This window comes from Streptomyces mobaraensis NBRC 13819 = DSM 40847, from assembly GCF_017916255.1.
Lineage (GTDB): Bacteria > Actinomycetota > Actinomycetes > Streptomycetales > Streptomycetaceae > Streptomyces > Streptomyces mobaraensis.
Window position 1 is genome coordinate 684475 of record NZ_CP072827.1, and the last position, 57671, is coordinate 742145.

The 57671-nt window shown below is 75.0% G+C and carries 38 protein-coding genes (2 of these 38 only partly in view); 23 read left to right on the forward strand and 15 right to left on the reverse strand.

Going from position 1 to position 57671, the window contains the following annotated elements; genetic code table 11:
• The 3 genes in view from J7W19_RS02565 to J7W19_RS02575 are tightly spaced (at most 52 nt apart) and all read right to left on the reverse strand, a layout consistent with a single transcriptional unit that may run on beyond the window.
• Positions 1 to 8949, reverse strand: the 5' portion of a protein-coding gene (locus J7W19_RS02565; protein ID WP_210455263.1) for a type I polyketide synthase. The gene continues 3213 nt to the left of window position 1, outside the view; 8949 of the gene's 12162 nt are visible here — the first part of the coding sequence; it begins with the start codon at positions 8947 to 8949; its stop codon lies off the left edge, out of view.
• A 52-nt stretch (positions 8950 to 9001) separates the two neighbouring features.
• Entirely contained in the window at positions 9002 to 15487 is a 6486-nt protein-coding gene (locus J7W19_RS02570; protein WP_459214090.1) for a type I polyketide synthase, read from the reverse strand.
• 45 nt (positions 15488 to 15532) lie between these two features.
• Positions 15533 to 22963: a type I polyketide synthase gene (locus tag J7W19_RS02575; RefSeq protein ID WP_210455267.1), complete on the reverse strand. Its 7431-nt coding sequence runs from the start codon at positions 22961 to 22963 to the stop codon at positions 15533 to 15535.
• A 317-nt stretch (positions 22964 to 23280) separates the two neighbouring features.
• Between J7W19_RS02575 and J7W19_RS02580 the strand changes: the two genes are divergently transcribed.
• Complete coding sequence (locus J7W19_RS02580) at positions 23281 to 24081, forward strand: thioesterase II family protein (protein ID WP_004954576.1); 801 nt, start codon at positions 23281 to 23283, stop codon at positions 24079 to 24081.
• A gap of 224 nt (positions 24082 to 24305) precedes the next feature.
• On the opposite strand, the gene J7W19_RS02585 is transcribed toward J7W19_RS02580, so the two are convergent.
• Positions 24306 to 24917 carry a TetR/AcrR family transcriptional regulator gene (locus J7W19_RS02585; protein WP_004944185.1) on the reverse strand — a complete coding sequence of 204 codons (612 nt, stop codon included), beginning with the start codon at positions 24915 to 24917 and terminating at the stop codon, positions 24306 to 24308.
• Positions 24895 to 26430 carry a DHA2 family efflux MFS transporter permease subunit gene (locus J7W19_RS02590; RefSeq protein ID WP_040889570.1) on the reverse strand — a complete coding sequence of 512 codons (1536 nt, stop codon included), beginning with the start codon at positions 26428 to 26430 and terminating at the stop codon, positions 24895 to 24897. The genes J7W19_RS02585 and J7W19_RS02590 overlap by 23 nt, the downstream gene beginning before the upstream one ends.
• 331 nt (positions 26431 to 26761) lie before the next feature.
• On the opposite strand from J7W19_RS02590, the gene J7W19_RS33370 reads away from it, so the two are divergent.
• The 5 genes from J7W19_RS33370 to J7W19_RS02615 all read left to right on the forward strand — a co-directional run bounded on the left by J7W19_RS33370 (position 26762) and on the right by J7W19_RS02615 (position 32574).
• Positions 26762 to 27613, forward strand: coding sequence for an alpha/beta fold hydrolase (locus J7W19_RS33370; RefSeq protein WP_106429609.1), 852 nt, complete (start codon positions 26762 to 26764; stop codon positions 27611 to 27613).
• 121 nt (positions 27614 to 27734) lie between these two features.
• Positions 27735 to 30134, forward strand: coding sequence for a type I polyketide synthase (locus J7W19_RS02600; protein WP_004944178.1), 2400 nt, complete (start codon positions 27735 to 27737; stop codon positions 30132 to 30134).
• Between the two features lie 17 nt (positions 30135 to 30151).
• Positions 30152 to 30463, forward strand: coding sequence for an acyl carrier protein (locus J7W19_RS02605; protein ID WP_004944176.1), 312 nt, complete (start codon positions 30152 to 30154; stop codon positions 30461 to 30463).
• A 105-nt stretch (positions 30464 to 30568) separates the two neighbouring features.
• Positions 30569 to 31771, forward strand: a complete 1203-nt coding sequence (locus J7W19_RS02610) for a MalY/PatB family protein (protein ID WP_004944174.1) — start codon at positions 30569 to 30571, stop codon at positions 31769 to 31771.
• A gap of 164 nt (positions 31772 to 31935) precedes the next feature.
• Positions 31936 to 32574 carry a 50S ribosomal protein L25/general stress protein Ctc gene (locus tag J7W19_RS02615; protein ID WP_004944171.1) on the forward strand — a complete coding sequence of 213 codons (639 nt, stop codon included), beginning with the start codon at positions 31936 to 31938 and terminating at the stop codon, positions 32572 to 32574.
• 44 nt (positions 32575 to 32618) lie between these two features.
• Here the strand turns inward: J7W19_RS02615 and J7W19_RS02620 are convergent, their stop codons facing one another.
• Positions 32619 to 32906 carry a helix-turn-helix domain-containing protein gene (locus J7W19_RS02620; RefSeq protein ID WP_004944168.1) on the reverse strand — a complete coding sequence of 96 codons (288 nt, stop codon included), beginning with the start codon at positions 32904 to 32906 and terminating at the stop codon, positions 32619 to 32621.
• A 78-nt stretch (positions 32907 to 32984) separates the two neighbouring features.
• Between J7W19_RS02620 and map the strand changes: the two genes are divergently transcribed.
• The gene (map, locus tag J7W19_RS02625) at positions 32985 to 33752 is read left to right on the forward strand and encodes a type I methionyl aminopeptidase (protein ID WP_004944167.1); all 768 of its coding nucleotides are present in this window, start codon (positions 32985 to 32987) and stop codon (positions 33750 to 33752) included.
• Here map and J7W19_RS02630 read toward each other — a convergent pair.
• Entirely contained in the window at positions 33739 to 34506 is a 768-nt protein-coding gene (locus J7W19_RS02630) for a Mut7-C RNAse domain-containing protein (protein WP_004944164.1), read from the reverse strand. The two genes, map and J7W19_RS02630, sit on opposite strands and share 14 nt — an antisense overlap.
• A 113-nt stretch (positions 34507 to 34619) precedes the next feature.
• On the opposite strand from J7W19_RS02630, the gene J7W19_RS02635 reads away from it, so the two are divergent.
• Both J7W19_RS02635 and J7W19_RS02640 read left to right on the forward strand, forming a co-directional pair.
• Complete coding sequence (locus J7W19_RS02635; RefSeq protein ID WP_004944161.1) at positions 34620 to 35297, forward strand: hypothetical protein; 678 nt, start codon at positions 34620 to 34622, stop codon at positions 35295 to 35297.
• 127 nt (positions 35298 to 35424) lie between these two features.
• Entirely contained in the window at positions 35425 to 36249 is an 825-nt protein-coding gene (locus J7W19_RS02640; protein ID WP_004944157.1) for a hypothetical protein, read from the forward strand.
• 37 nt (positions 36250 to 36286) lie between these two features.
• On the opposite strand, the gene J7W19_RS02645 is transcribed toward J7W19_RS02640, so the two are convergent.
• On the reverse strand, positions 36287 to 37030 hold the full coding sequence (locus J7W19_RS02645; protein WP_004944154.1) for a tyrosine-protein phosphatase: 744 nt from the start codon (positions 37028 to 37030) through the stop codon (positions 36287 to 36289).
• Between the two features lie 83 nt (positions 37031 to 37113).
• Entirely contained in the window at positions 37114 to 37677 is a 564-nt protein-coding gene (locus tag J7W19_RS02650) for a CGNR zinc finger domain-containing protein (RefSeq protein WP_004944152.1), read from the reverse strand.
• 88 nt (positions 37678 to 37765) lie between these two features.
• Between J7W19_RS02650 and J7W19_RS02655 the strand changes: the two genes are divergently transcribed.
• From J7W19_RS02655 to J7W19_RS02680, 6 genes are all read left to right on the forward strand, one after another.
• Entirely contained in the window at positions 37766 to 38203 is a 438-nt protein-coding gene (locus J7W19_RS02655; protein WP_004944148.1) for a carboxymuconolactone decarboxylase family protein, read from the forward strand.
• Complete coding sequence (locus J7W19_RS02660) at positions 38200 to 39129, forward strand: phosphotriesterase family protein (RefSeq protein ID WP_004944145.1); 930 nt, start codon at positions 38200 to 38202, stop codon at positions 39127 to 39129. The genes J7W19_RS02655 and J7W19_RS02660 overlap by 4 nt, the downstream gene beginning before the upstream one ends.
• Positions 39130 to 39369: 240 nt before the next feature.
• Positions 39370 to 40638, forward strand: a complete 1269-nt coding sequence (locus J7W19_RS02665) for a sensor histidine kinase (RefSeq protein ID WP_004944144.1) — start codon at positions 39370 to 39372, stop codon at positions 40636 to 40638.
• Positions 40626 to 41282 carry a LuxR C-terminal-related transcriptional regulator gene (locus tag J7W19_RS02670; protein ID WP_004944143.1) on the forward strand — a complete coding sequence of 219 codons (657 nt, stop codon included), beginning with the start codon at positions 40626 to 40628 and terminating at the stop codon, positions 41280 to 41282. Before J7W19_RS02665 ends, J7W19_RS02670 begins: the two co-directional genes overlap by 13 nt.
• A 416-nt stretch (positions 41283 to 41698) precedes the next feature.
• Positions 41699 to 42346, forward strand: a complete 648-nt coding sequence (locus J7W19_RS02675; protein ID WP_004944139.1) for a hypothetical protein — start codon at positions 41699 to 41701, stop codon at positions 42344 to 42346.
• 211 nt (positions 42347 to 42557) lie between these two features.
• Positions 42558 to 43085, forward strand: coding sequence for a DUF4142 domain-containing protein (locus J7W19_RS02680; RefSeq protein WP_078588004.1), 528 nt, complete (start codon positions 42558 to 42560; stop codon positions 43083 to 43085).
• Positions 43086 to 43316: 231 nt separating this feature from the next.
• Here the strand turns inward: J7W19_RS02680 and J7W19_RS02685 are convergent, their stop codons facing one another.
• On the reverse strand, positions 43317 to 44900 hold the full coding sequence (locus J7W19_RS02685; RefSeq protein ID WP_004944133.1) for an LCP family protein: 1584 nt from the start codon (positions 44898 to 44900) through the stop codon (positions 43317 to 43319).
• Between the two features lie 244 nt (positions 44901 to 45144).
• On the opposite strand from J7W19_RS02685, the gene J7W19_RS02690 reads away from it, so the two are divergent.
• Positions 45145 to 46581, forward strand: a complete 1437-nt coding sequence (locus J7W19_RS02690; protein WP_004944130.1) for an MFS transporter — start codon at positions 45145 to 45147, stop codon at positions 46579 to 46581.
• 82 nt (positions 46582 to 46663) lie between these two features.
• Here J7W19_RS02690 and J7W19_RS02695 read toward each other — a convergent pair whose 3' ends face one another.
• Together J7W19_RS02695 and J7W19_RS02700 are read right to left on the reverse strand one after the other, a co-directional pair.
• Entirely contained in the window at positions 46664 to 47044 is a 381-nt protein-coding gene (locus J7W19_RS02695) for an RNA-binding S4 domain-containing protein (protein WP_004944128.1), read from the reverse strand.
• A 75-nt stretch (positions 47045 to 47119) separates the two neighbouring features.
• The gene (locus tag J7W19_RS02700; protein ID WP_004944126.1) at positions 47120 to 47395 is read right to left on the reverse strand and encodes a hypothetical protein; all 276 of its coding nucleotides are present in this window, start codon (positions 47393 to 47395) and stop codon (positions 47120 to 47122) included.
• Positions 47396 to 47553: 158 nt separating this feature from the next.
• Between J7W19_RS02700 and J7W19_RS02705 the strand changes: the two genes are divergently transcribed.
• The 7 genes from J7W19_RS02705 to J7W19_RS02735 all read left to right on the forward strand — a co-directional run bounded on the left by J7W19_RS02705 (position 47554) and on the right by J7W19_RS02735 (position 54273).
• Positions 47554 to 48039, forward strand: a complete 486-nt coding sequence (locus J7W19_RS02705) for a DUF1453 family protein (RefSeq protein WP_004944124.1) — start codon at positions 47554 to 47556, stop codon at positions 48037 to 48039.
• A 476-nt stretch (positions 48040 to 48515) separates the two neighbouring features.
• Positions 48516 to 49118, forward strand: coding sequence for an IclR family transcriptional regulator (locus J7W19_RS02710; RefSeq protein WP_004944121.1), 603 nt, complete (start codon positions 48516 to 48518; stop codon positions 49116 to 49118).
• Between the two features lie 176 nt (positions 49119 to 49294).
• Positions 49295 to 50389 carry a PP2C family protein-serine/threonine phosphatase gene (locus tag J7W19_RS02715; RefSeq protein WP_004944118.1) on the forward strand — a complete coding sequence of 365 codons (1095 nt, stop codon included), beginning with the start codon at positions 49295 to 49297 and terminating at the stop codon, positions 50387 to 50389.
• A 103-nt stretch (positions 50390 to 50492) separates the two neighbouring features.
• Positions 50493 to 51950 carry an MFS transporter gene (locus J7W19_RS02720; protein ID WP_004944115.1) on the forward strand — a complete coding sequence of 486 codons (1458 nt, stop codon included), beginning with the start codon at positions 50493 to 50495 and terminating at the stop codon, positions 51948 to 51950.
• 304 nt (positions 51951 to 52254) lie between these two features.
• Positions 52255 to 52728 (forward strand): MarR family winged helix-turn-helix transcriptional regulator, encoded by a 474-nt coding sequence (locus tag J7W19_RS02725; protein WP_004944113.1) that lies wholly within the window; start codon positions 52255 to 52257, stop codon positions 52726 to 52728.
• A gap of 149 nt (positions 52729 to 52877) precedes the next feature.
• Complete coding sequence (locus J7W19_RS02730; protein WP_004944110.1) at positions 52878 to 53303, forward strand: hypothetical protein; 426 nt, start codon at positions 52878 to 52880, stop codon at positions 53301 to 53303.
• Positions 53304 to 53568: 265 nt separating this feature from the next.
• Complete coding sequence (locus J7W19_RS02735) at positions 53569 to 54273, forward strand: DUF4232 domain-containing protein (protein WP_004944109.1); 705 nt, start codon at positions 53569 to 53571, stop codon at positions 54271 to 54273.
• Positions 54274 to 54472: 199 nt separating this feature from the next.
• On the opposite strand, the gene J7W19_RS02740 is transcribed toward J7W19_RS02735, so the two are convergent.
• From J7W19_RS02740 to J7W19_RS02750, 3 genes are all read right to left on the reverse strand, one after another.
• Entirely contained in the window at positions 54473 to 55963 is a 1491-nt protein-coding gene (locus J7W19_RS02740; RefSeq protein WP_004944105.1) for an FAD-dependent oxidoreductase, read from the reverse strand.
• Entirely contained in the window at positions 55956 to 56555 is a 600-nt protein-coding gene (locus J7W19_RS02745) for a PadR family transcriptional regulator (protein ID WP_004944102.1), read from the reverse strand. The genes J7W19_RS02740 and J7W19_RS02745 overlap by 8 nt, the downstream gene beginning before the upstream one ends.
• 266 nt (positions 56556 to 56821) lie before the next feature.
• Positions 56822 to 57671 carry the 3' portion of a M64 family metallopeptidase gene (locus tag J7W19_RS02750; protein ID WP_004944099.1) on the reverse strand. 20 nt of this gene lie beyond the right edge of the window, so 850 of the gene's 870 nt are visible here — the last part of the coding sequence; the start codon falls outside the window, past its right edge; the stop codon is at positions 56822 to 56824.

The following is a 57671-nucleotide window of genomic DNA, read 5'->3' on the forward strand; positions in this document are numbered from 1 at the left end:
GAACGCCGGTCCGTAGCCGTATCCGGCCTCCGCGGCCCGCGCGTAGAAGTCCGCGACGTCCACCTGCTCCGCGCCGGCCGGAGGCCACTGCCCCTCCAACGCGTCGGACGGGAGAGCCGGTTCGGGGCTCAGTACACCGACCGCATGGCACACCCAGGCGCCCGCGTCCGGCCGGTCCGGGCGGGAGTGGACGCGTACGTCACGCCGGCCCCGCTCGTCGACGCCACCCACGGCCACCTGCACGGACAGGCCGCCCGAAGCGGGCAGGACGAGCGGCGCCCGCAGCGTCAGCTCCTCCACCACGGCACATCCCACCTCGTCGGCGGCCCGCAGCGCCCACTCCACGAGCGCCGCGCCCGGCACCAGCATCGCCCCGCCCACCACGTGCTCCGTGAGCCAGGAGGGCGCCTCGCCGGTGAGCCGCCCGGTCAGCAAGTACCCGTCGGAGTCGGCGAGTTCCACACTGGCGGCGAGGACCGGGTGACCGGAGGAGGCCATGCCGAGGTCGACCGGATCACCGGTGAGCCGAGAGGGGGCTTCCAGCCAGTAGTGGTCGCGCTGGAAGGCGTATGGGGGCAGGTCGACCGTACGGGGGGTGGGGTCGGTCGGGAAGAAGCGCCGCCAGTCGACCTCCACTCCGGCCGTGAAGGCGCGCGCGACGGAATGCGCGAGCTGGACGGCGTCGCCGTGGTCGCGGCGCAGGGTGGGTACCACCGTGGCGGTGACGTCCGCCCGCTCGATGGTCTCCTCCATGCCCAGGTTCAGCACCGGGTGCGGACTGGCCTCGACGAAGACGCGGTAGCCATCGGCGAGCAACGCTTCGACGGTGTCGGCGAAGCGGACCTGCTGCCGCAGGTTCGTGATCCAGTAGTCCGAGGTCAGGGTCCGGGTGTCGATCCGGCCTGCGGTGACCGTGGAGTAGAACGCGATGTCCGTGGTGGCCTGGGGCTCGATACCGCTCAGGCGGTCGGCCAGCAGGTCGGCGATCTCGTCCACCTGCGGACCGTGCGAGGCGTAATCCACATCGATCAGCCGGGCACGATGCCCTCGCGCCTCTGCCTCGGCGACCACCGTCGCCACCTGCTCCGGCGGACCGGAAATCACCGTCGACGACGGGCCGTTCACGGCAGCGACACCGACGCCTGCGTACCCGTCGATGAACTCCTCGGCAACTTCCCGGCCCACACCGAGGGAAGCCATCGCACCCCGCCCAGCCAACCGCCGCAGCGCATCACTGCGCACGGCGACGACCCGCGCCGCATCCTCCAACGACAACGCACCGGCCACCACCGCCGCAGCCATCTCACCTTGCGAATGACCGATCACCGCAGCGGGCTTGACCCCGTACTCGGCCCACACAGCGGCGAGAGAAACCATCACCGCCCACAGGACGGGCTGCACGACCTCCACCCGCGACAACTCAACACCATCACCGCGCAACACCTCGACCAACGACCAGTCGACATACGGCGACAACGCCCGCTCACACTCGGCAATCCGCGCCGCGAACACCGGCGACTCGTACAGCAGTTGGGCACCCATACCCACCCACTGCGACCCCTGCCCCGGAAACACCAGCACAGGACCAGCACCAGGCGAGCCGACCACCCCGGCCACCACGTCCGGCGACGCCTCGCCCGCGGCCAGCGCCTCAAGACCCGCGAGCGCCTGGCCGACGTCCTGACCCACCACCACGGCCCGGTGCTCGAAGGCCGCACGCGACGTCGCCAGCGACCAACCCACGTCCAGGGGTGAGGAGTTCTCCGATACGAACGTGCTCAGCCGCCGGGCCTGCTCCCGCAAGGCGTTCGCGGTACGGCCGGAGACGATCCACGGCACCGCCGCGCCCGGAACGGGCTCCGGCGCCGCTTCGTCGGAGACCTCCTCCGGCGCCTCCTCCAGGATCACGTGCGCGTTCGTCCCCGAGATGCCGAACGAGGACACGCCGGCCCGGCGCGGCCGATCGCCGCGGGACCACGGGACCGGTTCGGTCAGGAGCCGGACGGCGCCGGAGGACCATTCGACGTGCGGGGTCGGTTCGTCCACGTGCAGGGTGGCGGGCAGCAGCTCGTGTCGCAGCGCCATCACCATCTTGATCACACCGGCGACACCGGCGGCGGCTTGCGTGTGGCCGATGTTGGACTTCACCGAGCCGAGCCACAACGGGCGGTCCTCGTCGCGTCCCTGTCCGTACGTCGCCAGGAGGGCCTGAGCCTCGATGGGGTCGCCGAGCGTGGTGCCCGTGCCGTGGGCCTCGACCGCGTCGATCAGTTCGGGGCTCTGGTCCGCCGCGGCCAGGGCAGCGCGGATGACGCGCTCCTGGGAGGGGCCGTTGGGCGCGGTCATCCCGTTGCTGGCGCCGTCCTGGTTGACGGCCGAACCCCGCAGCAGGGCAAGGACTTTGTGTCCGTTGCGGCGCGCGTCCGACAGGCGTTCCAGGAGGACGAGGCCCGCGCCCTCGCCCCAGCCGGTTCCGTCCGCCGTCGCGGCGAAGGGCTTGCAGCGGCCGTCGGGGGCGAGGCCGCGCTGGCGGGAGAACTCGACGAAGGTGTTGGGGGTGGCCATCACGGTCGCCCCGCCGGCCAGGGCCAGGGTGCATTCGCCGCGCCGCAGGGCGTCGGCCGCGAGGTGCATCGCCACGAGGGAGGAGGAGCAGGCGGTGTCGACGGTGATGGCGGGGCCTTCGAGGCCGAAGGTGTAGGCGACCCGGCCGGACGCGACGCTCGGGGTGCTGCCGGTCATGATGCGGCCCTCGTAGCCGTCCGGTTTGCGGTCGAGGAAGCGGGAGCCGTAGTCGTCGTACATGATCCCGGTGATGACGCCGCACGGGGTGCCGCGCACGGTGGCCGGGTCGATGCCGGCGTCTTCGAAGGCGTGCCAGGCGCATTCGAGGAGCAGCCGCTGCTGGGGGTCGGTGGCGGCGGCCTCGCGCGGGCTGATGCCGAAGAACCCCGCGTCGAACCGGGCCGCGTCGTAGAGGAATCCGCCTTCCCGGGCGTAGCTGTGGCCGACCCGGTCCGGGTCGGGGTCGTGGAGGCCGGTCACGTCCCAGCCCCGGTCCTCGGGGAAGGGGCCGATGGCGTCCGTGCCGGTGGCGACGAGCTGCCAGAGCTGCTGGGGGGAGGTGACGCCGCCGGGGTAGCGGCAGGCCATGCCGATGATGGCGATGGGCTCGTCGTCTGCGGTGGTGCCGCGTACCGCCGGCAGGGGGGTGGCGGGGGCGCTGTCGGGCAGGTGGGTGCGCAGATGGCGGACGAGGGCGTCGGGGGTGGGGTAGTCGAAGATCAGGGTGGCGGGGAGCCGGATGCCGGTGGCCGTGGAGAGGCGGTTGCGCAGTTCCAGGGCGGTCAGCGAGTCGAAGCCCAACTCGTTGAAGGCGCGGCCCAGTTCGAGGGTCTGGGGTGAGGGGTGGGCCAGGACGGTCGCGATCTGCTCGCGGATCAGGTCGCCGAGGGCGCGGTCGCGGTCGGCGGTGGAGAGCGCGGCCAGGCGGGCGCTCCACGAGGTGGGTTCGGTTCCTTCGCCGGTGGCGGCCACGGCGGCTCGGGGCCGGGGGGCGCGGACGAGGCCGCGCAGGGCGGTGGGCAGGGTGTGGGCGGCGGCCAGGCCGCGCAGGACCGACCGGTCGAAGCGGGTGGCGAGGACGGTGGCGTGCGGGCCGTTCAGGGCCGCGTCGAAGAGGGCGAGGGCCTGCTCGTCGGTGAGTGCTGCCACGCCGGTGCGGCGGATGCGGGCGCGGTCGGTGTCGCCGAGCCGGGCGGCCATGCCGCCGCTCGCGGACTCCCACAGCCCCCAGGCCACGGAGGTGGCGGCGAGGCCGTGGGCGCGGCGGTGTGCGGCCAGGGCGTTGAGGAAGGTGTTGGCGGCCGCGTAGTTGGCCTGGCCGCCGTTGCCCAGGACGGAGGCGCCGGAAGAGAAGAGGACGAACGCGGCGAGGTCCAGGTCGCGGGTCAGTTCGTGGAGGTGCCAGGCCGCGTCGACTTTGGGGGCCAGCACGGCGTCGAGCTGCTCGGGGGTCATCGCGGTGACGAGGGTGTCGTCGATGACGCCCGCGGTGTGGACGACGGCGGTCAGCGGGTGTTCCGCCGGGATGCCGTCCAGGAGCCGGGGCAGCGCGTCGGGGTCGGTGATGTCGCAGGCCGCGACGCGGACGTCGACGCCTTGGGCCGTCAGGTCGCTCCGCAGGTCCGCGACTCCCTCGGCGGCCTCGCCGCGCCGGCTGACGAGCAGCAGGTGGCGGGCGCCGTGTGCGGTCGCCAGGTGGCGGGCGGTGGCCCGGCCGAGGCCGCCGGTGCCGCCGGTGATGAGGACGGTGCCCTCCGGATCGAGGCGTCGCGGTACGGCGGGGTCCTGCCGGGTGCCGTCGGCGTCCGGGGCGCTCTCCGGGGCGGCATCGCCCTGCGGGTACGTTCCGGGGTTCGTCGCGGCGAGGCGCGGCACGAGGGCGGTGCCCGCGCGCAGGGCCAGCTCCGTCTCGTCCTGGGATGTCGCGGCCGCCACGGCGGCGGGCAGGGCGCGGTGGGTGGCGGCGTCCTCGTCGATGTCCAACAGCAGGACCCTGCCCGGCTGTTCGGCCTGGGCCGCGCGGACCAGGCCCCACAGGGGGGCGGTGGCCAGGTCGGCGGGGGCGTCGTCCGGGTGGGCGGCGACCGCGCCCGTGGTGAGGATGACGAGCCGGGCCGGGGTGAGGGCGTCCACGGCGAGCCAGTGGCGCAGCAGGTTCAGGGTGGCGTGCGCGTGGGCGCGCGTCCGGGCGGGGATGTCACCGGCGGCGGTGGGCGGGACGGGGGCGAGGACGAGGTCGGGGACGGGGGTGCCCTCCGCGACGGCCGCCGCCAGCGCGGCCAGGCTCTCGTAATGCGTGCCGGGGAAGAGGTCCGTCTCCCTGATGCCCAGGTCCGTCCCATCGGTGCCGAGAGCCGCCCCCTCGGCGCCGAGTACGGCCCAGGTGCCGGTGGCCGGCTCGGCGGCCGGCAGCGCGAGCGGCTGCCATGTCACGTGGTGCAGGGGTGTTCCGGCGGGGCGGGCGGAGCGCCAGCGATCGGCGGGGATCAGCCGCAGCCGGAGCGAGTCGACGGTGGCGACGAGCGCGCCGTCGGGGTCGGTGAGCGTCAGCTTCAGCCGGTCGTCGCCCTGGCCGGTGAGGCGGACCCGCAGCCGGGTCGCGCCGGTGGCGTGGTGGCGGACCCGGCCGAAGGAGAACGGGAGGCGGACCGGTGAGGTGTCGTCGCCCGCGCCGTAGAGTTCGTCGACGGCGTGCAGGGCGGCGTCGAGGAGCGCGGGGTGGAGGGTGAACCGGGCGGCGTCGGCCAGCTGTTCGTCGTCCAGGCGGACGTCGGCGTACAGGTCGTCGCCGTGCCGCCAGGCGGCGCGGACGGCGCGGAAGGCGGGCCCGTAGCCGTAGCCCTGCTCGTCGAGGCGGGCGTACAGCGCGTCGACGTCGAGGGGGGTGGCGTCGGTGGGCGGCCAGGGTGCGGTGTCGGCGGCGGGCGAGGCGCCGGTCGCGGCCGTGGTCAGGGTGCCCGTCCCGGCCGTGGTCGGCGTACCGGTCTCGGCCTCGGTCAAGGCACCTGTCTCATCCGTGGTCGGCGTGCCCGTCTCGACCGTCGTCAGTGCACCGGCCTCGGGCGTGGCCGACGCGCCGGTCCCGACCTCCGTCAGGGCATCGTTCCCAGCCGTGGCCGACGCGCCGGTCCCGACCTCCGTCCGCGCACCGGCCTCCGCCGCGGCCAGCGTGCCGGTCGCGTGGCGGCGCCAGCCGTGGGTACCGTCCGGGTTCGTGTCGAGGTCCCCGGAGTCGTCGGCGGGGCGGGCGTGGACGGTCAGGGTGCGGCGGCCGGAGGTGTCCGGGGCGCCGACGGCGAGCTGGACGCTGACGGTGCCGGTGTCGTCGAGCAGCAGCGGGGCTTCCAGCGTCAGGTCTTCGACCGTGTCGCAGTCGACGTGGCGCCCGGCGAGCAGGGCGAGTTCGACGAAGGCGGTGCCGGGCAGCGGAACGCTCCCGGCGATGGCGTGGTCGGCGAGCCAGGGGTGGGTGCGCAGGGAGAGGCGCCCGGCGAGGAGCAGGCCGCCGTCGGCCTGCCGGATGACGGCGGGCAGCAGGGGGTGGCCGGTCTCGGCGAGGTCGGCGGCGCGGGCCGGGGCGGCGGCGTCCGGAGTGGGGCGCCAGTAGCGGCGGCGCTGGAATCGGTAGGTGGGCAGCGGCAGTTGGGCGGTGTGCTCCGGGAAGAGAGGGGTGAAGTCGACCGGCTGCCCGTCGACGTGCAGCGTGGCGAGGGCCGTCAGCAGCGAGCGGTCCTCGTCGTGGCCGGAGCGGAGGGCGGCGGCGACGACGGGCTGGGGCTCCCCGTCGGGCGCCGCGGAGGCCGGGACGCAGTCCTGGACCATCGTGGCGAGGACCGGGTCGGGGCCCAACTCCAGGTACCGCACGACGCCTTCGGAGTGGAGGGTGCGCAGTCCGTCGTGGAAGCGCACCGGCTGCCGGACGTGCCGCACCCAGTAGTCGGCGTCGGTGAGGAGGTCGGGGCCGGCGAGCTCGCCGGTGAGGTTGGAGACGACGGGGATCTTCGGCGCGTGGAAGGTGAGCCCTTCCGCCACGCGCCGGAACTCGTCCAGCATCGGCTCGATCAGGGGCGAGTGGAAGGCGTGGCTGACGTTGAGGCGTTTGGTCTTGTGCCCGCGCCCGCGCAGGGTCTCTTCGAGTTCGGTGACGGCCCGGTCGGCGCCGGACACGACGACGGCGGTGGGGCCGTTGACGGCGGCGAGCGAGAGGTGGTCCTCGCGGCCCGCGAGCAGCGGGAGTACGTCGGTCTCGGCCGCCTGGACGGCGAGCATGGCGCCGCCCGCGGGGAGGGCCTGCATCAGCCGGCCCCGGGCGGCGACCAGCGCGCAGGCGTCCGCGAGGGAGAGCACTCCGGCCGCGTACGCCGCGGTGATCTCGCCGACCGAGTGGCCGGTCAGGTGGCTCGGGGTGACGCCGAGGGAGGTGACCAGCCGGTACAGCGCCGTTTCGAGGGCGAACAGGGCGGCCTGGGTGACGCCGGTCCGGTGCAGGGCGGCGGCCTGTTCGGTGCCCTGCTCGGCGAACAGGGCGTCGCGCAGCGGCTGTTCGAGCAGCGGGTCCAGGTGGGAGCAGACCTCGTCCAGGGCCTCGGCGAACACGCTGGAGGTGCGGTGGAGGCCGGCGCCCATTCCGGGGCGCTGGCTGCCCTGCCCGGTGAAGAGGAAGGCGGTGCCTCCGGTGCGGGCCGGGCCGGTGCCGGAGACGAGGGCCGGGTGGGAACGGCCGGCGGCGAGCGCGGCCAGGGCCCCGGCGCGTTCGTCCCGGTCCGCGCCGAGCACCACGGCACGGTGTTCGAAGAGGGAGCGGCGCAGCAGGGTGCCGCCGACGTCGGCCGGGGAGGCGTCCTCGTGGCCGGCGAGGTGCCCGGCGAGGGCGTCGGCCTGGGCGCGCAGGGCGGGTGCGGTGCGGGCGGAGAGGAGCCAGGGCGGCGACGGGTGGGCGTCCCGGGCGGTCGCGGCGGCGGGAGCACCCGTGGCCGCCCCGCCTGCGGTCTCCCCGGTGTCGTCCGCCGGCGGCTCCTCCAGGATCAGGTGAGCGTTCGTGCCCGAGATGCCGAACGACGAGATGCCCGCCCGGCGGACCCGCTCCCCGCGCGGCCAGGCGACCGGCTCGGTGAGGAGGCGTACGGCGCCGGACTCCCAGTCGGCGTGCGGGGTCGGCCGGTCGACGTTCAGGGTGGGCGGCAGCGTCTGGTGGCGCAGTGCCAGGATCATCTTGATGAGTCCGGCCGCTCCGGCCGCGCCCTGGGTGTGGCCGATATTGGACTTGACCGAGCCGAGCCACAACGGCCGTTCCTCGTGGCGTTCCTGACCGTACGTAGCGAGCAGGGCCTGCGCCTCGATCGGGTCGCCGAGCTTCGTCCCGGTGCCGTGTGCCTCGACCGCGTCGACCTCGGCGGGCGAGAGCCGGGCCCCGGCGAGGGCGGCGCGGATGACGCGCTGCTGGGAGGGGCCGTTGGGGGCGGTCAGGCCGTTGCTGGCGCCGTCCTGGTTGACGGCCGAGCCGCGGATGACCGCCAGCACCTCGTGCCCGTTGCGGCGGGCGTCGGAGAGGCGTTCGAGTACCAGCAGGCCGGCGCCCTCGGAGAAGGCGGTGCCGTCGGCGGCGGCCGCGAAGGGCTTGCACCGCCCGTCGGCGGCGAGGCCGCGCTGCCGGGAGAACTCGGTGAAGACGTACGGGGTGGTCATCACCGTGACGCCGCCCGCGAGGGCCAGGTCGCACTCGCGGCGGCGCAGCGCGTGGGCGGCCAGGTGCACGGCGACCAGGGACGACGAGCAGGCCGTGTCGACCGTGACCGCCGGGCCCTCCAGGCCGAAGGTGTAGGCGAGGCGGCCGGAGAGCACGCTGGGCGCGTTGCCGGTGACGAGGTGGCCCTCGGCCTCGGGGTCGATGTGGGGGGTGCCGAAGCCGGGCAGGGCCGCGCCCGCGTAGACGCCGGTGCGGCTGCCCTCCAGCGACCGCGGGTCGATGCCGGCGCGTTCGAGGGCTTCCCAGGCGCACTCCAGGAGGAGCCGCTGCTGGGGGTCGAGGACCTGTGCCTCGCGGGGGCTGATGCCGAAGAACTCCGGGTCGAACCGGTCGGCGTCGTGGAGGAAGCCGCCCTCGCTCGCGTAGGTGGTGCCCGGGTGGTCGGGGTCGGGGTGGAAGAGCCGGTCCAGGTCCCAGCCCCGGTTGCCGGGGAAGGCGCCCAGGCCGTGGCCGCCCGCGGCGACCAGGTCCCACAGCTCCTCGGGGGTGCGGACGCCGCCGGGGTAGCGGCAGGCCATCTGGACGACGGCGACCGGTTCCCGGTCGCGCTCCTCCGCCTCGCGCAGCCGCTGCCGGGTGGCGTGCAGGTCCGCGGAGACGCGCTTGAGGTAGTCGACCAGTTTCTCTTGGCTCACCATGTGCGCTCTGTCTCCCCGCCGGTGGTCGCGAGGTGTGCGGCGTGCACTCGCCTCACACCCCCAGTTCGTTGTCGATGAAGTCCAGTACTTGCTCGGCGGTGGCGTCGTCCAGCCGGTCCGCGGCGGCGTCGGGTGCCGCCGCCGTGAACCGTGCGAGGAGCGCCTCCAGCCGTTCCGCGACCGCCGCCCGGTCGAGGTCCTGTGCGACGGCCGCGGACAGGGTGTGCTCGACGCGCGCCACCTCCCGCAGGACCTGGGCGGTGATGTCGTCCGTCGTGGCCGGCGCGCCTTCCGGGGCGAGCCGTTCGACGAGGTGGGCGGCGAGCGCCTGGGGCTGCGGGTAGTCGAAGACCAGGGCGGCGGGCAGCTTCAGGCCGGTGGCGGCGGCGAGCCGGTTGCGCAGTTCGACGGCGGTCAGGGAGTCGAAGCCGAGTTCCTTGAACCGCGTGTCGGTCTGCACCGCGCCCGGGTCGGTGTGCCCGAGTACGCCGGCGGCGTGGCCGCGTACCAGGTCGGTCAGCAGCGCCAGCCGCTCCTCGCCGGTCAGGGCGGCGAGCCTGCCGGGCCAGTCGGCCGCGCCGGCGCCGGCGCCGGTGGCGGCCGTGGGCCGGGAGGCCGCGGGGGCCCCGGCGGCGGCGAGGGCGCGCAGTACGACGGGCACGGCCGTCGGCGAGGCCGCGGGCACCCGCGCGTCGAGGTCCAGGGCGAGCAGGTCGGGGCGGCCGTGGGCGCGGGCGGCGGACAGCAGGGCGCAGCCCTTCGCCGCGCTGGTGGGCCGGATGCCGTAGCGGTCGATACGGGCCCGGTCCGCCGCGGACAGCGTCCCGGTGAGGCCGCTCACCGCCTCCCACAGTCCCCACGCCACGGACAGGCCCGGCAGGCCCCGGGCCCGCCGGTGCCGGGCGAGGGCGTCGCAATAGGCGTTGGCGGCGGCGTAGTTGGCCTGCCCCGGCGTGCCGAGGGTGGAGGCGAAGGAGGAGAACACGACGAACATCCCGAGCCGCGCGCCCTCCGTCGCCTCGTGGAGCAGCCGCGCGGCGGCGGCCTTGGCCCGCCACACGCGCGCGAGGCGCTCGGGGTTCTGCGAGCCGATCAGGGCGTTGTCGAGCGTCCCGGCCGCGTGGACGACGCCGGTCAGCGGATGCGCCGGGTCGATCCCGGCGAGCAGTGCGGCCACGGCACCGGGCTCGCTCACGTCGGCCGCCACGAACGTGGCCTCCGCGCCCAGTTCGGCGAGGCGCGCGGCGAGCTCGGGGGTGCCGTCGGCGTCGGGGCCACTGCGGCTGACCAGCAGCAGGTGCCGGCTCTCGCCCGTGCGCGCCAGGTGTTCGGCGACCGCGGCGCCGATGGTGCCGGTGCCGCCGGTGACGAGGACGGTCCCCTCCGGGTCGAGCGGTGCGGGTACGTCGAGCACCAGCTTGCCGGTGTGCTTGGCCTGGCTCATGAACCGGAAAGCCTCCCGCGCCCGGCCGAGCGGCCAGGCGCCGACCGGCAGCGGGTCCAGCCCGCCGGACGCGAACAGTTCGCCCAGCCGGTCGAGCATCGCGCCGAGCCGGTCTGGGCCGGCGTCGGCGACCAGGTCGAAGGCGCGGTACGTGACGCCGGGGTGCTCCCGGGCGACGGTCCCGGGGGCGCGTACGTCGGTCTTGCCCATCTCCAGGAAACGGCCGCCCTCGCCCAGCAACCGCAGGGATGCGTCGAGGAGTTCGCCGGTGAGGCTGTTGAGGACGACGTCCACGCCGCGCCCGCCGGTCGCCCGCCGGACCGCGTCCTCGAAGCCGGCGTCGCGCGACGAGGCGCGGTGGGCGGCGTCGATACCCATGGCCTCCAGCAGGCCGTGCTTGGCGGGGCTCGCGGTGGCGTACACCTCGGCACCCAGGTGGCGGGCGATCCGTACCGCCGCCATGCCCACGCCGCCGGTCGCGGCGTGGATCAGCACCGACTCCCCGGCCCGCAGGCCGGCCAGCTCCACCAGGGCGTACCAGGCCGTCAGGTACGCGGCGGGGGCGGCGGCCGCCTCCCGCGTGTGCCAGCCCTGCGGAACGGGCGCCAGCGTCCGTTCGTCGGCGACGGCCCACGGCCCGAACGCGCCCTCCAGCATGCCCATCACCCGGTCGCCGACCGCCACGCGCGCGACACCGGGGCCGACCTCGGTGACCACACCGGCGGCCTCCGTGCCCGGCAGGGCGTCCGGGTCGGGGTACATGCCCAACGCGATCAGCACATCGCGGAAGTTGACGCCCGCCGCGTGCACGGCGATACGGACCTCGCCCGGCCCGAGGGGTCGCAGTACGTCGTCGCAGGCCACCGCCGTGACGTCGTCGAGCGATCCGGACGGCCCGCCGACCAGGCGCCAGGCCCGTTCCCCGGGCGGCGCGGCGAGCTCGGCGGTCCCGGCCGCCCGCTCCCACCGGGGAACGAACAACCGTCCGTCACGCAGGGCCAGTTGCGGTTCGTCCACGCCCACCGCGCCCCGCACCGCCGCGGTGACGGCGTCGCGGGTGTCACGGTCGAAGGGCGCGTCCAGGTCGAGGAGGACGAGACGGTCCGGGTTCTCCGACTGGGCGCTGCGGACGAGCCCCCACACGGCGGCACCCGCCGGGTCCGGACCGCCCTGCACGGCCACGCCGTCGGACGGCCCGGCGGCGTCCACCGCGCCCCGGGTGACGAGCACCAGCCGGGTCCGGTCCAGGAGCGGCGCGTCCAGGAAGCCCTGTACGAGCTCCAACGCGCGTTCGGTGACGTGCAGTTCATCGCCCGCGCTGGTGTCCACCGGAGCGAACACGAGGTCGGGCAGCGGGGTTCCCGTGGCCACGGCGTCGACGAGCGCGTCCAGGCCCGGGTAGCGGTCCGGGCCGAGGCCGGGGCCTCCCAGGACCGCCGACGCGACGGGACCGCCGGTGGCGTGCGGCAGGGACAGCGGCGTCCAGCGCAGCTCGTAGAGCCCGTCCGTGCCCGGTGCCGCGGCGGCCCGCACCTGCCGGGCACTGGTCGAGCGCAGCCGCAGGGCCGCCACGTCCGCCACCGGCCCGCCCGCCGGGTCGGTCACGGTCACGCGCACGGTCTCCTCGTCGCCCCCGCTCAGCCCGGAGATCCGCACCCGCGCGGCGGTGGCGCCGGTGGCCCACAGCGACACACCGCTCCAGGAGAACGGCAGCAGCACCTGCCCGTCCCCGAAGCGTTCGGCGAGCAGCAGCGGCTGCAGGGCAGCGTCGAGCAGCGCCGGGTGAATGCCGAACCCGTCGACGGCACCGGCCTGTTCGGGCAGCGCCACCTCGGCCAGCAGCTCGTCGCCCCGCCGCCACAGCGCCCGCAGCCCCTGGAACGCCGGACCGTACTCGTACCCCGCGGCCGCGACCCGCTCGTAGAAACCGCTCAGGTCCACCGGCTCGGCATCGGCCGGCGGCCACTGCCCGGCCTGCCGGGACGGCCGGCCCGCCGGCTCGCGCCCCAGCTCGCCGACGGCGTGGCACACCCATGTCCCGGCGGCCCCCTCCGGACGCGAGTACACGTGTACGTCACACCGGCCCCGCTCATCGGGCGCCCCTACGGCGACCTGGACATCGACGCCCCCGGAGGCGGGAAGCACGAGCGGCGCGCGGAGCGTCAGCTCCTCCACCGTGGCGCAGCCCGCCTCGTCGGCGGCCCGCAGCACCCACTCCACCAGGGCTGCTCCCGGCACCAGCGCCGTCCCGGCCACCACGTGCCCGCCCAGCCGGCCACGGCCCTCGGCGGAGATCCGGCCGTCGAGTACCACTCCCCCACCGGCCAGCGCGACCGAGGTGGGCAGCAGCGCGTGCCCCGAAGCGGAACGGACGTCATGGACGGCACCGGCCCTGGCCGAGGAGTCGGCCAGCCAGTAGCGCCTGCGTTGGAAGGCGTAGGTGGGCAGGTCAACGGTACGAGGGGTGGGATCGGTGGGGAAGAAACGCCGCCAGTCGACGTCCGCGCCCGCCGTGAAGGCGAGTGCGACGGAGCGCGCGAGCTGGACGGCGTCGCCGTGGTCGCGGCGCAGGGTGGGTACCACCGTGGCGGCGACGGCCGCCTGCTCGATGGTCTCCTCCATGCCCAGGTTCAGCACCGGGTGTGGGCTGGCCTCGATGAAGACGCGGTAGCCGTCGGCGAGCAGCGCTTCGACGGTGTCGGCGAAACGTACTTGCTGCCGCAGGTTGGTGATCCAGTAGTCGGAGGTGAGAGTCCGAGCGTCGATCCGGCCGGCGGTGACCGTGGAGTAGAACGCGGTGTCCGTGGCCAGGGGCTCCACACCGCTCAGGCGGTCGGCCAGCAGGTCCGCGATCTCGTCCACCTGCGGACCGTGCGAGGCGTAATCCACATCGATCAGGCGGGCGCGGAGCTCGCGCCCCTTCGCGTCGGCCACGACCTGCGCCACCTGCTCGGCAGGACCGGAAACGACCGTGGACGACGGGCCGTTCACAGCGGCGATCCCCACACCAGCGCGACCGTCGATCAGCTCCTCGGCAAGCTCCCGGCCCACGCCGAGGGAAGCCATCGCGCCCCGCCCGGCCAACCGCCGCAGCGCGTCACTACGCACGGCCACGATCCGCGCCGCGTCCTCCAACGACAACGCGCCAGCCACCACCGCCGCAGCCATCTCACCTTGCGAATGACCGATCACCGCAGCGGGCTTGACCCCGTACTCGGCCCAGACGGCAGCAAGAGAAACCATCACCGCCCACAGGACCGGCTGCACGACCTCCACCCGCGACAACTCACCACCGTCACCGCGCAACACCTCCGTCAGCGACCAGTCCACGTACGGAGACAGAGCCCGTTCGCACTCGGCGATCCGAGCCGCGAACACCGGCGACTCGTCCAGCAGTTGGGCACCCATACCCGCCCACTGCGACCCCTGCCCCGGAAACACCAGCACCGGACCCGGGCCCACATCACCGGCCACCCCGGACACCACGTCCGCCGACACCTCACCCGCGGCCAGCGCCTCAAGACCCGCTATCGCCTGACCGACGTCCTGGCCCACCACCACGGCCCGGTGCTCGAAGGCCGCACGCGACGTCGCCAGCGACCAACCCACGTCCAGCAGCGAAGAGTTCTCGGACGCGAAGGCACCCAGCCGCCGAGCCTGCTCCCGCAGCGCCTCGCCCGTACGCCCGGACACCACCCACGGCACCACCGCACCCGGAACAGGCTCCGGCGCGCCCTCGTCGTCGGAAACCTCCGCCGGCGCCTCTTCCAGGATCACGTGCGCGTTCGTCCCCGAGATGCCGAAGGCGGAGACGCCGGCCCGGCGCGGGTGGCCCGTGTCCGGCCACGTGGTGGGCTCGGTGACGACCTCGACCGCCCCGGCCTCCCAGTCGACGTGCGGGCTGAGCTCCTCGACGTGGAGCGTCGCGGGCACGACGCCCTGCCGGATCGCCATGACCGTCTTGATGACGCCCGCGACGCCCGCGGTGGCGTGCGTGTGGCCGATGTTGGACTTGAGCGAGCCGAGCAGCAGGGGCCGGTCGCGGTGCTGCCCGTACGTGGCGAGCAGGGCCTGGGCCTCGATGGGGTCGCCCAGTTTGGTGCCGGTGCCGTGCGCCTCCACCATGTCCACCTCGGCGGGCGTCAGCCGGGCGCCGGCCAGGGCGGCGCGGATGACGTTCTCCTGCGCGGCGTCGTTGGGCGCGGTGAGGCCGTTGCTGGCGCCGTCCTGGTTGACGGCCGAGCCCCGGACGACGGCGAGGACGTCGTGGCCGTTGCGGCGGGCGTCGGAGAGGCGCTCCAGCAGGATGAGGCCGATGCCCTCGGAGAAGCCGGTGCCGTCGGCCGCCGCGGCGAAGGGCTTGCAGCGGCCGTCGGGCGCCAGGCCGCGCTGGCGGCAGAACTCGGTGAACATCAGCGGGCTGGACAGCACGAGCACGCCGCCCGCCACCGCCAGGTCGCACTCGCGCTGGCGCAGCGCCTGGCAGGCCAGGTGGACGGCCACGAGGGAGGCGGAGCAGGCCGTGTCGACGGTGACCGCCGGGCCCTCCAGGCCGTAGGTGTAGGCGACCCGGCCCGAGATGACGCTGGTGAGGCTGCCGGTGGTGGCGTGACCCTCGAACCCCTCGGGTATGCGCGGCAGTTGGGACAGGTAGTCCTCACTCGACACCCCGGCGTAGACGCCGGTGCGGCTGCCCTTGAGCGTGGCGGGCACGATGCCGGAGCGCTCGAACAGTTCCCAGGAGGTCTCCAGCATCAAGCGCTGCTGCGGGTCCATGGCCAGCGCCTCGCGGGGGCTGATGCCGAAGAAGTCGGCGTCGAAGGAGCACGCGTCGTCCACGAACCCGCCGTGCCGCACATAACTGGTGCCGTAGTGGGCGGGGTCGGGGTCGTAAAGCGCGTCGAGGTCCCAGCCGCGGTCGGCGGGGAAGTCCTCGATGGCGTCCTTGCCCGCGGCGACCAGGCTCCACAGGTCCTCGGGCGAGGTGACGCCGCCGGGGAACCGGCAGGCCATGCCGACGATCGCGATCGGTTCCTGGTGGCGGTCCTCCGCCTGGCGCAGGCGCTGCTTCGTGTCGTGGAGTTCGGTGGTCACGCGGCGCAGATACTCGACCAGTTGCTCTTCGCTCGGCATGTGGGGTCACCCGGCCTTCGGAGTGGGGTTCGCGGGCTCGGTGTCGCGCGAGACGCCCAGCTCGTTGTCGATGAAGTCGAAGATCTGATCGGCGGACGCGGCCTTGAGCCGGTGGGCGGCGCTGTCGCCGTCCGCCGCGGCGTTCGTGGACTTCCACCGGGCCAGCAGCGCCTCGAGCCGGGTGGTGATCTCCCCCGCGTCCCCGTGGGGCAGGCGGGTGGCGATCGCGGTCAGGTCGTTCTCCATGCGGGTCAGGCCGCTCAGGACGGTGTCGGTGGTGAGCGGCCCGGACCGCGCGCCGGCCGGTGCCTCGTTCCCGGCCGGCCCGTTCTGGGCGGTCAGCCGTTCGCGCAGGTGGCCGGCGATGGCCGCGGGGGTCGGGTAGCGGAAGACGAGGGCGGTGGGCAGGCGCAGACCGGTGTCCGCGACGAGCCGGTTGCGCAGCTCGACGGCGGTGAGCGAGTCCAGGCCCAGTTGTTTGAACGTGGCGTCGCCGCGCAGTGCGTCCGGGTCGGTCCGGCCGAGGACCGCGGCGGCGTGGGCGCGGACGGAGTCGGTGAGCACTCCGAGCTGTTCGGCGGCGGACAGGGGGGCCAGGCGGCCGGCCCAGTCCGTGGGAGGGCGGTGGTTGGCGGCCGAGCGCCGGGCCGGGGCGTTCGGGACGGTGCGGGAGCCCGTCGACGACGTCGGCGCGGCGGCCTCCTCGGCGGTCCGCAGCCGCTCGGCCGTGGCCGTCACCAGGACGAGGGCCTCGCAGGTGAGCACGTCGGCCCCGGCGAGGTCGCCGACCCGGACCTGCCAGGCCCGTCCGGACTGTGCGTCGTCCCGCCCGGACTGTGCGTCGTCCCGCCCGGACTGTGCGTCGTCCCGCCCGTCGAGAGGGGTGAGACGGACGCGCGCGGAGGTGGCGCCGGTGGCCCACAGGGAGACCCCGGTCAGGGTGAAAGGCAGCCACACGTGATCCGCCTCGGCCGGTTCGGCGAGCACAGCGGGGTGCAGTACGGCGTCGAGGAGGGCGGGGTGGATGCCGAATCCCTCTGCTGGCCCGCTCTCCTGAGGGAGAGTCACCTCCGCGTACACGTCGTCGCCGCGACGCCACATCGCGCGCAGGCCCCGGAAGGCGGGGCCGTAGCCGACGCCGGACGCGGCGGCGTCCTCGTAGAAGTCGTCCAGGTCGACGGGTTCGGCGCCGGCGGGCGGCCACGCGCTCTCCGCCGCGACGGGCGGTTCGGCCGCCTCGGTGGCCAGCCGGCCGCTCGCGTGGCAGGTCCAGCCCGTGCTTCCGGTGGGGTCCGCGGCTTCGTCGGGGCGGGCGTGGATGTGGATGTCGCGCTGCCCGTCCCGCTCGTCGGCCGGGCCCACGGCGATCTGCACCCGCACGCCCCCGGTCTCGGGCAGCACGAGCGGCGTCTCGAACGTGAGGTCGTCGACGCCCGCGCATCCGGCCTCGTCGGCGGCGCGCAAGGCCCACTCGGTGAGGACCGAGGCGGGAACGAGAGCCGTGCCGAAGAGGGTGTGCTGGGCGAGCCACGGGTGGCTGTGCCTGCCGATGCGGCCGGTGAGCAGGCGCACGCCGCCCGCGGCGAGTTCGGTGGCGGCGCCCAGCAGCGGGTGCCCGGCCGGCGCCAGGCCGAGGGCGGCGGCGTCCTGACCGCCGGCGGGGGCCTCCAGCCAGTAGCGCCGGCGCTGGAAGGGGTACGTGGGCAGGTCGAGCGCGGGCCCGCCGGGGGCCGCGAACCACTTCGCCCACCGGACGGCGCAGCCCGCGCCGAAGGCGTCACCCAGCGACTGGGCCAGGCGGGCGAGGCCGCCGCCGTCACGTCGCAGCGTGGGCACGGTCACGGCGTCCGCGTCGGCCGCTTCGAAGGTCTCCTGGAGGCCGAGGGTCAGTACGGGGTGCGGGCTGGCCTCGACGAAGACGCGGTAGCCGTCCGCGAGCAGCGCCTCGACCGTCTCGGCGAAGCGGACCCGCTGGCGCAGGTTCGTGATCCAGTAGTCCGAGGTGAGGGCGGCGGTGTCGATCCGGCCGGCGGTGACCGTGGAGTAGAACGCGATGTCCGTGGTGGCCTGGGGCTCGATACCGCTCAGGCGGTCGGCCAACAGGTCCGCGATCTCGTCCACCTGCGGACCGTGCGAGGCGTAATCCACATCGATCAGCCGGGCACGATGCCCTCGCGCCTCTGCCTCGGCGACCACCGTCGCCACCTGCTCCGGCGGCCCAGAAATCACCGTCGACGACGGGCCGTTCACGGCGGCGACACCGACGCCTGCGTACCCGTCGATGAACTCCTCGGCAACTTCCCGGCCCACACCGAGGGAAGCCATCGCCCCCCGCCCGGCCAACCGCCTCAGCGCGTCACTGCGCACGGCGACGACCCGCGCCGCGTCCTCCAACGACAACGCGCCCGCCACGCACGCCGCGGCCATCTCACCCTGCGAATGACCGATCACCGCAGCGGGCTTGACCCCGTACTCGGCCCACACAGCAGCCAACGAGACCATCACCGCCCACAGAACCGGCTGCACCACCTCCACCCGCGACAACTCGGCGCCATCACCGCGCAACACCTCGACCAACGACCAGTCGACATACGGCGACAACGCCCGCTCACACTCGGCAATCCGCGCCGCGAACACCGGCGACTCGTACAGCAGTTGGGCACCCATACCCACCCACTGCGACCCCTGCCCCGGGAACACCAGCACCGGGCCGGGGCCGACGGCTCGTACCGACGTCCCCGCCGGAGTATCGCCCGAGGCGAGTGCGCCGAGCTGTTCCAGCAGGTCCTCCCGGTCCCGTCCCACCACCACGGCACGGTGCTCGAACGCCGACCGTGTCGAGGCGAGTGCCCAGCCCACGTCCGCGGTCGTCGCGGACGGCGCTTCCGTCACGAAGGAGCGCAGCCGGCGGGCCTGTTGGCGCAGGGCGTCGGCAGTCCGCCCGGAGAGCACCCACGGGACCACCGCGCCGTCGTCCGCCACCCGCACGGTTTCGTCGGATGGCGCGTCCTCGTGGGGAGCTTCCTCCAGGACCAGGTGGGCGTTGGTCCCGGAGATGCCGAAGGAGGAGATCCCGGCCCGGCGCGGGCGTTCGCCGCGCGGCCAGGCGACGGGCTCGGTGAGCAGCCGCACGGTACCCGGCGACCAGTCGACGTGCCGGCTCGGCTCGTCCACGTGCAGGGTGGCGGGCAGCCGTTCGTGGCGGAGCGCCATCACCATCTTGATCACACCGGCGACGCCGGCGGCGGCCTGGGTGTGGCCGATGTTGGACTTCACCGACCCGAGCCACAGCGGCCGGTCGGCGGAACGGTCGCGGCCGTAGGTGGCGATGAGGGCCTGTGCCTCGATCGGGTCGCCCAGGGTGGTCCCGGTGCCGTGTGCCTCGACGGCGTCCACCTCGGTCGCCTCCAGGCGCGCGGCGGCGAGGGCGGCGCGGATGACGCGCTGCTGTGAGGGGCCGTTGGGGGCGGTGAGGCCGTTGCTCGCGCCGTCCTGGTTGACGGCGGATCCCTTGACCACCGCGAGGACGCGGTGGCCCTGGCGGCGTGCGTCCGAGAGGCGCTCCAGGAGGACGAGGCCGACGCCCTCGGCCCAGCCGGTGCCGTCGGCGGCGTCCGCGAAGGGTTTGCAGCGGCCGTCGGGGGCCAGTCCGCGCTGGCGGGAGAACTCGGTGAACATGCCCGGTGTGGCGAGGACCGTGGCGCCCCCGGCCAGGGCCAGGTCGCACTCGCCGCGCCGCAGCGCCTCGGCCGCCAGGTGGAGCGCGACGAGGGAGGACGAGCACGCGGTGTCCACCGTGAGGGCGGGGCCCTCCAGTCCGAACGTGAACGACACCCGGCCCGAGGCGACGCTGGGCGTGCTGCCGGTCAGCAGGTAGCCGTCGGTGGACTGCGCGGGTTCGTGCAGCCGGGGGCCGTAGTCCTGGCCCGTCATGCCGACGAAGACGCCGGTGGGGCTGCCCTTGAGCAGGTGCGGGTCGAGGCCGGCCCGCTCGAACGCCTCCCAGGCGCACTCTAGGAGGAGCCGCTGCTGCGGGTCGACGGCCAGCGCCTCGCGCGGGCTGATGCCGAAGAACTCGGCGTCGAACTCGGCCGCGTCGTAGAGGAATCCGCCCTGGCGGGTGTGGCTGGTGCCGGAGCGTTCGCCGTCGGCGTGGAACAGCCGCTCCAGGTCCCAGCCGCGATCGCGGGGGAACTCGCCTATGGCGTCGGCGCGTTCGGAGACGAGCCGCCACAGGCCCTCGGGCGAATCGCCGCCGCCGGGGTAGCGGCAGCTCATGGCGACGATGACGACGGGGTCGTCGGCTGCGTCGGCCGCGCCCGGGCGGGCGGGCGCGGGGGCGGCGGGTTCGGGTGCGCCGGTGAGGAGGGTGCGCAGGTGCTCGGCGACGGCCAGGGGGGTCGGGTGGTCGAAGGTGAGGGTGGCGGTCAGCCCGAGTCCGGTGGCCGTGGCGAGCCGTTCGCTCAGTTCGGTGGCGGCCATGGAGTCGAAGCCGAGCTGCTTGAAGGTCCGTGCCGGGTCGACCGCGCCGGGGGCGGTGCCGAGGACGACGGCCACCTGCCGGGTGACCAGGGCGAGAGCGTCGGTCTCGGGGGGCGCGGCCGGGATGGCCGGTTCGGCCGTCGTCGGTTCCTCGTGCCGGACGGGGGTCTCCGGCGCCGCCGGGGTGGCCGCAGGGTCGGTGTCCGGCCAGTGGCGCTCGCGCTGGAAGGCGTAGGTCGGCAGGCTGACGCGACCGCCGTGGCGCGAGGCGGCCTGCCCGGCGGTGCAGTCGACGTCGGCGCCGCGCACGTACGCCTGGGCCAGGGCCGTCAGCAGCGTGCCCGTCTCGGGGCGGCCCCTGCGGCACACCGCGATCGCGGCGGGGCGCGGGCGGCCCGGGGCGTCGGGGGCGGGGAAGCACTCGCGGGCCATCGCGGACAGCGGGGCGTCCGGGCCCAGTTCGACGAAGGTGGCCACGCCCCGCTCGCAGAGGTGGCGTACGCCGGACAGGAACTGTACGGGCCTGCGCGCGTGTTCCGCCCAGTAGTCCGGGCGCGACAGGTCGGCCGCGGTGACCGGGAGGCCGGTGACGTTGGAGACGATCGGGACGGCGGGTTCGTGGAAGGCCAGCCCCGCCGCGACGGTGCGCAGCTCGTCGAGGGCCGGGTCCATGTGGGGCGAGTGGAAGGCGTGGCTGACCTTCAGGTGGCTGGTCTTGCGGCCGCGTCGCCGCCAGGCGGCGGTCAGCTCCCCGACGGTGTCGCGGTCGCCGGACACGACGACGGAGTGCGGGCCGTTGACCGCGGCGAGGGTGACCCGCTCTTCGTGCCCGGCGAGCAGTTCGGCGGCCTCGTCCGCGCTCGCCTGCCAGGCGGCCATGGCGCCGTCCGCCCGTACGGCCTGCATCAGGCGGCCACGCGTGGCGACGAGCGCGCTCGCGTCCGGCAGCGAGAGCGCGCCGGCCGCGTGCGCGGCGGCGATCTCTCCTACGGAGTGGCCCAGGAGGTGGTCGGCCCGGAGGCCGAAGGAGGACACGAGGCGGTACAGGCTCGTCTCGATCGCGAAGAGCGCGGGCTGGGTGTACTCCGTCCGGTCGAGGAGGGTGCCCGGCTCCGGGCCGTCGCCGAAGACGATCTCGCGCAGCGGGCGGTCCAAATGGGCGTCGAGCGCCGCGAACGCCTCGTCGAGGGCGTCGGCGAAGGCGGGGAACGCGTCGTACAACTCGCGGCCCATACCCAGGCGTTGGGCTCCCTGGCCGCTGAAGAGGAAGGCGGTCCCGCCGTCGGCGACCGTCTCGCCCGTCACGACGGAGGCGCTGTCCGTGCCCTCGGCGAGCGCCTCGAGGGCGGCGAGCAGCTCGCCGGTGCCGCCGCCGAGCAGGACGGCGCGGTGGGCGAGGGCGGTACGGCGGGTGACCAGCGCGTGGGCCACCTCGGCGGGGTCCGCGGCGGGCCGGGCGGCGAGGTGCTCGCGCAGCCGCCCGGCCTGGGCGCGGAGGGCGGCGGCGCTGTGCGCGCTGACGGGCCAGGCCACCGGAACGACCGGCGCCTCGGCAGGCACCGGCGTCCTCGCGCCGGACACCGCTGCCGGCTCGCCGGACACCACCGTCGCCTCGACGGAGGGCTTCGCCGCGGCGGTCCGCCCGGTCCCCGTCCCCTCGTCCGGTGCGGCGGACAGGACGACGTGCCCGTTGGTGCCGCCCATGCCGAAGGACGACACCCCGGCGATCAGGGGCCGTTCGGGGCGTGGCCAGTCGCTCAGTCGCCGCTGGACGGTGAGGCCGAGGCCGGTGAGCGGGATGGCCGGGTTGGGGGTGTCGAAGTTCAGGCTCGGCGGGAGCTTGCGGTGGTGGATGCTGAGGGCCGTCTTGATGAACCCGGTGATTCCGGCGGCGGCTTCGAGGTGGCCGACGTTCGTCTTGACGGAGCCGACGGCGAGGGGCGTCGTGCGGGCGCCGTCCATGCCCAGTACGGCGCCGAGGGCCGCGGCCTCGATCGGGTCCCCCACAGGGGTTCCGGTGCCGTGGAGTTCGACGTACTGCACCTGATGAGGCGTCACATCGGCATCGTGGCAGGCCAGTCGCACCACGTCCTGCTGCGCCCGCCCGCTGGGCAGGGTCAGGCCGTCGGTGGCGCCGTCGCTGTTGACGGCGCTCCCCCGGATCACGCAGTACACGGTGTCGCCGTCGCGCCGGGCGGCCGCCAGCGGCTTGAGCACCACCAGGCCACCGCCTTCGCCGCGGACGAAACCGTCGGCCCGGGCGTCGAAGGTGTGGCAGCGGCCGGTGGCCGAGAGGCCGCCGAAGCGGGCGGCGGCCAGTTCGGTGCTCTCCGGGGAGCAGATGAGGTTGACGCCGCCGGCGAGGGCGAGTTCGGACTCGCCGTTCCGCAGGCTCTCGCAGGCCAGGTGCAGGGCGACCAGCGAGGAGGACTGTGCGGTGTCCACGGTGAGGCTGGGGCCGGTCAGGTGGTGGGTGTACGAGATGCGGTTGGCCAGGATGCTGCGGTGGACGCCGGTCATGGTGTGCCGGGTGACGGCCTGGTGCCGGTGCGCCTGGCGGCGCAGGACGTGGGCGTAGTCGTCCCAGATCGCGCCGACGAAGACGCCGGTGCGGCTGCGGGCCAGGTGGGGCGGCCGGATCCCGGCGTCCTCGAACGCCTCCCAGCTCAGTTCGAGGAGGAGCCGCTGCTGCGGGTCCATCGCCACGGCCTCGCGCGGGCTGACGCGGAAGAAGTCCGCGTCGAAGCCGTCGACGCGGTCCAGGTAGCCGCCGGGCCCGGTGAGGCCGGAGTCCGCCTGCCGCCGCGCGGGCGGGGTGGGGCGCACGGCGTCGCGGCCCTCGCTCAGGAGCCGCCAGAACGCGGCCGGGTCGGATGCTCCGGGCAGGCGGCAGGCCATGCCGACGACGGCGACGGGCTCGGGGCGGGCGCCCGGTCCTGTGGGGGAAGTCGCCATCACGTCAGGCGCGTTCGCAGGAGGGACAACTGACTGCCACACAACATCAACGGCGCTCCCGGTCCGAAATCGGAGATCGCTTCGAGTACCGGGCTCATCGTGAGCGGGGTCTCTAAAGGGGAGCCAAACCCCGCCTTGCCGCCTGCCGCTTTAGTCCGCCGCTATGGGTCGCGGTCAGCATCGGGCGCGTAAGGGACCGGTGCGCGCCGGATGAGCCGGGCCGGACGGACCGGACCGACCGGGCCGGCCGCGGCCCCGGGCGCGCGGGCGCCGGGCGGAGGGTCCGCCGCGGGACGAGAGGGACGAGAGGGAGGGCCATGAGCAAGGGTGCCAAGGGCGTACCGGAGGAGTGGGGAGCGGGGGCCGGGCTGTGGTTGCGCCGGTACCACGACGGCGAGGACGCGCCGGTGCGGCTGCTGTGTTTTCCGTTCGCGGGCGGTTCGGCGAGTTACTTCTTCGGCCTGTCGCGGCTGCTCTCGCCCGGTGTCGAGGTCCTGGCGGTGCAGTACCCGGGGCGGCAGGACCGGCACGCCGAGCCGTGCCTGGAGTCGGTGCCGGATCTCGCCGACGCGGTGGTGGCGCAACTCCCGCCGGATGGCAAGCCGTTCGCCCTGTTCGGGCACAGCATGGGCGCCCTCGTGGCCTTCGAGGTGGCCCGTCGGCTGCGGGGTCCGGGTGGTCCCGGCCGTCCGGTGCGGCTGTTCGCCTCGGGCGGCGTCGCGCGGCCCTACCGGCCGGAGGGTTCGGCCGGCCTGCCCGGCGACGGGGACATCCTGGCGCACCTGCGGTCCCTGGGCGGGACCGACGAGAGGTTCTTCGCCAGCGAGGAGTTGCAGGCCCTGATCCTGCCCGCGCTGCGGGCGGACTACCGGGCCGTCGGCGCCTATGCGCCGCCGGGTCCGGAGCGGCTGGAGTGTCCGGTGACGGCGCTGATCGGGGACGTGGACGGGCGGACCTCGCCGGCGGAGGCGGCGACGTGGCGGGAGCGCACCAGCGGTGACTTCGAGCTGCATGTGCTGCCCGGCGGGCACTTCTACCTGGACGCCTGCATGGAGCGGGTGGCGGAGATCGTCGCGGACGCGCTGGGCGCGGGCCGTCCGGTCCGTACCGGCGCCTGAACGCCCCGTCCCCCGGCGCGCCCCGTACGGGGGTCGGGGCGCGCCGAGGGGGTGGGCCGTGCACGGCAGGCGGGGGAAGCGAAGCCGCGCACGGCCGGCCGGGGCCCCGCGGGTCCCGCCGGGGGAGGCCGGGGCCCGCGGGGCGCCGTACGCGGTGGGCGGGGGCTCCGCCGCGTACGGCTGTCGGTCGGGGGCGGGGAACCGCCCCGTGGTGGGGACCGCGGTCAGGGCCGCAGGTCCTCCAGGAACAGGAGTGCCTCGTCGAGGGCGACGGCGAAGTCCATTTCCGGGTTCTTCGCCCACTCCAGGGAGACCTGGAGCATCACCCCGAAGACCGCCCCGGCGTAGGCGCGGACCGAGGCGTCGCCCGGGTCGCGGCCCGCCCGCTTGGCCACCTGCTCGGACATGATCTCCATGGTCCGGCTCATGTTGCCCAGGCTGGCCCCCCACAGCTCCGGTTCGGAGATGATGAGGACCCAGCGCTCGCGCTGGAGGGCCAGTTCCTCGGGAGGGATGTCCTCGAGCATGGACCGGATGGTCCGGCGCTCCGCCTGGATCGGCGTGAGGTCGGGCGACTGCGCCTGGAGCATCATCGCGAAGGGCAGATCGTAGTCGTGCGAGAAGACCAGGTCCTGCTTGGTCGGGAAGTAGCGGAAGACGGTGCTGGGGGCGACCTCGGCGGCCTCGGCGATCTGCTCGATGGTGGTGGCCGTGTAGCCCTGTTCCCGGAACATCCGCACCGCCTCCCGCTGGATTGCGGCCTTGGTCCTGGCCTTCTTGCGTTCTCTCAGGCCCGTCACCGGTTTGGCCTGGTCAGGCTGCGTCTGCGGCTTCATGCTGTGATTTTGCGGGCTCGGTGGCGCGATCACCAACCTGCCGGGGCAGCATCACCGCGGCGAGCAGCGCGCCGAACAGTCCGAGGCCGGCGGAGACCACCAGGACGACGTCCAGGCCGTGGACGAAGGCGGAGCTGACCATGTCGGCGAGTTCGGAGGACTTCACCGCGCGGGCGACGGCCAGGCCGCCGAAGACGGAGTCCTGGATCGCGTCCTGTGCGCGCTGGGGCAGGTCGCCGACGTCGAGCTTGCCGCGGTAGCCGGAGTTGAGGATGGAGCCGAGGATGGCCGCGCCGAAGCTTCCGCCGAGGGTGCGGATGGACTGGTTGACGGCCGAGCCGACGCCCGCGCTCTCCGTCGACAGCTCGCCGAGGGCGGCGTCCATGGCGGTGGGGAGGGCGAAGCCGAGGCCCAGTCCGTAGGCGGCGGTCCAGGTGGCCGCGAGGCCGGTGCCGCTGCCGGTGTCCGTGGTGGCGCCGTAGAACAGGGCGGCGGCGAGGAGGACGAAGCCCAGGGCGACCGCGGCCTTCGGCCCCATGGCCTTGGCGATCTTCCCGGCGATGGAGACGCCCACGAGCAGGCCGCCGACCATCGGCAGCAGCCGGAAGCCGCTGCCCATCGCGTCGGTGCCCAGGATGGCCTGGTAGTACTGCGGCATCGTGAACAGCACGCCGAACATGGTGAAGTTGATGACCGTGCCGAGCAGGGTGCCCGAGGTGAACCGGGCCGAGCGGAACAGCGACAGGTCGACCAGCGGGTCGGTCGCCCGCTTCTCCCAGAGCACGAAGACGACGACGGCGAGCAGGCCGCCGAGCAGCGGCGCCAGCGTGGTGACGTCCGTCCAGCCCTTCTCGCCGCCCTGGATCACGCCGTAGGTCATCGCGGCCAGGCCGACGCTGGAGAACACCAGGCCGCCCACGTCGAACCGCTTGACCTGCGACGCCTTCGACTCGGGCAGCCAGGCGGAGACCGCGAGGAAGGCGAGGATCACCACCGGCACGTTGATCAGGAACACCGCTCCCCACCAGAAGTGGTTGAGGAGGTAGCCGCCCAGGATCGGGCCGAGCGGGTAGGCCAGCATCGCCGCGCCCGCCACCGCGCCGATCGCCTTGGGACGCTCCTCGTCGGAGAACATCACCGGCAGCAGCGACAGCGTCGTCGGCATGATCAGGGCGGCGCCGAGGCCGAGCACCGCCCGCGCGGCGATGAACGTGCCCGACGACGTGGAGTAGGCGCAGGCCAGCGAGGCCAGTCCGAAGATCACCAGGGCGACGAGCAGGACCTTCTTACGCCCGTAGCGGTCCCCGAGCACGCCGGCCGGGATCATCCCGGCGGCGAAGACCAGCGTGTACGACGTGACGAACCACTGGAGCTCGACGTTGTTGGCGCCCAGGTCATCGGCCATGGCCGGCAGGGCCAGGCTCAGGATCGTCACATCGAAGCCCACGACCAGGGACGCAAGCACGAGGGCCCCGACGGCCCACCACCTGCGCGCCCCCAGATCTGCTGACACGAGAGTCCACCTCCTAACGAGAGTTCAACTTCTTGTCGGAGCGTACTCTCATTTTTTAGGCCGGGGCAATCCCCACCGCCGACCGGGTCGCCGCAGGGGCCGGGGATTGCCCCGGCCCCCGCCGTACGGCAGGCTTCGATCTCCGGAACCGGCGCCACTCGCACGAGACCGCCGGTACCCGCGACGGCCGCGCCGCGCACGCCGCCGGTCACCCACGACGGCCGCGCCGCATGGATCCGCGCCCGTCGGGACGCGTACGCCGTCGCCCCGCACAGCGCCCCTGCCCCTTCCCGCCACCGAGGGCCCACCTGTGAAGAACCTCCGCGTACCCGTGTCCAAGACCGTCTCCCTCACCGTCCGCCACCGGCCCGCCGCCGGGCCGGACGCCCCGGGCAGACCCTTCGTCCTGCTGCACGGCCTGCTGTCGAACGCCCGCATGTGGGACGAGGTCGCCGAGCGCCTCGCGGCCGCCGGGCACCCGGTCTACGCCGTCGACCAGCGCGGCCACGGCGCCTCCGACATCCCGCCGGACGGGTACGAGCACGCCGCCGTCGTCACCGACCTCGCCAGGACCTTCGCCGCCCTGGAGCTGGAGCACGCCCTCGTCGCCGGGCACTCCTGGGGCGGGCACCTGGCGCTCCGCCTGGCCGCCGAACACCCGCGCCTGGTCGACGGGTTGGCCCTGGTCGACGGCGGCTGGTACGAGTTCGACGGACCGGTGATGCGCGCCTTCTGGGAGCGCACCGCCGACGTCGTACGGCGCGCGCAGGAAGGCACCACCAAGGCCGCCGACATGCGCGCCTACCTCCGCAGCGTGCACCCCGACTGGTCACCCGCGGCGGTCGAGGCGCGCCTGGCCGACTACCACGTCAGCCCGGACGGGCTGCTGATCCCGCGGATGACCGCGGAGCAGGTCATGTCGATCGTCGAGAGCCTCCAGCGCGAGTCCCCCGCCGACTGGTACCCGAAGATCGCCGTGCCCGTCGTCCTGCTGCCCGTCATCCCGAACATCCCGCAGCTCGTCGACCAGGTCCGCGCGTGGGTGGACGCCGCCGAGGCGGCCCTGGACCGGGTCCGGGTGCGCTGGTACGACGGCTCCGACCACGACCTGCACGCGAGCGCCCCCGACGAGGTCGCCGCCGACCTCCTCCGGCTGGCCGGCACGGTCTCCGCCGCCCACTGAAGGCCCTCGGCAAGCCGGGGGTTAGCGCCGCTTAAGCGGGCGCGGCGACTCTGACTGCGGCCTGCGGCACCGCACGGCCGCTTGAGGTCTCATGCTCGACCGAGGAAGGCTGATCATTTCCGTGGCGAACGAAGAGAAGCTGGTCGAATACCTCAAGTGGACCACCGCGGAGCTGCACCAGGCGCAGCGGCGGCTGCGCGACCTCGAGGCGGCCGGCCACGAGCCGGTCGCCGTCGTCGCCATGTCCTGCCGGCTCCCGGGCGGGACCCGCACCCCCGAGGACCTGTGGGAGCTGGTCGCCGAGGGGAGGGACGCCGTCACCGGCTTCCCCGGCGACCGCGCCTGGGACGTCCCCGAGGACCCGCCGTACGCCGCGCTCGGCGGTTTCGTGCCGGACGCCGCCGGCTTCGACGCGGGCTTCTTCGACATCAGCGCCACCGAGGCCCTGGCCACCGAGCCGCTGCAGCGGCTCATGCTCCAGCTCGCCTGGGAGACCGTCGAGCGCGGCCGCATCGCCCCGCACACCCTGCGCTCCACCCTCACCGGCGTCTACGTCGGCGCCACCGGCCACGACTACGCGACCCGCCTCGACAGCGCGCCCGACGAGCTGCTGCCGTACCTCGGCGGCGGCACCTCCGGCAGCCTCGTCTCCGGCCGGATCGCCTACGCGCTCGGCCTGGAGGGCCCCGCGATCACGGTGGACACGGCCTGCTCGTCCTCCCTGGTCGCCATCCACCTGGCCTGCCAGGCGCTGCGCCGCGGCGAGTGCGCGCTCGCCCTCGCCGGCGGCGGGACCGTCATGTCCACCCCCCACACCTTCCACGCCTTCGCCCACCAGAAGTCCCTCGCCGCCGACGGGCGTTGCAAGCCTTTCGCCGCGGCGGCGGACGGCATGGGGCTGGCGGAAGGCGCCGGCCTGGTCCTGCTGGAGCGCCTCACCGACGCCCGGGCCAACGGCCACCCGGTGCTCGCCGTCATCCGGGGCTCGGCCCTGAACCAGGACGGCGCCGGCTACGGCCTCGCCGCCCCCAACGGCCCCTCGCAGCAGCACGTCATCCGGGCCGCCCTCGCCGACGCGCGGCTCGCCCCGGACGAGATCGACGCCGTCGAGGCCCATGGGACGGGCACCCCCATCGGCGACGCCATCGAGGCCCAGGCCCTCATCGCCACCTACGGCGCCCACCGCCCGGAGGAGCGGCCCCTGTGGCTCGGCTCCGTCAAGTCCAACACCGGGCACACCCAGGGCGCCGCCGGGACCGCCGCGCTCATCAAGATGGTCGAGGCCCTGCGGCACGGCGTCCTTCCGCGCACGCTCCACGTCGACCGCCCCACACCGCTGGCGATGTGGAGGAAGGGAGCGGTGCGGCTGCTCACCGAGCCGGTGGACTGGGCCCGCCGGGACCGTCCCCGCCGCGCCGGCGTCTCGGCGTTCGCCACGTCCGGGACCAACGCCCACCTCATCGTCGAGGAGGCCCCGGAACCCGCCGGGGCGACGGCGGGCGCCGCCGAGCCCGCCCCGCCCGTACGGCCCGTGGCCTGGCCGCTGTCCGCCCGCACCCCCGAGGCGCTGCGGGCCCTGGCGCGGGACCTCGTCGCACACCTGACCGGCGCGGACCCGGTGCCCGCCCCCGCCGAGGTCGGCTACTCGCTGGCCGCCACGCGGACCACCTTCGAGTGCCGCGCCGTCATCGTCGGCCGCGAGCACTCCGGGCTGCTCGCCGCGGCCGAGGCGCTGGCCGCCGGGGACGACCATCCGGGCGTGGCCGTGAGCGCCCCCGACCAGGCTCCCCGGAAGGCCGCCTGGCACTTCGGCGCCGAGGCGCCCGCCCCGGACGACGCGGAACTCCCCACGCACATCCCGGCTTTCGCCGCCGCCCTCGCCGAGGTCCGCGCCCTCCTCGGCAGCCTTCTCCCGGCCCCGCATCCCGGCGCGCTCGGTCTCTTCGCCGCGCAGACCGCGCTCGCCCGGCTGCTCCTCGACGCCGGGGCCCGCCCCCACACGGTCGCCGGCGAGGGCCTCGGCCACCTCGCCGCCGCGTACGCCGCCGGCGTCCTCACCCTGGACGACTCGTGCCGGCTCGCCGCCGCCCACGTCCGGGCCGCGGCCGACGCCACCCGGCCGCCCACCGCGGAGGCGTACCGGGAGACCCTGGAAGAGATCACCTGCCGGCCCGCCGCGCTCACGCCGGCCGGCACCGCCCCGGCGGACGCCGACGTCACCACGCCCGCCTACTGGCACCACCACCTCGACTCCCCCGCCCCCGCCGCGCTCCCCTCCCCCGACACCCACACCCTGATCCACCTGGGCAGCGCTCCCGGATCCGGTGGGCACGTCCTGCTCGACGCCGGGCGGGACGCCGGCGAGGCGCTCCTGACCGCCCTCGCCGGGCTCCACACCAGCGGCACCACCGTCGACTGGGCCCCGGTCCTGCGGTACGCCGCCGAGCCGCGCACCGTCGACCTGCCGACGTACCCCTTCCGCACCACCCGCTACTGGCTGCACGACCACACCACCGTCTGACACCCACAGGAGCATCCATGACCACCGGCACCCCGGACCACGGCACCACCGAGATCGAGCGGCAGCTCGCGGAGGCCACCCCCGAGCAGCGCGAGAAGATCCTCACCGAGGTCGTCCGCACCCAGGCGGGCACGATCCTCGACACACAGCTCGACGACGACAGCAACTTCCTCGAGAACGGCCTCAACTCCCTCACCGCACTCGAACTCACCAAGACGCTCATGGCGTTGACCGGGCTGGAGATCGCCATGGTCGCGATCGTCGAGAACCCCACCGCCGCGCAGCTCGCCCACCACCTCGCCCAGGAGCTCGCGCACACACCGTCCTGACGCGGCGCCCGCCCGGGACCTCAGGAGCGCCCTCCCGCGGGGCGCTCCCGGCCGTGTTCCGCTGACGCATCGTCAACGGACGGCGGCAGCACGCACAATGGCCCCATGTCGTCGTCGCACGAGCACCCCGACCCGCTGCGCGCCCTCTCCCTCGACCGGCTGCGCCGCCGTACGAGCGCCAAATGGCGGACGTATCCGCCGGACGTGCTGCCGCTGTGGGTCGCGGAGATGGACGTGCCGCTCCCCGAACCGGTGGCCCGGGTGCTGACCGAGGCCGTCGCCCTCGGGGACACCGGGTACGCGACGGGCGCGGGCTACGCCGAGGCGCTGGCCTGGTTCGCGCGGGAGCGCTGGCAGTGGGACGGCGTCGCGGTGGACCGTACGGCGGTGGTGGCGGACGTGATGCGCGGCGTCGTGGAGGTCCTGCGGCTGGTGACCGGTCCCGGCGACGCGGTGGTGCTCACCCCGCCCGTCTACCCGCCGTTCCACGCCTTCGTCGCGCACGAGGGGCGGCGGGTCGTGGCGGCGCCGCTGGACGGCGCGGGGCGGCTGGACGCCGGCGCCCTGGAGGCCGCCTTCCGGGAGGCCGTGGCGGGCGGGCGGCGCGCCGCCCTGCTGCTGAGCAGCCCGCACAACCCGACGGGGACGGTCCACACGCGGCCGGAGCTCACGGCCGTCGCGGAGCTCGCGCGGCGGTACGGGGTGCGGGTCGTCGCCGACGAGGTCCACGCCCCGCTGGTGCTGCCGGGGGCCGGTTTCGTGCCCTATCTGTCGGTGCAGGGGGCGGAGGACGCCTTCTCGGTCGTGTCCGCGTCCAAGGCGTGGAACCTCGCGGGCCTCAAGGCCGCGCTGGTCGTGGCCGGGCCGGAGGCCGCCGGCGAGCTGCGCCGGACGCCGTCCGAGGCGAGCCACGGCCCCAGCCATCTCGGCGTGCTCGCCCACACCGCCGCCCTGCGGCACGCCGGCGACTGGCTCGACGCCCTGCTCGGCGGGCTGGACGCGAACCGCCGGCTGCTCGGCGACCTGCTGGCGCGGCACCTGCCCGAGGTGGGGTACCGGCGTCCGGAGGGCGGCTACCTGGTGTGGCTGGACTGCCGGGCCGCCGGCCTGGGCGACGACCCGGCCGCCGCCTTCCTGGAGCGGGGGCGTGTCGCGCTCACCTCGGGCCCGCCCTTCGGCGCGGGAGGCGCCGGTCACGTCCGGCTGAACCTCGCCACCTCGCCGGACGTGCTCCGGGAGGCGGTCCGCCGGATGGCCCGCACGGTGGGGCGGGAACGCGGTGCGCCATCCGGCGCACAAAGCGGATGATGCGCCTCCGCCGCTGGGTACACTCGCCGCGCGTTGTCCGGCGAGGGAGGCCGTGCTCATGGGGTGCGGCGATCCGTCCCGTCGCGCTCTCTTCGTACAGGTCGCCGGTGTCCGGGTGACGCTCACCGGACGGTCCGGAGACGACGAACACGAGGAGAGCAGTCATGGCCGAGGTCAAGCTGGCCGCCGAAACGCGCACCGATTTCGGCAAGGGCGCCGCCCGTCGCATCCGCCGGGACGACAAGGTACCGGGAGTCATCTACGGCCACGGCGCCGATCCGAAGCACGTGACCCTCGACGGGCACGCCCTGATGATGGCGCTGAAGACGCCGAACGTGCTGCTCCGCCTCGATCTCGGCGGAAAAGGCGGCGAGTTGGTGATCCCCAAGGAGGTGCAGCGCGACCCGCTGAAGGGCTTCCTGGTCCACGCGGACTTCCTGGCCGTCAAGAAGGGCGAGAAGGTCACGGTCGAGGTGCCGGTGCACACCGAGGGCGAACTGGCCCCCGGCGGCAACCTGTTGGAGCACATGCTCAACGCGCTGCCCGTGGAGGCGGAGGCCACGCACATCCCGGAGGGGCTGACGGTGTCGATCGAGGGCCTGGAGGCCGGGCACACCGTCCGGGCGGGGGACGTGCCGCTGCCGCGCGGCACGACGCTGGCCGTCGACGAGAGCACGGCCGTGCTCCAGGTCGTCGCGGCCCAGACCGAGGCGCTGCCCGAGGAGGAGGAAGCGGAGGAAGCGGAGGAGGGAGCCCCCGCGGAGGCGGCAGAGGAGGCCGCCGCCCCGGCCGAGGAGTCCTGAACCGCCGGGTGCCGGGCGGCCCGGGCCGCCCGGCACCCCCTCGCCTACGCCGACAGCGCCGTCCCGCCCTCCCCCGCGACGGCGTCCTCCTCCGGCACGGACGCGGCGGCCAGCGCGTCCAGGGAGACGCCGAGGGCTCCGGCCAGGGCCGCCACCGTGAAGAAGGCCGGGGTCGGGGCCCGGCCCGTCTCGATCTTGCGCAGGGTCTCCGCGGAGAGGCCGGCCGCCGCGGCCACCTCCACCATGCTGCGGTCGCCGCGGGCCTGCCGGACCAGCGCGCCGAAGATCTCGCCGCGGCGGCGTTCCCAGGGGGTCAGAGGAGTTCTCACCATGAGCGTGATACTAATACCGGGATACCAATACCGTGATAGAAATACCGGTATAAGAATCGGACGTGGGGAGCGTCGGACATGGTCGAGATCAAGAGCGACGGCGAGCTTGAGGCGATGCGCGAGGCGGGCCGGGTGGTGGCCCGCGCGCTGGCCGCCGTGCGGGAGGCGGCGGCCGTCGGGGTGAGCCTCCGGGAGCTGGACGAGGTGGCCCGCGGGGTGCTGGCGGAGGCGGGCGCGGAGTCGCCGTTCCTCGGCTACCGGCCCTCGTTCGCGCCCGTGCCGTTCCCCGGGGTGATCTGCACCTCCGTCAACGACGCGGTGGCGCACGGCATACCCACCCGCTACCGGCTGCGCGACGGCGACCTGGTCAGCGTCGACTGCGGGGCCCGGCTGGACGGCTGGGCGGGCGACGCGGCCGTCAGCTTCACCGTCGGGACGGCCCGGCCGGCCGACACCGAACTCATCGCCCGCACCCAGGAAGCCCTGGACGCCGGCATCGCCGCCGCCCGCGCCGGCGGACGCGTGGGCGACATCTCGCACGCCATCGGCACCGTCGCGACCAAGGCGCGCTGCGGCATGCCGGCCGACTTCGGCGGCCACGGCATCGGCCGGGAGATGCACGAGGACCCCCATGTGCCCAACCGCGGCCGCCCGCGCCGGGGTTACCCGCTGCGGCACGGGCTGGTGCTCGCGATCGAGCCGATGCTGATGTCCGGCGGACGCGACGCCTACCGCACCGCCGACGACGGGTGGACGATGGTGACCACCGACGGCAGCCGGGCGGCCCACATCGAGCACACGGTGGCCGTCACGGACGACGGCCCCCGCATCCTCACCCTGCCGTGAGCGAACCCGCCCCGCGACCGGCCTCGGCGGCCCCGCCGAACTCCCGCAGCGCGTCCTGCACGATCGCCTCCAGCCGGGCGTGGTGCGCGCCCCGCCAGTACACGCGCTCGCAGGCCGCGCACTGCGCGAAGACGTCGTAGGTGCGGCTCGTGCCGCGCTCCAGGAGGTCGCCGACGGAGTCCTTGTCGGCGTCCCGGAGTTCGCCGTTGCAGGCGGTGCAGCGCGTCCACGGCGCGAGGGGCGGGGCGAACCGGCCGAGGACGTCCCGCAGTTGGTCGTCGGGCCGGTCGCTGTAGACGTAGGCTCCGGCCCACAGCTCCCGGCGGCGCAGCAGGCCGCGGTCGCGGGAGAGCATCACCCGGCGCTCGGCGGCGGAGCGGGCGGCGAGGGCGGGGTCGCCGATGTCCTCACTCTCGTAGGCGGCGTCGACGCCCAGCAGGCGCAGCCGCCGGGCCAGCGTCCCGAGGTGGACGTCGAGCAGGAAGCGCAGCGGCGCCCCGGGGACCCGCTGCGGGCGTTCGACCGCCCGCACCTCCACCGTCTCGCCCGCCGCCGGCACGTGGGACACGGGCACCTCGCGGCCGTCGACGAGGAGCCGGCCGGCCTCGGTGAGGGGCATGCCCAGCGACTCGATCACATGCCCGAGGGACGACGATCCGTCGGTGACGACGGTCATCCGCTCGGCCCGGCGTTCGGCGGGGACGAAGAGCCGCAGTTCGGGGGCGAAGGTCACGGTGATCTCGGGTCGGTTCACGGCTTCAGCATGCCATGGGCGTCGGAGGCGGCCGTCAGCGGCCGATCCCGCCCGTCCGGCCGGCTGTGTACGGTCGTGCCGAGGGCCCGCAGCGACGCGTCAGGAGGAAGAACGTGAGGAAGCACCGCAGGCTCCGGTCGTCGTTGGCCGCCGTGGCCGCCCTGGCGGCCGTCGCCGGTGGGGCGACGGCGTGCGGCGGCGGGGACGACGGGAAGTCCCGGGACCGTGCGGCGGCGTCGGGGCGCCCGTCGCCGGCGGACACCCCGATCGACCAGAAGACCCCGGAGAAACCGGGCGGCGACCAGGACCCGGCCCGCTTCGCGCCCCAGGTGAAGCGGTACGCCAAGGAGGCGGGCGTGAGCGCGCGGCTGGTGATGGCGATCCTCTACAACGAGGCGTACAAACCGCACGATCCGGAGTTCGAGAAGTCCTGGCAGAAGATGAAGCCGGACTCGGCGTTCGGGGTGGCCAACATGCACCGGGCCGCCTACGACGAGACGAAGCGGGGCCGCCCGTTCGCCGACCGCAGCTGGTTCGATCTGCCGGACGACCCGGCGCTGGCCATCCGGGCCGAGTCCTGGCACCTGCGCGACCTGGCCGCGCAGCTCCCGGCGTCCTGGCCGGGCTCGTACACCAAGGAGGAGCTGATGGCCCTCGGGTACAACGCGGGCGCGGGCAACATGGCGGCGTTCGCGCGCGGGGTCAAGCCGGGGCCGCAAGCCGGTTCGTACCTCGCGAACCTGCGCGGGAACTGGTCCAAGGCCGCGGCTGCGCTGGGGGAATCCGGCTGACGGGAGGCGCGCGCGCCGGCCGGTCGCGGGCCGCCCATGTCCCCCGGCGGCCCTCTCGCGTTGCTCAGGGTGCGCGTCCGCGAGCGGGCGCGCGGACCGAGCGTCGTCGAGAGGGAGTTCGTCAGCCATGCGTCCACGTCCGCACCGGTTCCGCCGCCCCGCCCCGGACGGCAAGGACCCGTCCGCCCGGAGGGCCGCCTCGTCCGCGGAGGAGGACGGCAGCCTATGGGCCTACCTGCGCGGCGGCGCGCTGCGCCGGGAGGAGGCGCGGCACGGCTTCGAGTGGGCCGCACCGCACCACAAACGCCTCTCCAAGGCCCACCCCACCGACTGGCTCACCAACCACAGCACCACCGGTGGCACCCTCCGCGTCAACCTCACCTGGAGCATGCACACCGGCCCGGCGGGGGACGGGCGGGCGGGGCTGCTGCGCGGCCTGTTCGCCCCGCTCGGCGCGTCGGTGCAGGTGCACGGCCCGGCCGTGGTCTCCGCCGATCTGGACCTGGCCTGCCTCTACGAACTCACCGACGGCACCAAGGGCGTGGTGCAGCCGCTGGGCGGCTTCCACGGCGACCTGTACCGGCCGCCGTACATCTCGCTCAGCGCGGACAGCCGGTTCGGCGGTCCGATGGGCGAGACGCTGTACATCAACCTGGACAAGCGGGACGAGTTCCGGCGGATGCTGGTGTTCGTCTACAACTACGACTGCACGCCCGTCTTCGGCCGGGTGGACAGCGTGCTCACGTTCTACCTGCCGGACGGGCACCAGTTCGCCGTCGAGCTGAGGGAAAGGGTTCCGCAGGCCCGGTCCTGCGCCGTGGCGCTGATCGAGAACCGGCAGGGGCATCTGACGGTACGGCGGGAGGCGACGTACGTGTACGGGTTCCAGTCGGACCTGGACCGGCTGTACGGGTGGGGGATGCGCTGGGCCCGGGGGCACAAGCGGCCGTGAGGGGCCGGGCGGTCCCCACGCCCGTCCCGTCCTCCGGCTACGGCACGGGCACCGGTTCGAGCAGCCGCCGCCGCAGGGCGGTGACCAGGTCGTCGTCCACGCCGAGCACCTCGGCGGCGTACGCGTGCACGGATCCGTGCCGCCGGGTCAGGCCGTCCAGGAAGCGGCGCATCACGTCGGCGGGTGCCGTGCCGTAGCCGGGCCAGGTGAGCGCGCGTCCCGGGTGGCCGGCCTTCCAGTCGGCGACGAGCCGCGCGGTGGCGCGTCCGGTGAGGGTGAAGTCCTCGACGGCGTCGTCCTCCTCGACGCCCAGCAGGATGAGGACGAGGGCGGCGAGCAGGCCGGTGCGGTCCTTGCCGGAGGCGCAGTGGAAGACCACCGCGCCCTCCCCCGGCTCGGCGATCACGTCGAGGGCGCGGCGCAGCTCGGCGGCTCCGTCGTGGGCGACCTCCAGGTAGCGCTCGGCGAGGTAGGGGCCCGCGGCGACGTCGGGGCCGAGGGCGGCCTGGTCGTAGGGCCGGTGTTCGACGCTGAGGTTGTGCCAGGTGTAGGACGGGTGCTCGGGCGCCCGTCCGGCGGCCTCGATCTCCCAGGGGTAGCGCAGGTCGATGACGGTTCCGACGCCCAGTTCCAGGAAGCGGTCGAGGTCCGCTCCGGCGAGCTTGCCGAGCGAGTCGGAGCGGTACAGCCGTCCCCAGCGCACCGCGGCACCGTCCCGGGTCGGATAGCCGCCCAGGTCGCGGAAGTTGTGCAGGCGCTCGAACGTCAGGTGTCTGTCCATGGGCGGACTGTAGGGGCCGGGGCGCCGGGGCCGCCGCGACGTGGATCACTCCCCGCCGCGGCTCCGCTTCGGTCCGCCCGGTTTCAGGTCTCCGCCCGGCGGCGTTCGCGGAGGGCGCGGACGCGGCCCCGGCTGGCGCAGGCCGGCGCGGGGCACCAGCGGCGGCGGCCGGAGGGGTTGGTGAACAGGCCGCGGCAGTCGTGTTCCGGGCAGACGGCGAGCGTGCCGCGCTGGGGGCCGGTGAGGTGGTCGACGGCCTGGCGCACGATCCGGGCGAGGGCGGCGCCGGTGTCCACCGGGGGTTCGCGGAGCAGCCGGCCCGCGACGGCGAGGCGGACGGGGTCGGGCTGCTCCGCGAGGAAGCGGGCGGTCTCCTCGACGGCGCCGGCGGGCGGGGCGCCGCCCTCGACGACGGGCAGGGCGAGGAGCCGCAGGTTCTCGCGTAAGACCTGGGCCCGGGTGACATCGGCCGGTTCGGGGGGCCGGACGGGGGCGAGTTCGGCGCGCTCGAGCCAGTCCCCCAGCCGCTCGGCGGTGGCGATGCGTTCGACCGGCCGGGCGCCGAACGTCCGTCCCTTGGTCGCGAGGAAGTCGAGCCAGGTCGCGCCGAGGTCGAACCGGAAGGCCGGGTGCTCTTCTGCGGGCATGCCCCCGATCGTAACGGCTGATGCGTTACATTGATCAAGTTCGACGTAACGGTTCAGCCGTTACACATCCAGGGGTGGGAGGAACGGAATGACGGAGGACACCGGTACGGAGCCGCGGGGGGCGGCGTTCGACCGTGCCGCGGGATACCGGCTGCTGGAGGAGCTCCAGGACGAACGGACGCGGGAGGCGACACTCCCCGCGCTGGAGGCGGTGGCGCCCGGCTTCGCCGACTGGATCGTCACCAGCCTCTTCGGGGGCACGTACCAACGCGGCGGACTGTCGCTGCGCGACCGGCAGATCGCCAACCTGGCCGCGCTCGCCGCGATGGGCGGCGTGGAGCCGCAGCTCGCCGGCCATGTCACCACGGGCCTGCGGGTGGGGCTGACGGCGGAGGAGATCACCGAGGTCTTCGTCCACCTGGCCCCCTACATCGGGGTACCGAGGGCGGTGGCCGGGCTGCGCGTCGCCGCCCCGGCCCTGGCGGCGGCCGGGACCGCCTCGCACACGACGGGAGGTGCCGCGTGAACGCCGTCGTCCGGACGGTGCTCGGCGACGTCCCGGCGGACACGCTGGGCACGGTCGACGCCCACGACCACCTCTTCCTGCGCAGCCCCATGCTGCCCGGACAGGAGCTCGACGACCCGGCGGCGGCCGAGGCCGAACTGCGCGCCTTCGCCGCGGCGGGCGGCACCACCGTGGTGCAGTGGACGCCGCGCGGCATGGGGCGCCGGACGGCCGACGTCGTGGCGGCGTCCCGCGCCACGGGCGTGCACGTCGTGATGGCGACTGGCACGCACCAGGCGGTGCACTACACGCCGCCGCCGACCCCCGCCGAACTGGACGCCCTGGCGGGCACGTTCATCGCGGACCTGACCTCGGCCCCGGTCCGCGCCGGACTGGTCAAGGTCGCCGGCGGGTTCCACGGGATCGACGAGCACGCCCGGCGCACCATGACCGCCGCCGCCGAGGCGCACCACGCGACCGGCGCGGCCGTGGCCGTCCACCTGGAGCTGGGCACGGCGCCGCTGGAGGTACTGGACCTGCTCTGCGGCACGCTCGGCATGCCGCCCACGGCCGTCGTCCTCGGCCACCTGGGCCGGTGCCCCGACATCCGGGTCCAGCGGGAGGCCGCCCGGACGGGCGCGTTCCTGGCCTTCGACGGCCCGTCACGCGCCCACCACGCCACCGACTGGCGCCTGTTCGACCAGCTCGCCGCCCTGGCCGACGCCGGGCACGCGGGGCAGCTGCTCCTCGGCGGCGACACCACGACGGCCGCCGCCCGGGCGGTCGACGGGGGCCCGGGCATGGCGTACCTGCTGCGGGTGCTCCGGCCGCGGCTGACACGGGAGTTCGGGGAGGAGCTGGCCGACCGGGTGTTCGTCCGCAATCCGGCCCGGGCCTTCGCGCTCCGCCGCCCGGGCACGGACCGGGGCGGCGCCGGGAGCCGGTGACGGCGGGGCCCGGAGCGGGGTCGCGGACGGGGCCGGGGCGCCCCGGCCCGTCCGCGGACCCTCGGCCGTGCACCCGCCCTCCCGGCAGGCGTTTCCGCCGGTGATAGCGTTGCGGACCGCGTACGCGGAAGGCGCGGCGCGGCGTACGGGTCGGGCGGGCGGAGGGGGCATCGACACTCCCGTCCCGCGCCCACCCCGGACGCGGAACGGTGCGGGGACGACGCGACGGAGCGGGGGCCTGTGGACGCGGCGGCACGAGGGCGGTTCCGGCCGCCCGGCCGGGAGGCGTGGCGCGCGTTCGCCCACCGGCTGACCGCGTCCCTCCGCTACACGCTCTCCGCCGGGGCGACGGGCTTGCTCGCCCTGGTCTGCTGCGGCCCGCTGCTGGCCGTCGGCGCCCTGAGTCCGGCCGGCCCCGGGCTGCTCGCCCTGCGCCCGGTACTGCGGTGGACGCGCCGGTTCGCCGACGTCCACCGCCGGCGGGCCGGGGCCTTGCTGGGCGCCGACATCCCGCCGGCCGGCGGGACGCCCACCGGGTTCCGGGCGCTCCTGACCGACCGCGCGACCTGGTCCTGCCTCGGCTGGCTGGGCCTGCACGCGCTGACCGGGACGGCCGTCGGCGCGCTCGCGCTGGGCCTGTGCGGCGGCGTGCTGAGCTGGCTGACGACGCCGCTGTGGTGGTGGGCCGTGCCGCACGCGGAGTTCGCGGTGTGGGAGATCGCCTCCTGGCCGGCGGCGCTGGCCGCGGTCGCCCTCGCCCCGGTGTACGCGGGCCTCGCCGGGCTGCTGCTGCCGGCGCTGGCCCGGGGGCACGCAGGGATGACCCGCGCGCTGCTCGGCCCGCGGCGCGGCCGGGCGTCGCTGGCCCGCCGCGTCGAGGAACTGACCGTCTCCCGGGCCGAGGCCCTGGACGCGCACGCCGCCGAACTGCGCCGCATCGAACGGGACTTGCACGACGGGGCGCAGGCCGGCCTGGTGGCCGTCTCCCTGCGGCTCGGCCTCATCCGCCGCGCCCTGGAAGGGCGACCGGAGGCCCTGCCCGAACTGGTCGACGCCACGCAGCGGTTGGCGGAGCAGACGCTGTCGTCGCTGCGGGCGACCGTGCGCGCCATCCACCCGCCCGTCCTCGACGACCACGGGCTCGCCGAGGCGGCCCGCGGACTGGCCGCGAACTGCCCGGTGCCCACGGACCTCGACGTCGAGACCGTACCGCCGGGCACCCGGGCGCCGGCGGCCGTCGAGGCCGCCGCCTACTTCGTCCTCGCCGAGGCCCTCACCAACGTCGCCCGGCACAGCGGGGCCGCCCGCGCCGCCGTACGGCTGGCCGTCACCCCGGACCTGATCCGGGTGAGCGTCCGGGACGACGGCCGGGGCGGCGCGGCGGAGGGCCCGGGCACCGGGCTGCGCGGCATCCGGCGCCGCGTCGCGGCCCTCGACGGCGTCACCGACCTGTCCAGCCCGCCCGGCGGGCCGACCCTGCTGCGCGTGGAGCTGCCGTGCGGATCCTGATCGCCGAGGACAACGTCCTGCTCCGGGAGGGCGTTTCCCTCCTGCTGACCGGCGCCGGCCACGAGGTCTGCGCCGCCGTCGAGGACGGCGAGGCGCTGCTGCCCGCGCTGCTGACGCACCGCCCGGACGTCGCCGTCCTGGACGTCCGGCTGCCGCCCGGCTTCCGCGACGAGGGGCTGCGCGCCGCCGTCGCGGCCCGCGAGCGGATCCCCGGCCTGCCGGTGCTCGTCCTCTCGCAGTACGTGGAACAGGCGTACGCCTCACGGCTGCTCGCCGCCGGCGCGGGCGGCGTCGGCTACCTGCTCAAGGACCGGATCGGCCGGGTGGACGACTTCCTGGACGCGCTGGAACGGGTCGCGGCCGGCCAGGCGGCGATGGACCCGGAGGTGATCTCGCAGCTGATGGTGCGGAGCACCCGGGCCGATCCGCTGGCCGCGCTGAGCCCCCGGGAGCGGGAGGTGCTGGCGCTGATGGCCGAGGGGCACGGCAACTCGGCCATCGGGGAACGGCTGTTCATCGCCGAGACATCGGTGAACAAGCACATCGGCAACATCTTCACCAAGCTCGGCCTGCCCACGACCGACGGTGGGCACCGCCGCGTCCGGGCCGTCCTCACCTGGCTCCAGGCGGAGGCACGGGGGTGAGCGTCGCCGTCGGCGGTCGGTGACGGTCCCGGCCGTGGCCACCGGGCCCGCGCCCCCAGCCCCGGTCCCCCGCCCCCGGCAGCCGGACGGTGGCCGTGATCGGCGCCTTCCGCCCGTTTCGACGACGGGGGCCGCCCGGCGCGGAGCCCTCCCCCGGCCCGAGCAGCCCCGCTTCCTCGCCGACGATCCGCACCGATACCGTCACCCGGCCTCCGACGGAGGTGGTTCCCCGTTCGGCTCAGACGGCCCGTAAAAACTCACGGCGAGTCATATGACGGTCCGCCACCTGACGGCCCGTCGCATCTGCAGGCCCGACGGAGCGTCAGCTGACGGGCTGTCGGGCCGCTCTTCCGTTTGCGGCCCTCGGAGACCGCTCGCAGGGTGGCGCCAGGATCCCCTCTCCGAAGGAGCACTCGATGGACGCCCTCCGCAGAACCGGTCTTCTCACGGCGACGGCCCTGTGCGCGGCCCTCGCCACCGTCCCCGCCCTGGCCCTCGCCGACTCCCCGCCCGCCGCGCACGCACCCGCCGTCGCACCCGCCGCCCCTCCCGTTCCCGCCGGCGCACCGGTACCGTCCGGCAGTCCGGCGCCCGGCGCCGTCGCGCTGTCCGCGGCGCCGCTGCCGGTCGCCGAGGCGGAGGCCGCCGGGAACACGGAGGCGCTGCGCCGGGTCGCGGCGGACGCCCTGAGGGTGCTGGACCAGGACTCCATCGGGCAGCGCGCCGCGGAGGCCGCCGCCGCGTGCGGGGCCGTACGGAGCCCGTCGGCCGAGCAGCGCCGGGCCTGCGACGCGGTCCGGGAACGGCTCGACGTGCTGATCGCGGCCCGCACCGGGCTCCGGGAGCAGGCCGCGGCCGCGGCACCGGACCGCGCCGCCGTCGCCCGGATCGTGGCGGACGCCCAGCGGGTACGGGACGAGCTCGCCCCGCGCGCGGCCGACGGCACCGGTGACGCGGACGGCGGCCTGCTCTCCCTGGTCACCAAGCTGCTGGGCGTCCTCGCCAACCTGACGACCGGTCTCATCGGCACGCTCACCGGCCTGGTGACGGGCCTCTTCGGCTGACCGCCCCTCGGCCCGGCCGAACCGGACCCCATACCCCCGATCGCCCGAAAAGAACGCCGCCAAATGGCGGGACCGACGGCGTCCATCAGGTCAACGGCCCTGTCCCGGGTGCATTGTTCAGCTCCGTGAGGGGCCGCGACGGGCGGCCCTCGGCCGGACGGACCCGTGCGCGCAGCACGCCGCGGGCCGACGACGAACGGAGCAGCGAACGATGCGAATGCGACACCGGGCCACGACGGCGCTGGCGGTCCTCACCCTCGCCATGGGGCCGACCGGTACGGCCCTCGCCACGGACGCCCTCGACGACGCCTTCCTCGGCGCGGTGCACCAGGGCAACATGGCCGAGATCGCGGCCGGCGGCGACGCGCAGAAGAACGCCGTGTCGATGTGTGTGCGGGAGACCGGGAAGGTACTGGTCCGCGACCACACGCTGCTGGACAAGGGAGTCGAGGAGCTCGGCCGCAAACTGAAGGTGGCACTGCCCCGCTCGGTCACCCCGAAGCAGGAGCAGGAGCTGAAGGAGATCCGGAAGAAGGCGCGGACCCGCGCCTACGACAACCTCTGGCTGCGGGCCCAGGACACCGCGCACGTCCAGACGCTGGACCTGCTGGACGCCGAGGCGGCGCGCGGCAAGGACGCGACGGTCCGGGAGGCGGCCAGGAAGGCGCGGCCCATCGTCGCCAAGCACCTGGAGATGGTGCGCGACTGCATGATGCACATGCCGCCGCGGCACCGCTAGCCGGTAAGGCCGGCGTCTCCCCTGACGACCGCGGGGCCCGCGAGGGCGGCCCCGCGGTCGTCGCGTTCCGCCGGCCGTCGTCGTTCGGTCCCCGGCCGGCCGACGCCTCGACCGGGAGACGCCGCGGTCAGGCGATGCCCCGCTCCGCGGACGCCTCGGCCGGACGACACCCCGGTCGGACGGCACCCGGTCAGCCGACGCCCCGTCAGCCGATGCCCATGCGACGTCCCGTCAGTCGACGCAGGTGACGCCGCCCATCCGCACCGCCCGGCCGTGGAACGCGTCGTCCGGCATCCGGCCGTTCGCGTCCTGGACGACCGGCCGGGCGGAGGTGTCGCCCTCCGGCCGCGGGGTGCGCGGGGCGGTGCCGAGGGTGACGACGACGTGCCGGGCGGGGACCGCGGAGTCGCGGAGCGGGTCGGTGCCGAGGCGGGCGGCGATGTGGCGGGCGGCGGCGTCCGCGCGGTCGCCGTAGGTGACGGTGGTGGCGGTGGCGGAGGGGGCGTTGGCGATCCGCCCGGGGGTGTACCCGAGGGCGGCCAGGGCCCGGGACTCGGCCGCCGCGGCGCCCGGCGCCCCCGAGGCGTTGCGCACCTCGACGGTGATCGAGGACGCGTCGGCCGGGAGGGTGGGCGCGGGAGCGGCGGAGGGGGCGGGCTCGGGCGCCCGCCGGTGGTCGGTCATGGCCCGGACGATGCCGCGGATCCGCTCGGGGTCGACGAGGTTGACGGCCTCCCCCTTGCGGTTGGCGAACCCGGCGATGGGCAGGGTGTGGAACTCGGCGTTGCCGCCCGTGAGGTTGGGGACCTGCTGGGCGAAGTCGAGCAGGTCCCACTGGTCGTCGAGGACGACGTCTTTCTTGACGACGTCGAGGAGCCCTTCGAGCTTGTCAAGGTCGCCCCAGGCGCCCTGGGAGGTGAGCTTGTGCATCACGGAGGAGAGGAACGCCTGCTGCCGGTGGGTGCGGTCGAGGTCGCCGTTGACCAGGCCGTGCCGCTGCCGGACGAACGCGAGGGACTGGCGGGCGTCGAGTTCCTGGCGCCCGGCCGGGAAGTCCGCGCCGGAGTAGTGGTCGCGCACGGCGTGCCGCAGGCACACCGGGATCGGCTGCAGGACCTTGGCGATGTCGTAGAAGCCGAGCAGGTTGACCTCGGCGAAGTGGTCGATGGGGACGCCGAGGAAGTCCTGGACCGTGGCGAGGGTGGTCTCCCGGCCGGCCTCGCGGCTGCGGTGCTCCAGCTCGGCGCCCCGGACGCCCTCGGCGGCCAGCCGGTCCTCGGCCTCGGCCTTGGCGATGCCGTACGCCTCCTTGATCTTGTGCTCGCCGCGTCCGCCGGCGACCGCGACGTAGTCGTCGCGGGGGATGGAGAACGCCGTGACCCGGCCGCCGCCGGCCGGGATGTGCATGAGGATCAGGGTGTTGGTGTTGTAGCCGCCGATGCCGCTGGAGCCGGCGTGCAGTTCCTCCTGGACGAACTCCCGGGGCAGGTCGCGGCCGTTCATGTCCTTGCGGCTGTCAAGGCCGATCAGCAGGACGTTGACGGAGTCGTCGAGCTTGCGCGGCGCCTTCTCGCGCAGGGCGTCGAGCGCCCGGGAGGTGGTCAGGCCGTCGCCGATCCAGTGGCCGGCGAGCCAGCCGGTGCCGGCGACCGCGAGGACGGCGGCCGAGGCGAGGCAGACGCCGATCCGGGCGGCGTGGCCCGGGCTGCGGGCGGGGCCCCTGGCGGGGCCGCGGGCGGGTCTCGCCCGGCCGTCGGTTCCCCGGTGCCCGTTCCTGCCCCCGCGGGGTTCGCGGTTGCCGCGGGGGTCGCGCATCGCCCGCCCTTCCTGCCGTGCCGTCGCCGGCGGGCGGTCATCGGCGACCCGTACCCGCCCGTTCGCTCAACGAGCCAGGCGGGGCTCCGGTGACGGTCGCGGCCGGAGCGGCGTGTTCCGGAGGCCGTACTCCGACAGGCGCCCGACGAACCCCCGTTCGCGACGGGTACGGGGGCGGGGCTAGCGTCGGAGGTGGTCGAGCGGCGCCGCCCGGGGAGGGCCGGCACGGCGAGGAGGAGCAGGCATGGACGGTCGTCCCGCCCCACGGGCGCCGCGACGGCGGCTTCCGGCGGTGCTGTCCGAGGAGCGGCCGAGGCCGCGGCGGGTACGGGAGCGGCCGGGGGCCTGGCGGCTGGCGGTGGCGACGGTGTGCTTCGGCGCCTTCATGGGGCAGTTGGACGCGAGCGTCGTCACCCTGACGTACCGCGACCTGAGCGCCGAGTTCCACGCCTCGACGGCCGCGGTGGAGTGGGTGTCGCTCGCCTACCTGCTGACGTTGGTGGCACTGCTGGTGCCGGTGGGGCGGCTGGCCGACGCCCACGGCCGCAAGCTGTTCTACCTGCACGGGTTCGCGCTGTTCACCGCGGCCTCGGCCGGCTGCGGGCTGGCGCCCTCGCTGCCCGTGCTGGTCGGGGCGCGGGTGGCGCAGGCCGCGGGGGCGGCGATGATGCAGGCGAACAGCGTGGCCCTGGTGACCACCAGCGCGCCGCGCGGCCGGCTGCGGGCGGCGCTGGGCGTGCAGGCGGCGGCCCAGGCGCTGGGGCTGGCCCTCGGGCCGACGATCGGCGGTGCGCTGGTGTCGGCGGTCGGCTGGCGCTGGGTGTTCGCGGTGAACGTGCCGGTGGGTCTCGTCGCGCTGGTGGCGGGCCGGTACCTGCTGCCGCGGACCCGCGGCCGCGCCCCGTCCGGCGGCTTCGACCCGCTGGGCCCGGTGCTGCTGGCCGCTTCCACGACCGCGCTGCTGCTGGGTCTGTCGGCGGCCTCCGGACTGCCGTTCCCCGGCTGGTCGGTGGCCGCGCTGCTCGTCACGTCGGCCGTCGCCGGCCGGGCCTTCCTGGCGCGCTCGCGGTCCCGGCCGCGGCCGTTGCTGGATCCGGCGCTGCTGCGGTCGCGGACGGTCGTGGCGGGGCTGGCGGGAGCGCTGTGCGACTACCTGGTGCTGTTCGGGCCGCTGGTGCTGGTCCCCGCCGCCCTCACGGCCGAGGGGGCGTCGGAACTCGTGGCCGGCCTGGTGCTCACCGCCCTCCCGGCGGGCTTCGCCCTGGCCGCGACCTGCGCGGAACGGGTGCTGCCGGCCGGGCTGTCGGACCGGGCGCGCTGTGTGCTGGGCGCGCTCGTCTGCCTCGCGGCGCTGGCGGTGACGGCCGTCCTGCCACTGACCCCGTTCCCCTTGGTGCCGCTGCTGGCGCTGCTCGGTCTGGGGCTGGGCGTCTACACCCCGGCCAACAACGCGACGGTCATGGCCGCCCTGCCCACGCGCTCCGCCGGCACGGGCGGCGGCCTGATCAACATGGCCCGTGGCCTGGGCACGGCCCTCGGCATCGCCCTGGTGACCCTGACCCTCCACCTCGCCGGCGGGGCGGGACCCCGGTGGGCCGTCGTGGCGCTGCTGCCTTTCGCGGGGCTGGCGTTGGCCGCGGCGCTCGGGCCGGCGTGGAAGCCGGCGGGGCGGCGGGGGTAGGCCCCCGGCGGGCCGGCACCCCGGCCCCCGGCGGCCCCGAATCCGCGCTCCGGGTGGTCCCTCGGAGGGGCCCCTACGGTCCCTAAGGCCGGCCGCGCAGCTGCTCCATCTCGCGCCGCTCGCGCTTCGTCGGCCGCCCCGCGCCGCGGTCCCGCACGCCGACCGCGGCGAGCACCTCGCGCGGCGGTTCCGGCGGGCTGTTGTCGACGTAGCACTCGACGGCCACCGGCGCGCCGACCCGCTTGCGCACCAGCCGGGAGACCACGACGACGCGCTCCCGTCCGGCGTGGAAGAGGCGTACCTCGTCACCGGTCTTCAGCGGCTGTGCGGGCTTGGCGCGCTCCCCGTTGACCTTGACGTGTCCCGCGCGGCAGGCCGTGGCGGCCAGCGAGCGGGTCTTGGTGAGCCGTACCGACCAGATCCAGCTGTCGACGCGTACGGGTCCCTCGTCTCCTGCAACCATGCCCCGACTCTATGCCAGCGGCCCCGCGGGGCGAACGGCCGGACCGGACGGGCGCGGCAGAGGGGCCCGGGCGCGTCAGAGGGACAGCGACACCGCCTGCACTGCCAGGACCACGTGCAACAGCAGACACGTCCCCCAGTCCCGGGCGCGCCGTATGCCGCCGCGCACCACGCTCACCCACCCCGCCGCCGTCAGGGCCGCCGCCAGCCCCCAGACGGTCCAGGCCGCGGCGAGCCAGGGCGCCGAGCGGTCGGACATGATCCGGATGAGCAGGGCGGGTGCGAGGACGAGCAGGGGGACGGACCACGTCGCCTCGGTGGCCCTGCCGTCGCGGATGTCGCCGACCGTCATCGCAGCTCTTCCTTCCGTCCGGACGTGCGAGGGACTTCGCCTGAGAGTGCGTCCATGCATACACCGTGTGACCGGCGGGGTCCCACGCGGGGTCCGGTTGTTTTGGTAGCACAGGCGCGCTACATTTTTTGGCATTACTGCGCTAAATAGGAGGTCCTGTGCACGGCTGGTCACTCGCCGCCCTCATCGCCGTCGTGGTCGTGGTCGTCGTCGTCCGGCGGCTGAGGGGAGAACCGCTCAACGCCCGGGACCTGGCGGCCCCGCCGGTAGTGCTGCTGACGATCGGCGCCGTGACGCTGGCCAAGACGGACACGGTGACCGCGGCCGACTACGCCTGGGTGGTGCCGGGCGCCCTGCTCGGCGCCGGGCTCGGCGCGCTGCGCGCGTCCACCGTGCGGATCTTCGAACGGGACGGGGTGCTCTGGCAGCGCTACACCGGCCGCACCTTCCTCGTACTCGCCGGCTCCCTGGCGGTCATGGCGGCCTACGGCTTCCTGGCCGAGCGGGCCGGGATGCACCCGGAGGCGCGGCCGACCCAGCTGACGGTGGGGGTGAGCTTCCTCGGGGAGTCGCTGGTGCTGGGCCTGCGCGGGCTGCGGTCGGGGATCCCGTTCGCGCCGGAGAGACAGCGTCAAGCGCGCTGAGCGGCTCTCCGGTCCGCCGGCCGGGGGACGGCGGGTTCCCCCTGCCGGTCCCCCGGCCGGCGGAGCGGCCCGCGGCCGGCCCCCGCCTAGCCTGGACGGTCCCGGTGGCCCGACGGCCCCGGCCCTCGAAGGCGCGGCGGTCCACGCCGGGCGGGTCCCTGGCCGTCCCACCGGAGCCGATCCCGCGACCACGCTTGGAACGGAGAATTCCGATGCCCCGGAAGCCCCGGATCCCTGAGACACCAGAGACCCCCGAGACGCAGCAGACCCCTGAGACGCCACAGACCTCTCGGACGCCCGAGATGTCTCGGATACCCGAGGCGTCTCAAACGCCTCAGACGCCTCAGACACCTGAGGCCACCCAGACGCTTCAGCCCTCCCAGGCGTCCCAGACCTCTCAGACGCCTCAGCACCGAGCCCCCGTCGGCACCACCGCCGCCGTACTCAGGCTCCTGGCCCGCGAGCCGGAACGAGGAGTGTCCTTCCGCCGGCTGACCACCTCCCTCGGCCTGCCGGACCGCACCGTCGGCGACGTGATCAGCGGACTGCGCGCGGAGGGGCTGGTCGAGTACGACGCCGCCTCCGCGACCTGCCGGCCCGGCGAACCGTTCCGCGGGGCCGCCGCCCCGGCGACCGGGGCCCGGCCGGACTGCAACGACGTCCGCGCCGCGGCCATGATCTGGGCCGACGGCCTCGCCGCCCGCACCGGCATGAGCGTCCTGCTCGCCGTGGCGCACCCCGAGGGCGCGCAGGTCGTCCACCACGTCTTCCGGCCGGACAACCGGCCGCAGCGGCTGGCGACCGGAGACGTCCTGCCGCACACGAGCGCCCCGGCCCGGCTGCTGGCCGGCCCGTGCGACGACCGCTGTGTCTACGAGGAGGGGGCCGGCCCGGACGAGGCCCGGCTGGCCGTGTCCGTCCCCTGTCCCGACGGCGTCCGGCACGCGGCGGCGCTGTGCCTGACCGGCCCCCGCCGGCTGCTGGACCCGGCGGGAGCGGGGTCCCGGCGCTGCACGGAAGCGCTGCGGGACGCCGCGCGGGCAGTCTCCTCCGCGCTGGTCGGGGCACCGGCACGGTGACCGCCGGGCCGGTGTACCGGTACTGAGTACCGAGGTACTGAGGAGTGCGCTTCGCCGGAACAACCGGAACAACCGTAATAGCCGGAACAGCCGGAACAGGAGGGGACCGGCAGTCGGCCCGTGACCCGGGCGCCCGGGTTGCGGGCCGACCGGCGGCACCTAGGGTGGATTCAGCCATGAAGCGAGCCCCCGGTCCCGCCGGCCCGTATCCGGCCCCGGCCCTTCCGCGGCCGGCGCGTCTGCTCGTCGTCGCCGCGTACGTCCTGCTGGCCGCGGCGGTGTGCGTCGACCTCGCCTCGGATCCCCGGCTGACGTTCTCGCCCGTGCTGGGCACGGCCCCGGTGCTGGCGAGCATCGGCACGCGGCGCGCCCGGGTTCCGTTGGTGACCGGGGCGGTGGCGCTGCTCCTGGTGGTCCCGCTGACGCTGGCCGACCCCGAGGTGCCGGTCGCCCTGCACGTGACGGCGGCGTTCACCGTACTGGCCCTCACCTGCATCAGTGCCGCGAACGTGGTGCTGGTGTCCACGCGGGAACGGGAGTTGCTGCGGTCGCGCTCGGTCGCCTCGGCGGCGCAGCAGGCGCTGCTGCGGCCGGTGCCGGAGCGGGTGGACGGGCTGCGGGTCGCGGTGCGCTATCTGGCGGCCGCGGCGGACGCGCAGGTGGGCGGCGACCTGTACGAGGTGCTGACGACGCCGTTCGGGGTGCGACTGCTCGTCGGGGACGTCCGGGGCAAGGGGCTGGGCGCGGTCGAGACGGCGGCGGACGTGCTGGGGACGTTCCGGGAGGCCGCGCAGGTGGAGGCGGAGCTGGGCGCGGTGGCCCGGCGGCTGGACGCCACGGTGCGGCGGCGCGGGGTGGGCGAGGAGTTCGTGACCGCCGCGCTGCTGACCGTGCCGCGCTCCGGGGAGACGGTGGAGCTGGTGAACTGCGGCCATCTCCCGCCGCTGGTCCGCAGGGACGGGCGGGTGAGCGCGGTGGGGGCAGGGGAGTTGGACGCGGATCCGCCGCTGGCCCTGCGCGAACTGGCGGAGGGTTCGTACCGGCCGACGGCCTTCGCGTTCGGCAAGGGCGACCTGTTGCTGCTGTACACGGACGGCGCGACGGAGGCGCGGGACGCGGCGGGCCGTTTCTACCCGCTGGAACGCCGGCTGGCCGCACTGCCCGACAGCGCACCGGGTGTGCTGACGGACCGCCTGGTGGCGGATCTACTGGCGTACGTGGGCGGGGAACTGGCGGACGACGCGGCGTTGTTGGCCGTCCGGCGGGAGTGACCGGGAAATAAGCAAGGCAACCTTGTCAGTTTTCCTGATCTACAGTTAACCTTCCCTTCTCTGCGGCGTGCCCTCGCGCGCCGGGACGGAGGGAGGGTTCGCCATGCGGTTCCCCATGCGGTTCGCCCCGCGCGTGTCCGGCGGGAACACCGGGAAGTCCGTCCGGCCGCCGGAGCCGGCCGGCGCCGGGGAGGCCGCGCCCCCGGCGCTCGGCGGCCGGTTCGTCGCGGCGGTGGCGGTCGGCTCGATGCTCAACCCGGTCAACTCCAGCATGATCTCCACGGCGCTCGTCCCCATCGGCCGGAGCTTCGGAGCCGGCCCGTCCGCCACGGTGTGGCTGGTCGCGGGGCTGTACCTGGCGAGCGCGGTCGCCCAGCCGGTGATGGGCCGGGTCGCCGACCGCCTCGGCGCGCGGCGGGTCTACCTGGCGGGGCTGGTCCTCGTCGGGCTGTCGGGGGCGGCCGGGCTGGTGGCGGGCTCCCTGGAGGAGCTGGTCGCCGTCCGGGTGCTGACGGGTGTCGGCACCTCGGCGGCCTACCCGGCGGCGATGGCCATGATCCGTCGTCGGTCAACCCAGACACCCGGCGGCCCGCCCTCCGGCGCTCTCGGCGCGCTGACCATCGCCGCCCTCGCCAGCGCGGCCCTCGGGCCGGCGCTGGGCGGGCTGCTCACCGGGCTGGCCGGCTGGCGGGCGGTCTTCGCGGTGAACATCCCGCTCGCGCTGGCCGGTCTGGCCCTCGCCCTCGCCTGGCTGCCCCGGGACGAGCCCCGGCCGCGCGCGGGAGGGGCGCGCGGCGTGTGGTCGGAACTGGACCCCGCGGGCGTCCTGTTCTTCGCCGGCACCCTGCTGCCCCTGATGTTCTTCCTCACCGACCTCAGCCGCCCGCGGTGGCCGCTGCTCGCCGCCGGCGGCCTCGCCGCGGGCGCGCTGACCGCCTGGGAACTCCGGGCCGCCCGGCACCCGTTCCTGGACCTGCGCATGCTGGCGGCGAACCGGCCGCTGGTCCGCACCTACGTCCGCTACGGGGCATCGTTCCTCGTCGTCTACTGCGTGTTGTACGGCTATACGCAGTGGCTGGAGGAGGTGCGCGGGTACTCCGCCGCCCTCACTGGGGTGATCATGCTGCCGATGTGCGCGGTGGCGGCGGTGTGCTCGTGGGCGGGCGCGCGCCGGGCGACCGTGCGGGGCCCGCTGCTCGTCGGCACGGTCGCGATGGTGGCGGCCTCGGCGGCGCTGGCGTTCACCGGGCCGGGGACGCCGATGGCCGTGCTGGTGCTGGTCGGCGTCGTGTTCGGGCTGCCCAACGGGCTGAACGCGGTGGGGAACCAGGCCGCGCTGTACGCGCAGGCGCCGGCCGGGGGGACGGGCACGGCCGCCGGGCTGTTCCGCACCGCCCAGTACGTCGGCGCGGTCGCGTCCACCAGCGTCATCGGCCTCGTCTACGGCGACCGCGCGACGACCGGCGGACTGCACTCGGCGGCCGTCGTCCTCACCGCGCTGGGCGCGCTGCTGCTGCCGGCCACGCTGTTCGACCGGGCCCTGCGCGGGGCGGGCCGCTGACCGGCGGGCCTTGCCCCGACCCTGCGCGGGACGGCCCGCAGACGGGCGGACCTTGCCCGGACCCTGCGCGGGACGGGCCACAGACCGGCGGACCTTGCCCCGACCCTGCGCGGGACGGGCCACAGACCGGCGGACCTTGCCCCGACCCTGCGCGGGACGAGCCACAGACCGGCAGACCTCAGCGCCACCTGCACGGTACGGACCACAGACCGGCAAGCCTCGACCCCACCCTGCGCGGAGCGGGCCGCCGGCCGGCGGAGGCTCGGCGGGCCTGGGCCGACGCGCCGGGTACGCTGGCCCGGTGATGGCCCACGACCAGCAGTCCCCCGCCCCGGCCGGCGCCCCCGAACTCGCCGAGCTGCGCGAGACGGCGTCCCGGATCCGCGTCCTCACCGGGCAGTTGGCCCGCCGGCTGCGCGCGGCGGGAGAGCGTACGGACCTGACCCTCTCCCAGTCCGCCGTCCTCAGCCGGCTGGACCGCCGGGGCCCGGCCACCACGGTGGAGCTGGCCCGCGCCGAACGCGTCCGGCCGCAGTCCATGGGCACCACGCTGGCCGGACTGGAGGAGGCGGGCCTCATCGAGCGGTCGCCGCACCCCAGCGACCGGCGCCGGATCGTCATCTCCCTCAGCCCGGAGGGCCTGCGGCGGCTCGGCGAGGCACGCGAGGTGCGCGAGGGATGGATCGCGCGGGCCCTGGAGGAGCGCTTCGACGAGCGGGAGCGGGCGGTCGTGGTGGAGGCGATCGGGCTGCTGGAGCGGCTGACGGAGGACGAGTAGAAGTTCGGCGTGGATCCTGCCGACGGGGGCTGCTCCGGCTGGGGCGGCCCCCGTGCTGTGCGGCGGCAGGGGTGATGCTCCCCGGTGCGGCCGACGCGGGTCGCTCCAGGGGGGAGATCAGCGTTCGGGGTGGGTCGGAGAGGGGCGCCGTGGACCCCGTCCGCCCCCGCGCCGGCCTCGCCATGGACGGCCCGATGGAGGCGAACCCCGCCGTCACCACCGACATCCACCGGCCGTTCATGCTGATGACCGCCTCCTACACCCGGGCCGCCAGTCCGTACGTCGAGACCTTCTGGCGCCGCCTGCGCGGCCGGCGCCTCGACGTCCAGGCCACCGGCGCCGTGCACGCCTCGTACGGCGACAACATGACGCTGGTCCCCCAGGCGGGCAGGCTGCCGGGCCTGCCCGAAAAACAGATCCGGTCCATGGTCGGCACCCTGGATCCCGACCGCGGCGTCCTCATCCAACAGGCCTACCCGCGCGCCTTCTTCGACCGCCACCTGCGCGGCCGGCATTGCGGCGACCTGCTCGACGGGCCCTCGAGGGCCTTCCCGGAGGTCGTGTACCACCCGTAGTGCCGGTACGGCGGTGGGCCGCCCCGGGGGCGACGACGCAGCCCCCGGGGCTGTCGGGGCGTCAGGGGCGGTCCGTCGCGCATGTAACAGGCATGTACTCATGTAACAGACATGTACTAGGCAACGGCCAGGCGGAACGATTCGCCGGATCGGACGCATCCTGGTGATCAGAAACGCTCGCTCGTACAGACTCGTCCCGGCTTGCCCCGACCAGTCCCGACTCGTGCCGAGCGACCGGCATTCCCCACCGATTGAGGCAGAAACGATGCGCGTTCACAAGCTCACCTTCGCCGCCCTGGCCGTCGCCGCGAGCCTTTCCCTGACGGCCTGTCAGAACGACGACGACGGCACGGCACAGAGCGGCTCGTCTTCCGCCTCCTCCGCGTCGTCCGCGTCGTCCGCCAAGGGCGGCGGCTCGGGGTCGGGCGGCTCGGATGAGGGCGGTTCGGGCCAGGGCGGCGGGAAGGGGGCCGGTGGGCAGAGCTCCGCCGGGAAGGGCTCCGGCGACAAGGGCACCGCCGCCGGGACCGGTTCCGGCGACCACGGCAAGCTCGCCAAGTGCCGCGCCGGCGATCTGGGGATCACGGCGACGGACAGCACCATCGGCGGCGACGCCGACGGCACCGTCGCCGTCACGCTCAAGAACCGCGGCGACCACAGCTGCGCGATCTCCGGGTACGCGGGCGTCGACCTGAAGACCAACGCCGGGACGCTGTCCGCGAAGCGCAGTGGTGAGCAGGCTCCGCAGGTCGTCCTCAAGAGCGGGAAGTCGATCGCGTTCGGCATCAACTACCCGGTCAACAAGTCCGGCGGCTCCGGCGTCCGCGTCACCGGGCTGCTGGTGACCCCGCCGAACGAGACGACGACGGTCACCCTCCGCTGGCCGGGCGCCGCCACGCTGCCCGTCACCGAGGGCGGCGGCACCCCGGTGAAGGTCGGCCCGGTCGGCAACATCGGCCAGGGCGACTGATCCGGGCGCCCGCACTCGGTGACCCGCGCGTGCGGACGGGCCGAGCCCCGCGCGGAGGGGGCGGCGTGCACCGCGTCCGGGCGCCGAACGCGGTCACTTCGTCACGTAGACGCGGGCTGTCGCGCCCTCTTGCCCCTGTGCCTGCCCCGCATCCGGCGCGCCGCTACCCAACGCGAACGAGCGTCACCGCTCGACGAGTTCACCCGGCGACGGGAAGGGGCGCCGGTGGGCCGAACCACCACTCCAAGGCGGAGCGGACCGCGCCCCCGGCCGCTTCCGCGCCCGCACCCGCGCCCGGCCGGGCCACCCAGCCGACGTGACCGTCCGGGCGGACCAGGACCGCGTAGGTGCCGGGCAGCCGGCCGGAGGGGACGGCGGTCACCGTGACGCGGCCGTTCCACGACGCGGCGGCCTCGCGGACGGCGGCCGGCGCCGCGGCCTCGTCCAGCAACAGCGCTCCCCCGCCGGTCCGGGCGGGCGCGGGGAGGAGTCCGTCGCCCGGGATCATCCGGCCCTCCCACGGGTGGCCATGCTCGTCGTGGGCCGGGTAGCGGGTGTTGACCCCGGTGATCGTCTCGGCGACGTGACCGGCGGTGCCCTCCGCCGTGGCCAGCTCGCCGAGGAGGTCGCGCACGGGCGCCAGCCGCTCGCCTTCGGCGGCGAGCAGCGCCTGGGCGCGGGTGTCGCGCAGCAACCGGGCGCCGGCCGCGTGGCGTTCCCTGTGGTAGCTCTCCAACAGGCGTTCCGGAGCCAGACCACGGGCCACCAGGGCGAGCTTCCAGCCGAGGTTCATCGCGTCGTCGATCGCGGCGTTGACGCCGACCGCCCCGGCCGGCGGGTGGATGTGCGCGGCGTCACCGACGAGCAACACCCGGCCGGCGCGCAGGCGTTCGGCCAGCCGGGCGGCGTCGCCGAAGCGGGTGAGCCAGCGGACCTCGGCGATCTCCACGCGCCGGCCCAGCGCCCGGTCCAGCACCTCCTGGAAGCGGTCCGGCGTCACCGGTTCGTCGCGGTCCTCCGGCGGGTCCGGTTCGGCCGTCACCAGGCGGACGTAGCCGGGGCGCGGAATGGCGAAGACGGATCCGCCGGGTCCGGCCGTCGGGCCGAAGGGCAGGGCCGCCGGGTCGGCCGGGACGACGTCGCCGAGCAGGGTGAAGCGGCGGGCGGGGGTGCCGGGGAAGGCGATGCCGGCCGCCTTCCGGACCGTGCTGCGGCCGCCGTCGCAGCCGGCGAGCCAGTCGCAGCGCAGCCGAAGCGGTCCGTCGGGGGCCGTGACGTCCGCGGTGATCCCCTCGCCGTCCTCGCGGAACCCGGTGAGCCGGTGTCCACGGAGGATGCGGACGCCGAGCTCCTCGGCGCGTTCGGCCAGCAGTTCCTCGACCCGGGTCTGGGCGATGCCCAGGACGTACGGGTGGCGGGTGCGCATGGCGGCCAGGTCGAGGGCGGCCGTCCCGACGAACGCCGTGGCCGGCAGGGTCGGGCCCTCGGCGAGGAACCGGTCCGCCAGACCGCGGTGTTCCAGCAGGTCGAGGCTGCGGGCGTTGAGGTTGAAGCCGCGGCAGAAGCCGGGCGGGGCGGGGTCGCGTTCGAGGACCGTGGTCCGTACGCCGGCCAGGCCCAGTTCGCAGGCCAGCGTCAGCCCGGCGGGTCCGGCGCCGGCCACCAGGACGTCGGTGTGCGTGTCAGGCATCGCCGTCCTCCCCCGGCCAGGGCAGGGCGCCGCGTTCGATCTCGTCGGCGGTCCCGCGCACCCAGCGCAGCTCCGCCTCGGCCATCGCGCGGGCGTACTCGGCCTCGATGACGAACAGCCGGGGCGCCCGGTGTTCCTCCCGCGCCGCCCGGTACGCGTCCGCGTCGGCCGCCATCCGGGCCTCCAGGGCCGCGGCCCGTTCGCGCAGCGCCTCGGCGGCGCGCCGGGGCCCCAGCGCGCCGAGATAGCTGAGGGCGGACACGAACCGGGGGAATTCGCGGGCGGGTTCGCGGATCAGCTCGTCCAGCCAGGCGGTGAAGCGGGTGCGGCCCTCGGCGGTGTGGCGGTAGACGGTGCGGGCGGGGCGACCACCCACCCGCTCGGTGCCGGCCTCCTCGATCCAGCCGTCCCGGGCCAGGGCCCGGACGGTGTCGTAGAGGGACCCGGTGGTGACTTTGAAGGTCAGGTCGAGCTGCCGCTCACGCAGGGCGGCGGCCATGGCGTGCGGGTGCAGGGGCTCTTCCAGCAGCAGGCCCAGCACGGCGAGGGCCAGGGGGTTGGCGGGTCTCTTGTCGGCGGGACGCTTGCCCACGGCCGGCCCGTCCGCGACGGCCCCACCCGCGGCGGGGTCGTTCGTGGCCGGCCGGCCTGCGGTCGGTTCGTGCGCGGCTGGTCTGCCTGAGGGTTTTCCGACGGCCATCTCACTCCGCTCTCGCGACGGAAGCATCTGCTCGGATCCGATTGCTCGGATCCGAGCATAACCGCTCGGCGCGCACGGCGGTCAACCGTCACACCGCCGTCGAGGGCGAACGCCGCGTGGCTCCCGGCAGGGCCGGAGTCCGTGGCGGGGAAGAGCGATCAGGGGAAGAAGGGGAACAGAACGGCATTGATCGTGTCGTCGCACACGGCGCAGAACGGCTGCTTGAGATTCCGCATCTTGCAGCCGAACTCGCCCCGGTAGAGCCCGCAGTGGCAGTACGCGGCCCCTTCGAACGCGCCGACGGTGCCGGCGGCCACCGGTGAGGGGAGCCCACTGCAGTCGCAGTCCTCGTTCGACATGGTCGGCATCGCGGTCGAGGGGTCCACGAGATGGCGCCACTTGTTCGCCGCGAGGCTGCCTTCGATCGTGATGTTGGGCTCCACGGGTTCCGGACCGGAGTAGAGGGTCTGTGCGCCGGCGACACAGTCGTACTCGTCCGCCAGCCCGAACGCGCTGTGTCCCAGCTCGTGGAGGGCGATGTCGAACGCGTCGGGGTGCAGGGAGCAGACGGCGACCCCCACGCCCGTACCGCTGGTTCCGCTCCCGCCGTACACGGGGCTGTTCACCAGCACGATGATCGCGTGCGTGTTGATCACTTGGGCGAACGCGGTGCTCACGGCGAGGTTCGAGTCCACGACCAGCAGGTCCCGCCGCACGCCCCCGCTGCAGAAGCTCGCGTCCAGGAACGTGTCGGCGGTCGCACCCGTCCCCCCGCAGGTGGTCGGGTCGTCGGCGCCGGAGTCAGTGGACGCGATGTCCACGCGATGGACGTTGATCGCGCTCAGCAGGCCCGCGAACGGTGTCGTGGCGTTGAGAGCACTGACGAGTTCGAGCGCGTGCAGGTGGAACTGCGCGAGCTCCGCGTCCTGGTACCCCTCGGAGAGGATCGTGAGATTCCAGCGGTCACCGTCGGACCCGTTGTCGAGGATCTTGGCGTGGCCCACGACG

Coding starts and splice junctions, on each gene's coding strand:
- J7W19_RS02680 (WP_078588004.1), top strand. CDS start 42,558: ATGCGAATGCGACACCGGGCCACGACGGCGCTGGCGGTCCTCACCCTC.
- J7W19_RS02690 (WP_004944130.1), top strand. CDS start 45,145: ATGGACGGTCGTCCCGCCCCACGGGCGCCGCGACGGCGGCTTCCGGCG.
- J7W19_RS02715 (WP_004944118.1), top strand. CDS start 49,295: ATGAAGCGAGCCCCCGGTCCCGCCGGCCCGTATCCGGCCCCGGCCCTT.
- J7W19_RS02685 (WP_004944133.1), bottom strand. CDS start 44,900: ATGCGCGACCCCCGCGGCAACCGCGAACCCCGCGGGGGCAGGAACGGG.
- J7W19_RS02740 (WP_004944105.1), bottom strand. CDS start 55,963: ATGCCTGACACGCACACCGACGTCCTGGTGGCCGGCGCCGGACCCGCC.
- J7W19_RS02605 (WP_004944176.1), top strand. CDS start 30,152: ATGACCACCGGCACCCCGGACCACGGCACCACCGAGATCGAGCGGCAG.
- J7W19_RS02695 (WP_004944128.1), bottom strand. CDS start 47,044: ATGGTTGCAGGAGACGAGGGACCCGTACGCGTCGACAGCTGGATCTGG.
- map (WP_004944167.1), top strand. CDS start 32,985: ATGGTCGAGATCAAGAGCGACGGCGAGCTTGAGGCGATGCGCGAGGCG.
- J7W19_RS02575 (WP_210455267.1), bottom strand. CDS start 22,963: ATGGCGACTTCCCCCACAGGACCGGGCGCCCGCCCCGAGCCCGTCGCC.
- J7W19_RS02725 (WP_004944113.1), top strand. CDS start 52,255: ATGGCCCACGACCAGCAGTCCCCCGCCCCGGCCGGCGCCCCCGAACTC.
- J7W19_RS02615 (WP_004944171.1), top strand. CDS start 31,936: ATGGCCGAGGTCAAGCTGGCCGCCGAAACGCGCACCGATTTCGGCAAG.
- J7W19_RS02610 (WP_004944174.1), top strand. CDS start 30,569: ATGTCGTCGTCGCACGAGCACCCCGACCCGCTGCGCGCCCTCTCCCTC.
- J7W19_RS02620 (WP_004944168.1), bottom strand. CDS start 32,906: ATGGTGAGAACTCCTCTGACCCCCTGGGAACGCCGCCGCGGCGAGATC.
- J7W19_RS02650 (WP_004944152.1), bottom strand. CDS start 37,677: ATGCCCGCAGAAGAGCACCCGGCCTTCCGGTTCGACCTCGGCGCGACC.
- J7W19_RS02720 (WP_004944115.1), top strand. CDS start 50,493: ATGCGGTTCCCCATGCGGTTCGCCCCGCGCGTGTCCGGCGGGAACACC.
- J7W19_RS02735 (WP_004944109.1), top strand. CDS start 53,569: ATGCGCGTTCACAAGCTCACCTTCGCCGCCCTGGCCGTCGCCGCGAGC.
- J7W19_RS02700 (WP_004944126.1), bottom strand. CDS start 47,395: ATGACGGTCGGCGACATCCGCGACGGCAGGGCCACCGAGGCGACGTGG.
- J7W19_RS02585 (WP_004944185.1), bottom strand. CDS start 24,917: ATGAAGCCGCAGACGCAGCCTGACCAGGCCAAACCGGTGACGGGCCTG.
- J7W19_RS02580 (WP_004954576.1), top strand. CDS start 23,281: ATGAGCAAGGGTGCCAAGGGCGTACCGGAGGAGTGGGGAGCGGGGGCC.
- J7W19_RS02640 (WP_004944157.1), top strand. CDS start 35,425: ATGCGTCCACGTCCGCACCGGTTCCGCCGCCCCGCCCCGGACGGCAAG.
- J7W19_RS02645 (WP_004944154.1), bottom strand. CDS start 37,030: ATGGACAGACACCTGACGTTCGAGCGCCTGCACAACTTCCGCGACCTG.
- J7W19_RS02655 (WP_004944148.1), top strand. CDS start 37,766: ATGACGGAGGACACCGGTACGGAGCCGCGGGGGGCGGCGTTCGACCGT.
- J7W19_RS02675 (WP_004944139.1), top strand. CDS start 41,699: ATGGACGCCCTCCGCAGAACCGGTCTTCTCACGGCGACGGCCCTGTGC.